The 56,831-nt window shown below is 39.8% G+C and carries 63 protein-coding genes, 3 tRNA genes and 1 riboswitch (1 of these 67 running past the window's edge); of the genes, 27 read left to right on the forward strand and 39 right to left on the reverse strand.

From position 1 onward, the window contains the following. The 6 genes from I6F43_RS04970 to zapE all read right to left on the reverse strand — a co-directional run. On the reverse strand, window positions 1-347 hold the 5' portion of the coding sequence (locus tag I6F43_RS04970) for a cytochrome c1 (protein WP_007580337.1). Its footprint begins 403 nt before the window's first position; only the first 347 of its 750 coding nucleotides appear in the window; the start codon lies at window positions 345-347; its stop codon lies off the left edge, out of view. Continuing rightward, window positions 344-1,609: a cytochrome b gene (locus I6F43_RS04975; protein WP_007580335.1), complete on the reverse strand. Its 1,266-nt coding sequence runs from the start codon at window positions 1,607-1,609 to the stop codon at window positions 344-346. Before I6F43_RS04975 ends, I6F43_RS04970 begins: the two co-directional genes overlap by 4 nt. Further along, on the reverse strand, window positions 1,609-2,199 hold the full coding sequence (gene petA, locus I6F43_RS04980; protein ID WP_007580333.1) for a ubiquinol-cytochrome c reductase iron-sulfur subunit: 591 nt from the start codon (window positions 2,197-2,199) through the stop codon (window positions 1,609-1,611). Before petA ends, I6F43_RS04975 begins: the two co-directional genes overlap by 1 nt. 580 nt (window positions 2,200-2,779) lie before the next feature. Beyond that, window positions 2,780-3,172 (reverse strand): 30S ribosomal protein S9, encoded by a 393-nt coding sequence (gene rpsI, locus I6F43_RS04985; RefSeq protein WP_024590200.1) that lies wholly within the window; start codon window positions 3,170-3,172, stop codon window positions 2,780-2,782. An 8-nt stretch (window positions 3,173-3,180) separates the two neighbouring features. After that, entirely contained in the window at window positions 3,181-3,609 is a 429-nt protein-coding gene (rplM, locus tag I6F43_RS04990; RefSeq protein WP_007378318.1) for a 50S ribosomal protein L13, read from the reverse strand. Between the two features lie 285 nt (window positions 3,610-3,894). Next, entirely contained in the window at window positions 3,895-4,983 is a 1,089-nt protein-coding gene (gene zapE / locus I6F43_RS04995) for a cell division protein ZapE (protein ID WP_197101304.1), read from the reverse strand. Between the two features lie 134 nt (window positions 4,984-5,117). On the opposite strand from zapE, the gene I6F43_RS05000 reads away from it, so the two are divergent. The 3 genes from I6F43_RS05000 (at window position 5,118) to I6F43_RS05010 (ending at window position 8,230) form a co-directional block, all read left to right on the forward strand. After that, window positions 5,118-5,561, forward strand: a complete 444-nt coding sequence (locus I6F43_RS05000) for a YhcB family protein (RefSeq protein WP_007580324.1) — start codon at window positions 5,118-5,120, stop codon at window positions 5,559-5,561. Window positions 5,562-5,692: 131 nt separating this feature from the next. Beyond that, window positions 5,693-7,045: a Do family serine endopeptidase gene (locus I6F43_RS05005; RefSeq protein WP_010554276.1), complete on the forward strand. Its 1,353-nt coding sequence runs from the start codon at window positions 5,693-5,695 to the stop codon at window positions 7,043-7,045. 102 nt (window positions 7,046-7,147) lie between these two features. Then, on the forward strand, window positions 7,148-8,230 hold the full coding sequence (locus I6F43_RS05010; RefSeq protein ID WP_007580320.1) for a trypsin-like peptidase domain-containing protein: 1,083 nt from the start codon (window positions 7,148-7,150) through the stop codon (window positions 8,228-8,230). 100 nt (window positions 8,231-8,330) lie between these two features. Here the strand turns inward: I6F43_RS05010 and murA are convergent, their stop codons facing one another. From murA to I6F43_RS05045, 7 genes are read right to left on the reverse strand one after another with little or no spacing between them, the layout of a single operon-like run. Further along, a complete protein-coding gene (gene murA, locus I6F43_RS05015) occupies window positions 8,331-9,590 on the reverse strand; it encodes a UDP-N-acetylglucosamine 1-carboxyvinyltransferase (protein ID WP_007580318.1) in 1,260 nt (419 codons plus the stop codon). Between the two features lie 13 nt (window positions 9,591-9,603). Further along, a complete protein-coding gene (locus tag I6F43_RS05020; protein ID WP_002957953.1) occupies window positions 9,604-9,861 on the reverse strand; it encodes a BolA family protein in 258 nt (85 codons plus the stop codon). A 5-nt stretch (window positions 9,862-9,866) separates the two neighbouring features. Further along, window positions 9,867-10,160: an STAS domain-containing protein gene (locus I6F43_RS05025; RefSeq protein WP_010554274.1), complete on the reverse strand. Its 294-nt coding sequence runs from the start codon at window positions 10,158-10,160 to the stop codon at window positions 9,867-9,869. Beyond that, window positions 10,153-10,833 carry an MlaC/ttg2D family ABC transporter substrate-binding protein gene (locus tag I6F43_RS05030; protein ID WP_197101306.1) on the reverse strand — a complete coding sequence of 227 codons (681 nt, stop codon included), beginning with the start codon at window positions 10,831-10,833 and terminating at the stop codon, window positions 10,153-10,155. Before I6F43_RS05030 ends, I6F43_RS05025 begins: the two co-directional genes overlap by 8 nt. 5 nt (window positions 10,834-10,838) lie before the next feature. After that, window positions 10,839-11,387 (reverse strand): outer membrane lipid asymmetry maintenance protein MlaD, encoded by a 549-nt coding sequence (gene mlaD, locus I6F43_RS05035; RefSeq protein ID WP_002957950.1) that lies wholly within the window; start codon window positions 11,385-11,387, stop codon window positions 10,839-10,841. Window positions 11,388-11,400: 13 nt separating this feature from the next. Further along, the gene (mlaE, locus tag I6F43_RS05040; RefSeq protein ID WP_002957949.1) at window positions 11,401-12,180 is read right to left on the reverse strand and encodes a lipid asymmetry maintenance ABC transporter permease subunit MlaE; all 780 of its coding nucleotides are present in this window, start codon (window positions 12,178-12,180) and stop codon (window positions 11,401-11,403) included. Beyond that, complete coding sequence (locus I6F43_RS05045) at window positions 12,180-12,995, reverse strand: ATP-binding cassette domain-containing protein (RefSeq protein ID WP_076916424.1); 816 nt, start codon at window positions 12,993-12,995, stop codon at window positions 12,180-12,182. Before I6F43_RS05045 ends, mlaE begins: the two co-directional genes overlap by 1 nt. Window positions 12,996-13,250: 255 nt before the next feature. Here I6F43_RS05045 and I6F43_RS05050 point away from each other — a divergent pair, with 255 nt between their 5' ends. The 13 genes from I6F43_RS05050 to I6F43_RS05110 all read left to right on the forward strand — a co-directional run bounded on the left by I6F43_RS05050 (window position 13,251) and on the right by I6F43_RS05110 (window position 23,170). After that, window positions 13,251-14,219 (forward strand): calcium/sodium antiporter, encoded by a 969-nt coding sequence (locus I6F43_RS05050; protein WP_024607453.1) that lies wholly within the window; start codon window positions 13,251-13,253, stop codon window positions 14,217-14,219. A 3-nt stretch (window positions 14,220-14,222) separates the two neighbouring features. Continuing rightward, entirely contained in the window at window positions 14,223-15,194 is a 972-nt protein-coding gene (locus I6F43_RS05055; protein WP_197101340.1) for a KpsF/GutQ family sugar-phosphate isomerase, read from the forward strand. Then, window positions 15,195-15,746, forward strand: coding sequence for a 3-deoxy-manno-octulosonate-8-phosphatase KdsC (kdsC, locus tag I6F43_RS05060; protein WP_007580311.1), 552 nt, complete (start codon window positions 15,195-15,197; stop codon window positions 15,744-15,746). Further along, window positions 15,743-16,297, forward strand: coding sequence for an LPS export ABC transporter periplasmic protein LptC (gene lptC, locus I6F43_RS05065; protein WP_007580308.1), 555 nt, complete (start codon window positions 15,743-15,745; stop codon window positions 16,295-16,297). Before kdsC ends, lptC begins: the two co-directional genes overlap by 4 nt. Next, complete coding sequence (gene lptA, locus I6F43_RS05070) at window positions 16,287-16,832, forward strand: lipopolysaccharide transport periplasmic protein LptA (RefSeq protein WP_024590191.1); 546 nt, start codon at window positions 16,287-16,289, stop codon at window positions 16,830-16,832. Before lptC ends, lptA begins: the two co-directional genes overlap by 11 nt. Further along, window positions 16,829-17,554, forward strand: a complete 726-nt coding sequence (gene lptB, locus I6F43_RS05075; protein WP_007580304.1) for an LPS export ABC transporter ATP-binding protein — start codon at window positions 16,829-16,831, stop codon at window positions 17,552-17,554. Before lptA ends, lptB begins: the two co-directional genes overlap by 4 nt. Before the next feature lie 69 nt (window positions 17,555-17,623). Then, window positions 17,624-19,123 (forward strand): RNA polymerase factor sigma-54, encoded by a 1,500-nt coding sequence (locus I6F43_RS05080; protein ID WP_197101308.1) that lies wholly within the window; start codon window positions 17,624-17,626, stop codon window positions 19,121-19,123. A 26-nt stretch (window positions 19,124-19,149) separates the two neighbouring features. Further along, window positions 19,150-19,437 carry a ribosome hibernation promoting factor gene (hpf, locus tag I6F43_RS05085; protein WP_007580301.1) on the forward strand — a complete coding sequence of 96 codons (288 nt, stop codon included), beginning with the start codon at window positions 19,150-19,152 and terminating at the stop codon, window positions 19,435-19,437. Window positions 19,438-19,441: 4 nt separating this feature from the next. Beyond that, the gene (gene ptsN / locus I6F43_RS05090) at window positions 19,442-19,894 is read left to right on the forward strand and encodes a PTS IIA-like nitrogen regulatory protein PtsN (RefSeq protein ID WP_024590190.1); all 453 of its coding nucleotides are present in this window, start codon (window positions 19,442-19,444) and stop codon (window positions 19,892-19,894) included. 18 nt (window positions 19,895-19,912) lie between these two features. Continuing rightward, window positions 19,913-20,758, forward strand: a complete 846-nt coding sequence (rapZ, locus tag I6F43_RS05095; protein ID WP_166377049.1) for an RNase adapter RapZ — start codon at window positions 19,913-19,915, stop codon at window positions 20,756-20,758. A 42-nt stretch (window positions 20,759-20,800) separates the two neighbouring features. After that, window positions 20,801-21,073, forward strand: coding sequence for an HPr family phosphocarrier protein (locus I6F43_RS05100; RefSeq protein ID WP_002957937.1), 273 nt, complete (start codon window positions 20,801-20,803; stop codon window positions 21,071-21,073). Between the two features lie 130 nt (window positions 21,074-21,203). Beyond that, window positions 21,204-22,562, forward strand: a complete 1,359-nt coding sequence (gene mgtE, locus I6F43_RS05105; RefSeq protein ID WP_007580297.1) for a magnesium transporter — start codon at window positions 21,204-21,206, stop codon at window positions 22,560-22,562. 56 nt (window positions 22,563-22,618) lie between these two features. Continuing rightward, complete coding sequence (locus I6F43_RS05110) at window positions 22,619-23,170, forward strand: protein disulfide oxidoreductase (RefSeq protein WP_197101310.1); 552 nt, start codon at window positions 22,619-22,621, stop codon at window positions 23,168-23,170. A gap of 456 nt (window positions 23,171-23,626) precedes the next feature. Here the strand turns inward: I6F43_RS05110 and I6F43_RS05115 are convergent, their stop codons facing one another. Continuing rightward, on the reverse strand, window positions 23,627-25,804 hold the full coding sequence (locus I6F43_RS05115; protein ID WP_007580292.1) for a YgiQ family radical SAM protein: 2,178 nt from the start codon (window positions 25,802-25,804) through the stop codon (window positions 23,627-23,629). A gap of 130 nt (window positions 25,805-25,934) precedes the next feature. Further along, complete coding sequence (locus I6F43_RS05120) at window positions 25,935-28,124, reverse strand: bifunctional diguanylate cyclase/phosphodiesterase (RefSeq protein WP_197101312.1); 2,190 nt, start codon at window positions 28,122-28,124, stop codon at window positions 25,935-25,937. 111 nt (window positions 28,125-28,235) lie between these two features. On the opposite strand from I6F43_RS05120, the gene I6F43_RS05125 reads away from it, so the two are divergent. Continuing rightward, complete coding sequence (locus tag I6F43_RS05125) at window positions 28,236-28,817, forward strand: SRPBCC family protein (protein WP_007580289.1); 582 nt, start codon at window positions 28,236-28,238, stop codon at window positions 28,815-28,817. Further along, entirely contained in the window at window positions 28,786-29,673 is an 888-nt protein-coding gene (locus I6F43_RS05130) for a TIGR03899 family protein (protein ID WP_024590186.1), read from the forward strand. The genes I6F43_RS05125 and I6F43_RS05130 overlap by 32 nt, the downstream gene beginning before the upstream one ends. 33 nt (window positions 29,674-29,706) lie before the next feature. On the opposite strand, the gene I6F43_RS05135 is transcribed toward I6F43_RS05130, so the two are convergent. The 8 genes from I6F43_RS05135 to I6F43_RS05170 form a co-directional block, all read right to left on the reverse strand. Then, entirely contained in the window at window positions 29,707-30,474 is a 768-nt protein-coding gene (locus tag I6F43_RS05135) for a TIGR04219 family outer membrane beta-barrel protein (RefSeq protein WP_182194626.1), read from the reverse strand. Between the two features lie 3 nt (window positions 30,475-30,477). Continuing rightward, entirely contained in the window at window positions 30,478-31,464 is a 987-nt protein-coding gene (locus tag I6F43_RS05140) for a DUF2333 family protein (protein WP_010554262.1), read from the reverse strand. A gap of 8 nt (window positions 31,465-31,472) precedes the next feature. Beyond that, a complete protein-coding gene (locus I6F43_RS05145; protein WP_165721260.1) occupies window positions 31,473-31,982 on the reverse strand; it encodes a copper chaperone PCu(A)C in 510 nt (169 codons plus the stop codon). A 79-nt stretch (window positions 31,983-32,061) separates the two neighbouring features. Continuing rightward, on the reverse strand, window positions 32,062-32,388 hold the full coding sequence (locus I6F43_RS05150) for a hypothetical protein (RefSeq protein WP_010554260.1): 327 nt from the start codon (window positions 32,386-32,388) through the stop codon (window positions 32,062-32,064). A gap of 172 nt (window positions 32,389-32,560) precedes the next feature. Next, window positions 32,561-32,767 carry a PspC domain-containing protein gene (locus I6F43_RS05155; protein WP_008172691.1) on the reverse strand — a complete coding sequence of 69 codons (207 nt, stop codon included), beginning with the start codon at window positions 32,765-32,767 and terminating at the stop codon, window positions 32,561-32,563. Window positions 32,768-32,776: 9 nt separating this feature from the next. Next, window positions 32,777-33,457 carry a PspA/IM30 family protein gene (locus I6F43_RS05160; RefSeq protein WP_165721146.1) on the reverse strand — a complete coding sequence of 227 codons (681 nt, stop codon included), beginning with the start codon at window positions 33,455-33,457 and terminating at the stop codon, window positions 32,777-32,779. A gap of 244 nt (window positions 33,458-33,701) precedes the next feature. Then, window positions 33,702-34,634, reverse strand: a complete 933-nt coding sequence (gene dusA / locus I6F43_RS05165) for a tRNA dihydrouridine(20/20a) synthase DusA (RefSeq protein WP_024594008.1) — start codon at window positions 34,632-34,634, stop codon at window positions 33,702-33,704. A 123-nt stretch (window positions 34,635-34,757) separates the two neighbouring features. After that, entirely contained in the window at window positions 34,758-35,378 is a 621-nt protein-coding gene (locus tag I6F43_RS05170) for a MarC family protein (RefSeq protein WP_024589771.1), read from the reverse strand. A gap of 95 nt (window positions 35,379-35,473) precedes the next feature. Here I6F43_RS05170 and I6F43_RS05175 point away from each other — a divergent pair, with 95 nt between their 5' ends. The 3 genes from I6F43_RS05175 (at window position 35,474) to I6F43_RS05185 (ending at window position 36,879) form a co-directional block, all read left to right on the forward strand. After that, window positions 35,474-35,911, forward strand: a complete 438-nt coding sequence (locus tag I6F43_RS05175) for a transcriptional repressor (RefSeq protein ID WP_007580267.1) — start codon at window positions 35,474-35,476, stop codon at window positions 35,909-35,911. Window positions 35,912-35,986: 75 nt separating this feature from the next. Then, a complete protein-coding gene (locus I6F43_RS05180; protein WP_007580265.1) occupies window positions 35,987-36,454 on the forward strand; it encodes a chemotaxis protein CheX in 468 nt (155 codons plus the stop codon). After that, window positions 36,451-36,879 carry a secondary thiamine-phosphate synthase enzyme YjbQ gene (locus I6F43_RS05185; RefSeq protein WP_010554254.1) on the forward strand — a complete coding sequence of 143 codons (429 nt, stop codon included), beginning with the start codon at window positions 36,451-36,453 and terminating at the stop codon, window positions 36,877-36,879. The genes I6F43_RS05180 and I6F43_RS05185 overlap by 4 nt, the downstream gene beginning before the upstream one ends. A gap of 231 nt (window positions 36,880-37,110) precedes the next feature. Here I6F43_RS05185 and I6F43_RS05190 read toward each other — a convergent pair. The 4 genes from I6F43_RS05190 to orn form a co-directional block, all read right to left on the reverse strand. Beyond that, window positions 37,111-37,186 (reverse strand) — tRNA-Gly (locus I6F43_RS05190). Window positions 37,187-37,229: 43 nt separating this feature from the next. Beyond that, window positions 37,230-37,305: transfer RNA gene (locus tag I6F43_RS05195), tRNA-Gly, on the reverse strand. A 96-nt stretch (window positions 37,306-37,401) separates the two neighbouring features. Then, window positions 37,402-37,477: transfer RNA gene (locus tag I6F43_RS05200), tRNA-Gly, on the reverse strand. A 183-nt stretch (window positions 37,478-37,660) separates the two neighbouring features. After that, complete coding sequence (gene orn / locus I6F43_RS05205) at window positions 37,661-38,206, reverse strand: oligoribonuclease (protein ID WP_007585019.1); 546 nt, start codon at window positions 38,204-38,206, stop codon at window positions 37,661-37,663. A gap of 121 nt (window positions 38,207-38,327) precedes the next feature. Between orn and rsgA the strand changes: the two genes are divergently transcribed. Continuing rightward, window positions 38,328-39,386 carry a small ribosomal subunit biogenesis GTPase RsgA gene (rsgA, locus tag I6F43_RS05210; protein WP_010554253.1) on the forward strand — a complete coding sequence of 353 codons (1,059 nt, stop codon included), beginning with the start codon at window positions 38,328-38,330 and terminating at the stop codon, window positions 39,384-39,386. Window positions 39,387-39,401: 15 nt separating this feature from the next. Then, window positions 39,402-40,268 carry an archaetidylserine decarboxylase gene (gene asd / locus I6F43_RS05215; RefSeq protein ID WP_197101314.1) on the forward strand — a complete coding sequence of 289 codons (867 nt, stop codon included), beginning with the start codon at window positions 39,402-39,404 and terminating at the stop codon, window positions 40,266-40,268. Between the two features lie 393 nt (window positions 40,269-40,661). Here asd and I6F43_RS05220 read toward each other — a convergent pair whose 3' ends face one another. The 8 genes from I6F43_RS05220 to I6F43_RS05255 all read right to left on the reverse strand — a co-directional run bounded on the left by I6F43_RS05220 (window position 40,662) and on the right by I6F43_RS05255 (window position 48,433). Beyond that, window positions 40,662-41,411, reverse strand: a complete 750-nt coding sequence (locus tag I6F43_RS05220; RefSeq protein WP_024589776.1) for a HesA/MoeB/ThiF family protein — start codon at window positions 41,409-41,411, stop codon at window positions 40,662-40,664. A gap of 35 nt (window positions 41,412-41,446) precedes the next feature. After that, complete coding sequence (gene thiE, locus I6F43_RS05225) at window positions 41,447-42,982, reverse strand: thiamine phosphate synthase (protein WP_197101316.1); 1,536 nt, start codon at window positions 42,980-42,982, stop codon at window positions 41,447-41,449. Window positions 42,983-43,060: 78 nt separating this feature from the next. Next, window positions 43,061-43,855 (reverse strand): thiazole synthase, encoded by a 795-nt coding sequence (locus tag I6F43_RS05230; protein WP_197101318.1) that lies wholly within the window; start codon window positions 43,853-43,855, stop codon window positions 43,061-43,063. Window positions 43,856-43,860: 5 nt separating this feature from the next. Next, window positions 43,861-44,055 (reverse strand): sulfur carrier protein ThiS, encoded by a 195-nt coding sequence (thiS, locus tag I6F43_RS05235; protein WP_002960781.1) that lies wholly within the window; start codon window positions 44,053-44,055, stop codon window positions 43,861-43,863. Between the two features lie 7 nt (window positions 44,056-44,062). Next, window positions 44,063-45,073, reverse strand: a complete 1,011-nt coding sequence (locus I6F43_RS05240; RefSeq protein WP_197101320.1) for an FAD-dependent oxidoreductase — start codon at window positions 45,071-45,073, stop codon at window positions 44,063-44,065. 118 nt (window positions 45,074-45,191) lie between these two features. Further along, complete coding sequence (thiC, locus tag I6F43_RS05245; RefSeq protein WP_220492788.1) at window positions 45,192-47,144, reverse strand: phosphomethylpyrimidine synthase ThiC; 1,953 nt, start codon at window positions 47,142-47,144, stop codon at window positions 45,192-45,194. 143 nt (window positions 47,145-47,287) lie between these two features. Beyond that, window positions 47,288-47,402, reverse strand: a riboswitch (TPP riboswitch). 107 nt (window positions 47,403-47,509) lie between these two features. Continuing rightward, window positions 47,510-47,908, reverse strand: coding sequence for an META domain-containing protein (locus I6F43_RS05250; RefSeq protein ID WP_306344991.1), 399 nt, complete (start codon window positions 47,906-47,908; stop codon window positions 47,510-47,512). Window positions 47,909-48,034: 126 nt separating this feature from the next. Then, a complete protein-coding gene (locus I6F43_RS05255) occupies window positions 48,035-48,433 on the reverse strand; it encodes an acyl-CoA thioesterase (protein WP_182681684.1) in 399 nt (132 codons plus the stop codon). 84 nt (window positions 48,434-48,517) lie between these two features. Between I6F43_RS05255 and I6F43_RS05260 the strand changes: the two genes are divergently transcribed. After that, window positions 48,518-50,635 carry a TonB-dependent receptor gene (locus I6F43_RS05260; protein WP_197101322.1) on the forward strand — a complete coding sequence of 706 codons (2,118 nt, stop codon included), beginning with the start codon at window positions 48,518-48,520 and terminating at the stop codon, window positions 50,633-50,635. 748 nt (window positions 50,636-51,383) lie between these two features. Here I6F43_RS05260 and epmA read toward each other — a convergent pair. Both epmA and efp read right to left on the reverse strand, forming a co-directional pair. Continuing rightward, window positions 51,384-52,358: an elongation factor P--(R)-beta-lysine ligase gene (gene epmA / locus I6F43_RS05265; RefSeq protein WP_197101324.1), complete on the reverse strand. Its 975-nt coding sequence runs from the start codon at window positions 52,356-52,358 to the stop codon at window positions 51,384-51,386. Window positions 52,359-52,414: 56 nt separating this feature from the next. Then, a complete protein-coding gene (gene efp, locus I6F43_RS05270; protein WP_010555265.1) occupies window positions 52,415-52,981 on the reverse strand; it encodes an elongation factor P in 567 nt (188 codons plus the stop codon). Window positions 52,982-53,022: 41 nt separating this feature from the next. On the opposite strand from efp, the gene epmB reads away from it, so the two are divergent. Continuing rightward, entirely contained in the window at window positions 53,023-54,036 is a 1,014-nt protein-coding gene (gene epmB / locus I6F43_RS05275; protein WP_101216916.1) for an EF-P beta-lysylation protein EpmB, read from the forward strand. Here epmB and I6F43_RS05280 read toward each other — a convergent pair. Next, window positions 54,033-54,242, reverse strand: coding sequence for a hypothetical protein (locus I6F43_RS05280; protein WP_002960797.1), 210 nt, complete (start codon window positions 54,240-54,242; stop codon window positions 54,033-54,035). The two genes, epmB and I6F43_RS05280, sit on opposite strands and share 4 nt — an antisense overlap. Before the next feature lie 71 nt (window positions 54,243-54,313). Between I6F43_RS05280 and I6F43_RS05285 the strand changes: the two genes are divergently transcribed. Continuing rightward, on the forward strand, window positions 54,314-54,604 hold the full coding sequence (locus I6F43_RS05285; protein ID WP_007585044.1) for a hypothetical protein: 291 nt from the start codon (window positions 54,314-54,316) through the stop codon (window positions 54,602-54,604). 47 nt (window positions 54,605-54,651) lie between these two features. Here the strand turns inward: I6F43_RS05285 and I6F43_RS05290 are convergent, their stop codons facing one another. Further along, window positions 54,652-55,143 (reverse strand): DUF3016 domain-containing protein, encoded by a 492-nt coding sequence (locus I6F43_RS05290; protein ID WP_010555263.1) that lies wholly within the window; start codon window positions 55,141-55,143, stop codon window positions 54,652-54,654. Window positions 55,144-55,422: 279 nt separating this feature from the next. On the opposite strand from I6F43_RS05290, the gene galE reads away from it, so the two are divergent. Next, a complete protein-coding gene (gene galE / locus I6F43_RS05295; RefSeq protein ID WP_007585049.1) occupies window positions 55,423-56,439 on the forward strand; it encodes a UDP-glucose 4-epimerase GalE in 1,017 nt (338 codons plus the stop codon). Window positions 56,440-56,831 lie beyond the last annotated feature (392 nt).

Consider the following 56,831-nt stretch of genomic DNA (forward strand, 5'->3'; position numbering starts at 1 on the left):
AGAGTTAAATCCGGCGGAGCCGCACCAAACCATTTTGCTGCATCGTCTTTTGTAATCGCGTTAGTAATATGACTACCAACTTTAGAACCGTCAAAAATCAACTGCTCTAAACCAACCTCTGTTGGGATACCGATATCACGAAAAGTACGTTCATAACGTTGATACTGCATTTGGTGACAACCAAGACAGTAGTTCATGAACAACTTTGCACCGCGTTGTAAAGATGGTTGATCAGTAAGGTCGTTGTTCGCTTCCATTAAAGGAACCGATGGACCCGCTGCCATAACCATGTTCGGCAACAAGTTTACTGATAAAGCAAATAAACCAATAATAAGCTTCTTCATCATTTCGTTAACCTCTCTGGCAATGGCTTAGTTTTTTCGTTCTTACTGTATACAAACAACAGTACGAAGAACATAAAGTAAGTCACAGTACAGATTTGAGAAATAATCGTTTTCATATCAGTTTGTGGAGTTGCGCCCACCCAACCTAGAAGAACGAAAGTTACAACAAAACCTGCAATGTTCCATTTATGGAAACCACAACGGTAACGAACCGATTTAACTCTACCACGGTCTACCCAAGGTAGTAACGCAAGTACCACAATCGATGCACCCATCGCCGCAACACCGATTAACTTATCAGGGATTGCACGTAAGATTGCATAGAATGGCGTAAAGTACCAAACCGGGAAAATATGCTCAGGTGTTTTAAGTGGGTTAGCTGCCTCGAAGTTTGGACCTTCTAAAAAGAAGCCATTCATCGCTGGCATAAAGAAAACAACCCAACAGAACAATATTAAGAAACCAACCACACCCACAATATCTTTAACTGTGTAGTAAGGGTGGAACGGTATCGCATCAACAATATCTTTCTTGTCAGTGTAATACTCATGAAATTTAAATTTAGGCTTATCTTCTTCAGCTACTGAGCCTTTCTTACGTTTAATCTCAATACCTTCAGGGTTATTTGAACCCACTTCGTGTAGAGCAACAATGTGTAAGAAAACTAAGATTACAATAACCAGTGGTAGTGCAATTACATGTAATGCAAAGAAGCGGTTAAGCGTTGCACCTGATATTACATAGTCACCACGGATCCAAAGTGTTAAGTCATCACCAATAACCGGAATAGCCCCGAATAAGGAGATGATTACCTGTGCACCCCAGAACGACATTTGCCCCCATGGTAATAAATACCCCATGAATGCTTCAGCCATTAGCGCTAAGAAAATAAACATACCAAATAACCACAGTAACTCACGTGGTTTTTGATAAGAACCGTAGATCATGCCACGGAACATATGCATATATACAACGATGAAAAACGCTGATGCACCGGTTGAGTGCAAGTAACGTAATAACCAGCCATATTCTACATCACGCATGATGTATTCTACTGAAGCGAATGCGCCTTCAGAAGACGGAACAAAGTTCATCGTTAACCAAATACCTGTTAGGATTTGGTTTACTAGTACCAACATGGCTAATGAGCCAAAAAAGTACCAGAAGTTAAAGTTTTTAGGTGCTGGATACTGTGCAATATGCATGTTCCAAACACGTGTCATTGGGATACGGTCGTCTATCCAACCAATAATCTTACCAAACATTAGGCTGCCCCTTTTTCTTCGCCCACTAAAATAGTGGTCTCATCAAGAAAAGTATAAGGTGGTATCTCTAAGTTTAATGGAGCAGGTACCGATTGAAATACACGGCCAGCCATATCAAATTTAGAACCATGACATGGGCAATAGAAGCCATCATCGGTTCCTTCAACTTTCTCACTAAAGTTACCTTGGAAAAAGCCAGGTGAACACCCTAAATGCGTACAAATACCTACAGCCAGAAAGATTTCTGGACGTAATGAACGGTAATCATTTGTTGATGATTCTAATTGTTGTGGCTCTTGCGAATGCGGATCACGAAGTTGACCTTCATGTTCTTTCATTTGCTCAAGCATTTTTGGGGTCCGTGATACAACCCATACAGGTTTACCACGCCACTCGACACGTATTAATTGTCCCGGTTCAAGTTTGCTGATATCTACTTCTACAGGCGCACCCGCAGATTTAGCTCGCTCACTTGGATTCCAAGACGCAATAAAAGGAACAGCAGCCCCAGCCGCACCAACACCACCTACAACAGAGGTAGCTATGGTTAAAAAGCGACGTCGGCCATTGTCTACAGGCGCATTGCTCATCCACTTATCTCCACTATGATTCTCAACACTTGCTATATTGAGAACATCAGTTACAGCAGGTTAATTATTCGAATTTTTAAAATAGAAGCGATCATAATTAAAACCCTTGATTAAAACAAGGTTATTCAAAGCCCTATGCTCGAATAAAACTAACTTGATCAAAATTTGATTAAGTAAGCTCGAGAATAAAGCCGAACGACTATAATAACGCTTCTGTAAAAACAATATACTGACCAAGATCAACACCACTAAGAGGAAACAGTAAAAACTGTACATAGTGCGGTTAAACTCACTCATTTTACTTCAATGCCAATTGTAGCAAAAAATTCCACCAATTAACTGATGGATTTAAACTAATTACGATAATTATTTAACTTTTTTGCAGCTATCTGAGTGTTTTTTAACTTTCGTTTGATTAATACGCAGTTATTAATCAATTTGATCATCATTAATTGCTGCAATCACCCAGTATCACCGTCGATATAAATAACTTTATATTAAGTTGCAAATGTAAACATTTTGATTTGAAAACAAAAAACCCAGCATAAGCTGGGTTTTTGAATTCTTGATAACGTATAGATTAACGTTTTGAGAACTGTGGACGCTTACGCGCTTTCTTAAGACCCACTTTCTTACGTTCAACTTTACGTGCATCACGTGTAACAAAACCTGCTTTACGAAGTTGTGAACGTAATGATTCGTCAAACTCCATAAGTGCACGAGTGATACCATGACGGATAGCACCAGCTTGACCAGTTGTACCACCACCAGAAACGGTGATGTAAAGGTCAAATTTTTCAGTCATATCAACTAGCTCAAGAGCTTGATGAACAACCATGCGTGCTGTTTCGCGACCAAAATACTCTTCTAGAGAGCGTTTGTTGATTACGATGTTACCAGTGCCTGGGCGTAAGAATACGCGAGCACTTGAACTTTTACGACGACCTGTACCGTAGTATTGATTTGCCATGATGGTGCTCCTTAAATGTCTAGAACCTGAGGCTGTTGTGCAGCATGGTTGTGCTCAGTACCTGTGTAAACTTTAAGTTTACGGTACATAGCGCGGCCTAAAGGACCACGTGGCAACATGCCCTTAACAGCCTTCTCGATGATCATTTCAGGCTTTGCAGCTTGAAGTTTATCAAAAGTAGTAGACTTAAGACCACCTGGAAAACCAGAGTGTGAATAGTACACTTTGTTTTTGAATTTGTTACCAGTTACAGTAACTTTTTCAGCGTTGATAACGATGATATAATCACCAGTATCTACGTGCGGTGTATATTCAACTTTATGCTTACCGCGTAGGCGATGAGCGATTTCAGTAGCGATGCGACCTAAAGTTTTACCTTCAGCGTCAACTACGTACCAGTCACGTTTTACTGTTTCTGGTTTAGCAACAAACGTTTTCATTTATAAAAATCCAATGTTTTTCAATTAAAACCACAAGTAGTTAATATTAACTACTGCTCTAAGTTTGCTATAACCCCTTCGAGTTTTAGACTTTTGCGCCGCTCACAAGTGGCTAGACTATATGAGGGCATAGAACGCAACGTGGCAGACGCGGGAGTATACCAGCACTTAAAACACATTGCTACTCGCCGGTTGTTTTTTCCACAAGAAATTTTAGAAATAAGAAGTACTATATATGCACCTCTTATTTTTAATGGCTAACCTATTACACTTTTACCTACTAATTTAAACCAAATGCTCTCTAGCTAAATACTCTAGAGACTGCATTTCTTGCAAACGGCTTATACAGCGCTTAAATTCAAAGTTTAAATTACCTTGGGTATAAAGTTCGGTAATAGGTTTTTCAGCCGATATAATTAAAGTTACATGGCGCTCGTAAAATTCATCCACTAAAGCAATAAAGCGTCTAGCGGCATCATCATTAGTTTGCCCAAGCTGTTTTACGTTAGAAATAATCACCGTATTATATAAGCGACTAATCTCCATGTAATCAACCTGACTACGCGCTGTTTCGCATAATTCACTAAACTCAAACATCACCATGCATTTAGCTACTTTTCGCGTTTTGATTAAACGACCTTCTATCTCTATCGGCTCATCTAATTGTCCAGGCTCTGACGATAGCTTATCGAAGTATTCAAATAGGTTTTTATCCGCTTCTTTATCTAACGGACTATGAAAAATTTCGGCTTGCTCTAAGGTACGCAACCGATAATCAATACCTGAGTCTACATTAACTATTTCTGTATTGAGCTTAACCAGTTCTATAGCAGGGACAAAGCGGGCACGCTGCAAGCCATTTCTGTAAAGCTCATCAGGCACTATATTAGATGTAGCAACAAGTACTATACCCCGTGCAAATAGCGCTTCCATTAAGCCACCTAGCAACATAGCATCGGTAATGTCTTGAACAAAAAACTCATCAAAACAAATTATGTCTGTTTCTGCTTTGAAAGTGTCAGCTATTTTTTCTAATGGATTAGCCGTATTGTTTAGTTTTTTAAGCTCATTATGCACTCGGTGCATAAATCGATGAAAGTGCACGCGCATTTTACGTGTGCCCGGTAGTGATTCGTAAAAAGTGTCAACTAAATAAGTTTTACCACGCCCTACTCCACCCCAAAAGTACAAACCTTTTATAGGCGCAGGTTCATCTTTACTAAATAACTTAGCAAAAAAACCTTTTTGTTTTGGCTTTGCCTGAGTTAGGTCATCGTATAGACGTTGTAAATGGCGCACAGCATTTTCTTGTGCTGCGTCGTGTACAAAGTCATCTCGCTTTAAGTCTTGTTGGTATGTTTGCCAAGGAGTCATATCTATTTACAGTTAAAACACAGTTTAATTTGCAAAGCATATTAACACGCATCATAACTCGGGGTATATTACACTTAGTATGATTTATAATTGAATCGGCATTCGTTAGTTATTTTCCCAAAGGGGTAGTTTTTATGGGCACAGTTATGTGGGTAGGTTTAATTGTTATTGCTGCTGTTGTAGCATTTTTTATTGGCGCATTTGTTACTAAAAAACAATTCAAACAAGATGAATTAAAAGAGCAGGCAGAGCAAGCTGAAAATGCGTTAGAGCAGTATCGTCAAGATGTAGCTGATCATTTAGCGAATACTGGCAAGCTCGTAAATAAAATGAAAGAAAACTATGATCAACTGCTTAGTCACGTTGAAGAAACAAACCAACTTCTTCTAGAAGATAGAAATAAAGCACCAGCAGAACCTTATTTTTCTAAAGAAACAACAGAACAACTACAAGCGTCTTTAAAAGAGCGTCGTTCAGATCGTTCTTCAGCCGCAGCACAACCAGCTGATTATGTATCGGGTGAATCTGGTTTATTTGCTGGTCAAAATAAAGTTTCAGAACATTCTAAAGTATCTTGATGAACTTTTTTTAGACCCCATAGTCTTTAGATATAACAGCTTTGTTGTTTTATCTTAATAAACCAAAAAGGGCTGCTTTTAAAGTAGCCCTTTTTGTTTTTGCTTTATCTTAAGTGGAGTTACCCCTGACTATGAAAATGAAATTATCACTTATCAGCGCAGCTATTCTATCTACAAGCTTATTAATGAGCCCTGTAGCGTCTTATGCAAAAATGCCAATTGCAGTAAATGGTCAACAACTACCCACTCTTGCCCCCATGCTAGAGAAAATATCTCCTGGTGTTGTAAGTATCCAAGTTTCAGGCTCTAAAGAAGTGCGCCGCCGTGCAGATCCACTCGAATATTTTTTTGGACAGCAACAGCCTCGCAGTCAAAAACGCCAATTTAGTGGATTAGGTTCTGGGGTCATTATTGATGCTGATGAGGGCTATGTAGTGACTAATAACCACGTAATCCAAGACGCCGAAAAAATGGTAGTTACTCTCGAAGATGGCCGTGAATTTGAAGCTACTAAAATTGGTACTGACACAGAATCAGACATCGCTCTTTTACAAATAGACGCTGATGACTTAACCGAAATCAAACTCGCAAACTCAGATAATTTACGGGTGGGTGACTTTGCTGTCGCTATTGGTAACCCATTTGGTCTTAGCCACACAGTTACATCAGGTATTGTTAGTGCCCTTGGTCGAAGTGGTTTAAACATTGAGGGCTACGAAGATTTCATTCAAACCGACGCAGCTATTAACCAAGGTAATTCTGGCGGTGCCTTAGTTAACCTCAATGGTGAGTTGATTGGTATTAATACCGCTATTTTAGGTGCTTCTGGCGGCAACGTGGGCATTGGTTTTGCGATTCCATCTAATATGATGAAAAATCTAGTCGATCAAATTATTGAACATGGTGAAGTGCGTCGAGGCTCGTTAGGCATTTCTGGTCGTCCACTTGATGCTGGACTTGCAAAAGCACAGCAACTTGATGTCAAACAAGGTGCTTATGTAATGCAAGTAATGGACGACACCGCCGCAAGTAAGGCTGGAATTGAAGCTGGTGACGTTATTGTTAGCATAAACGGTGGCGACATTAGTGGTTTTCATGAACTACGTAGTAAAATTGCTACGCTAGGTGAAGGCCGTGAGATAAAACTAGGCATTTACCGCGATGGTAAAATTAAAACAGTGAAAGTAACCCTTGATGGTGCATCAGGTGTTACAGCGACCGGTGAAGAGCTGCATCCTGCATTCCAAGGCGCGACACTTGAAAATGTACAAAAAAATAGTAATAAAGGTGTTGAGGTTACTTCAGTAGATCCTCGCTCACCGTCTGCCCGTGTTGGCCTTGAAGAAGGCGATATTATTATGCAAGTGAATCGTCAACGAGTAGAAACAATTCGCGACATGAATAAAATCATCGACAGTACAAAAGGTAATATAGTACTTGGCGTGCAACGTGGTCGTGAGTCTATATTTATTTTAATTCAGTAATAAATAGCACTATTAATGTAATAAAAATAACAGTGGCACTTGCCGCTGTTATTTTTTTTATGTCATCATAAAGAGATTGCTCACTTACATAATAAGAAAATCGTGCTGAAACTAATAAAATTTATTCTTCCCCCTTTATTTGCAGGCCTAAGTATTGCTTTTTTAGTGGTTTTTTTCAGCCCTAATATGCGAGCGGCTTTACTTCCAAATGTTCCCCTACCAAGCGCAATGAGTTCGAGTCACCTGAGTTTTTCTGATGCAGTTAAACGAGCTGCTCCTTCTGTGGTTACTATTTTTTCAGAAAGTATTTCCAAAGAACCTCGTTATAAAAGAAAAAACACGGTACAAGAGCTAGGCTCTGGCGTCATCATGTCGCAAGACGGTTACATTCTTACCAACTACCATGTTGTTAATAATGCAGATCAAATTATGGTTATTCTAACCGATGGCAGACGCTTTTTTGATGTACAGCTAATTGGTTTTGATACTATTACTGATTTAGCCTTACTTAAAATAAATGCAGATCACCTTCCGGTAATTCCTGTAAATGATAGCTATGTATCCAGTGTAGGCGATGTTGTACTTGCCATAGGTAACCCGCTTAATTTAGGCCAAACAATCACGCAAGGCATTATTAGCGCAACGGGTAAGCAAAAAATTACAGACAGTCCGTACAATAACTTATTGCAAATGGATGCGGCTATTAATGTGGGCAACTCTGGCGGCGCATTAGTTAACTCCAATGGTGATTTAGTCGGCATTACTTCTGCGCAGTTTAAAACGCGTGAGAACTTGAATATTCAAGGAATATTCTTTGCGGTTCCTTACTCACTTGCTAAAAAAGTAATGGGTAAGCTCATTCGTCATGGTCGCGTTGTGCGCGGCTATTTAGGCTTTGAAGGCACAGCAGTAGATAGTACCGGCAAGGAAGTAAACGACAGCCTAACCCCAGTTACTGGCATGCGTATTACTAATTTAGACCCTTTGGGACCAGCATGGCAAGCGGGTATTGAAGAGCAAGATATTGTTATTAAAATTGCAGGGCTTTCGGTAGCAAATCCACAAAAAGTGCTGGAAGAAATAGGTAATACAGAACCAGGTAAAGAAATAGAATTTGAGCTTTACCGGAATGGTAAAATAGAAAAAATCATGGTGGTGGTAGCTGAGCTTGAAACAAAGCTTTAATAAAAAATAATACCAACTTTCATAAATCGTCAATAAAAAGGTCGGATAGCAATTTGCGTATCCGACCTTTTTAAAATAGCTTAGCTAGTTAAATATCTACTTAACTACTTCGACGTTTAATATTTGCACCCAACGCACTTAGCTTATCTTCAATGCGCTGATAGCCTCTATCAACGTGATAAATACGGTCAACAACCGTTTCACCCTGTGCCACTATACCCGTTAAGATTAAGCTAGCTGAAGCCCGTAGGTCGGTTGCCATCACTTGCGCGCCCGTTAAGCTCTCAGTCTCACCACAAATTGCGGTATGCCCTTCTAAACGAATATTAGCACCCATACGCTGTAACTCTGGTACATGCATAAAACGGTTTTCAAAAATCGTTTCTGTAATAGTCGCACTACCATTCGCTACTACATTTAATGCTGTAAACTGAGCTTGCATATCCGTAGGGAAACCTGGGTGTGGAGCTGTTTTAATATTCACGGCTCTCAGTTCTCGGCCACGCATATCAAGATAGATACTGTCGTTATGTACTTCTAAGTGTGCATTTGTTGCGCGTAATTTTTCAATCACAGGCTCAAGAGAATGAAAGTCAGTGTTTTTACAAAGTACTTCACCGCCTGCCATTGCTGCAGCGACTAAAAACGTACCTGTTTCTATTCTATCTGGTAAAATGCTGTGCTCGCATCCTGCTAAACGCTCAACGCCTTCAACTTCAATGCGGCTAGTGCCTGCACCCGTAATTTTAGCGCCCATAGCAATTAAGCAGTTAGCTAAATCAATTATTTCGGGCTCGCGTGCAGCATTATCAAGTATGGTTTTACCATCAGCGAGGGCTGCTGCCATCAATAGATTTTCGGTAGCGCCTACGCTTACCATTTCCATAAAGATTTCAGCGCCTTTTAAGCGACCGTTTACCTTGGCATTAATATAACCATTTTCAACGTTTATTTGTGCGCCCATGCGCTCCAAACCTTGAATATGTATATCAACAGGGCGAGCACCAATAGCACACCCACCAGGTAAAGACACTTGAGCTTCACCAAAACGAGCAACTAAAGGGCCTAATGCAAGTACAGAGGCACGCATTTGCTTAACTAAGTCGTATGGCGCTAATGTTTTATTAACCGTTGCGCCGTCAATCACTAGCGTATCGCCGTGCCAATTAACATCAGCGCCTAGAGTTTTTAATAAGGCTTCAGTGGTCACTATATCGCGAAGGCGCGGTACATTAGTAAATGTACTTTTTCCATCAGCTAATAATGAAGCAAACAAAATAGGAAGTGCGGCATTTTTAGCGCCAGAAATAGTCACTTCACCAGCAAGTGAAGTACCACCTTGAATTACAAATTGATCCATTAAGAGGCCCTATTTATTGCGGTAAAATAAATTTTTGTTCACGCTTCCACTCTACAGGAGTAAATGCACGAATAGATACTGCGTGAATTGTACCATCTGAAATTGTATTCATTAATGGGCCATAAACTAGCTGCTGCTTTTTAACTCGGCTTAAACCGTCAAAGCATTCACCTACTGCAACAACTTCATAATGACTACCATTGGCTTTTACATGTACTTCAGCTAATTGAAGTTCTTCGCGTAATAATGTTTCGACTTGGCTAGTTTCCATAACTCTCACTCAAATAGGGTTGTAACCTGACCCAATTGCATTAAATTTTGCAATTGCTCAGGTAGGTTTTGCAATTCAAGGCGAATGCCTTGCTGCTTTAATTCTGCAAAAGAGTGAATTAACCAAGCTAAGCCCGCTGTGTCAACCCTAGATACACCACTTAGGTCGAAATAGATGATTTTATGCTTGGTTAATAGCTTGTTGTTCAGAAGCTGTTCATCGCCAATTGAATTTCGAGTAAGCTCACCGTTTACTCGAAAATGTTGTCCATCAACTTGGCTTATTGCCAATTTAGTCATTCGAGTTACTGCCTCTAAACTGAACTGGTAGCTGACTCTTTTGCTCTAAAAGGTTACTTACATTATCAATACCTTGCTGACGCAAAATACCTTGTAGCTCACTTTGTTTTGCATCTAGTAAACTAATACCTTCAGCAATCATATCGTACGCGCGCCATTCACCGTCACGGTCTTCGCGTACTTTAAAATCGATTCTGATATCAGGTTTACCATCTTCAATAATTTTAGTTTTAACGACAACGACATCTTTGCCTTTAAATGCTTGTTCTGCACCAAACTCAACTTTCTGGTTTGTATATTGAGTGAATACACCTGCATAAGTAGCAACTAAATACTCTCTAAACACACCAATAAAGCGTTGAATTTCTTTAATTGCTTTGGCTTTTTCAGCTTCGTCGGTAATTGCACGTACTTTAGATACTTCACTACCTAGTACGCGAAGTGCTGCATATTTGTAGTCGATATAAGGCATTAATTCTTCTTCAACGATTACGCGAAGATGCTCTTGATTTTTAACAATTAATGGCTGATCTTTTTTAATACGTGCAAATGTATTATCAGCAACTTGGCGTACCATTTTATTTGGATCGATTAATTTCACATCTGCTGCACTTACGCTTTGAGTTAGCGTCATTGTGCCAATTACTACAATAGCTAAAAACTTTTTCAACATAATAATTACTCACTACCTTGGTTGAATAAAAACTGCCCGATTAATTCTTCAAGTACAATGGCAGACTTAGTGTCAGTAATTGAATCGCCATCACCTAGTGCTTTACTTTCCACACCAAACAAATCGTCAATTGCTTCATCTTGCTTGTTTTCAGTCACTGTTTCGCCTAAACAACGTTGTTTAGCCGAATCTGGAGAAATGACAGGGTGAATACCTAAGTACTGCTCACCTAAAATACCCGACGTTAAAATAGAGATTGAGCTTGTGTCTGAAAAACGACATAAATACTGTGCATCAATGGTCATGTTTACCACTGGTAAAAATTCTTGTGGGTGAACATAAATTGATTCAACACGACCAATTACAACACCACCTACTTTTACTGGTGCACGTGCTTTTAACGAGCCAATGTTTTCAAACTTGGCATTAAGCGTATATGTTTCGCCAGAGCCACTAATACCTGAATTGGCAACTTTAAGTGCGAGCATCGCAAAAGCTAAAATGCCAAGTGCTACAAAAAAACCAACTAAAATTTCTAATTTCCGTGAATTCATTATCTATACCCTATTAGCTGGTAAACATTACCGCTGTCAAAATAAAGTCAAAACCTAAAACTGCTAATGACGAATGAACAACCGTTTCGGTGGTTGCTTTGCTGATCCCTTCTGAGGTCGGCACACAGTCATATCCTTTATAAAGCGCAATCCAGGTCACCACTATGGCAAATACAAAACTCTTAATAATACCGTTTAGTATGTCTTGCTGAAACGACACTTGTGATTGCATGATTGACCAAAAACTACCTGTATCAACCCCCAGCCAATCTACACCCACTAAATGAGCGCCTATGATTGCTACGGCTGAAAATATCAATGCAAGCAATGGCATGCTTATAAAACCCGCCCAAAAGCGTGGTGCAATAATACGTTTTAGCGGATCGATTGCCATCATCTCAAGTGATGAAAGTTGCTCTGTTGCTTTCATTAAGCCAATTTCAGCAGTCAATGCGCTACCTGCGCGTCCTGCAAACAGTAATGCAGTAACAACCGGGCCCAGTTCTCGCAATAAACTCAGTGCCACTAACGGCCCTAAACTATCCTCAGCGCCATAACCAACTAATACGGTGTAACCTTGTAGAGCCAACACCATGCCGATAAACAAACCCGACACCATAATAATCAGTAACGATTGCGAACCCACCATATAAAGTTGGCGAACAAGTAACGGTGTGCCTTTTTTAAAATTAGGAACATGCGCAAGCGCACTAAACAGCATATAAGCCGAACGGCCAAGAGCCGCAAAACGTCCTAGCGTTTTATGCCCTAGCTTTTGAAATAAATCCAACATTATGCTTTTTCTCCAAGTAGTTCATCTGCATAAGCTTGAGCCGGAAAATGAAATGGTACCGGACCATCCGACAAGCCTTTTAAAAACTGTTGAACTAAAGGAGATTCATGATTGCGCATTTCATCAGGAGTACCACAACCAATTACACCTTGATCGGCGATAATTATAACGTGATCGGCAATACTCATTACCTCTGTCACATCGTGTGTCACAATTAAAGACGATAAACTCAATACTTCGTTAAGCGACTTAATTAGCTTAACCAATACGCCCATCGAAATAGGATCTTGTCCTGCAAATGGTTCATCGTACATGATTAGCTCTGGATCAAGTGCTATAGCGCGCGCAAGTGCAGCACGTCTTGCCATACCGCCCGATAACTCAGAGGGCATTAAATCTTTAGCGCCACGTAGCCCAACCGCTTGCAATTTCATTAATACAACTAATCGGATAAGGTCTTCACTTAGCTTTGTGTGCTCTCTTATAGGAAACGCAATATTGTCAAATACCGACATATCAGTAAACAGCGCACCACTTTGAAAAAGCATGCTCATTTTAGTACGTGCTTCGTATAACTCTTTACGAGACATTTTAGGAATGCTGCCACCTTCAAATAAAATATCACCTGAATCTGGTTTAAGCTGACCACCAATTAAACGCAACATAGTGGTTTTGCCAATTCCGCTTGGCCCCATGATCGCAGTAATTTTACCTTTAGGAACGCTAAAACTCATATTTTTATATATAGTTCTATTGCCTCTCGAAAAGCTAACATCCTTGACTTCTACTATTGATTGCGACAAGTCGCTCTCCATAAAAATGTTCACTAGTGCACCTATTTTAAAGCTTTTTTGTCAAAGATGGAAAAAACAATTCGTAAGATTTTGTAATACACCCATGAAAAGGATTATAAGACTCGCTCAAAACAGCTTAACCCCGGCTTAAATTTTTAAATTAGCTGTTTAAAAGCAGCATTGTTACCTAGTTGACCTTACTCTTTTATTTATACTTTCATCTTGGCTTTTGTTACTATTCGCGCCATCCGTATTTTGTATAACTGGCTTAACACAATGGTTACCTCGTTTGTTATTTTAATTCTTGGTTTTGCAGCTCTTGTTTGGAGTGCAGACAGGTTTGTTTATGGCGCTGCGGCTCTTGCTAAAAACTTTGGTGTACCTACACTTATTGTTGGTTTAACCGTGGTAGCTATGGGCTCTTCAGCACCCGAAATGATGGTTTCAGCCTCTGCCGCTCTGGCTAATAAAACCGACACAGCGGTTGGCAATGCTGTTGGCTCTAATATTACAAACATTTTACTTGTGTTAGGTATCACTGCTCTATTTCGCCCTCTTTCAGTTTCATCAAGTACATTAAAACGTGAAATGCCATTAGTGATGCTCGTATCTTTAGCTACTTGGTATGTGTTCTCAGATAACTACTTTTCATTTAATGAAGGTGTTGCACTTTTGGTTGGCTTTATCGTATTCATCGGTGGGTTAATTATTGTATCTATGCGTGCAAAAAACCAAGATGACCCATTTGTCTCAGAAGCCTGCGACGATGTACCAAACGATGTACCTACGAAAAAAGCGGTATTTTGGTTAGTTGTCGGCATGATACTCCTACCTGTTAGCTCTCATTTTTTAATAGGTTCGGCTGTCGATATTGCTAAATACTTCGGCTTAAGCGACTTAGTCATTGGCTTAACAATTATTGCTATCGGTACTAGTTTGCCTGAACTTGCCGCTTCGGTTGCAGGTGTACTTAAAAATGAAGATGATTTAGCACTAGGTAATATTGTTGGCTCAAACATATTTAATATTCTAGCGGTATTACCACTTGCCGGTATTATTAACCCTTCAGCCATTGATCCATCATTAGTAAGCCGAGACGTATTAATTATGATTGGCGCAACACTTGCTCTTATTATTATGTCATTGAACTTTAGAGGTACCCAACGTATCAATAGAGTAGAAGGCGGCTTATTGCTAATAGCGTTTTTGGGTTACCAAGGGTATATTTTTAGTCAAGTAGGGTAAATGATGGCAACGCTAAATTTTATTGAACAAGGCCTTCGCGTTTTAGATGTTGAGCGCCAAGCACTTAGTGATATTGCACAATATGTAGATGAAAATTTTCATAACGCGTGCCAATTAATGTACGACTGCGAAGGCCGTATTATTGTCATTGGTATGGGTAAATCAGGTCATATTGGCAATAAAATAGCGGCAACCCTTGCAAGCACTGGCAGTCCAGCATTTTTTGTTCACCCTGGTGAAGCAAGTCATGGTGATTTAGGGATGATCACTAAAAATGACGTGGTTATGCTTATTTCTAATTCAGGGGAGACCAGCGAAGTTTTAAATATCATTCCGGTTTTAAAACGACTTGGTGCCAAAATGATATCGATGACTGGCAATACGCAATCAACCATGGCGACCCTTGCTAATGTACATGTGTGTATTAAAGTAGAAAAAGAAGCCTGTTCATTGGGTCTAGCTCCTACATCAAGTACCACTGCAACGCTTGCGATGGGCGATGCCATGGCAGTTGCATTATTAGAAGCTCGCGGGTTTACAGCTGATGACTTCGCGCTATCTCACCCAGGTGGTAGTTTAGGCAAGCGTTTATTACTTACTTTAAAAGATGTTATGCACAGCGGCGCAAATACACCTATTATTAGCGTTTCACAAACAGTTAAAGACGCCCTCATTGAAATGTCTGCTAAAGGTTTAGGTATGACAGCCATTGTTGATGAAAATCAGCAGCTCGTGGGATTATTTACCGATGGCGATTTGCGTCGTATTTTAGAGCAAAGAATTGATATTCATACAACACAAATAGATGTTGTTATGACTAAGTCATGTACTACGGCTACACAAGATATTTTGGCTGCTGAAGCGCTTAATATTATGGAACACAAACGTATAAATGGCTTAATCGTCGTCAATGATAAAAACCAACCTATTGGCGCATTAAACATGCAAGACCTATTAAAAGCAGGAGTGTTATAAATGCAATTTGAAGAACTCTATCAACCGCTGAGCGATGATGCAAAAGCACGCGCTAAAAAAGTAAAGCTACTTATATGCGATATTGATGGTGTATTTTCTGATGGCCGTATTTATCTTGGTAATCAAGGTGAAGAGCTAAAAGCATTTAATACAAAAGATGGTTTTGGCATTAAAGCGCTTATAAACAGTGGCTTTGAAGTGGCTGTAATTACTGGTCGTCATTCACAAATAGTGCAACAACGTATGAGCAGCTTAACCGTACAGCATATTTATCAAGGCCAAGAAAATAAGCTCATTGCCTATCAAGAGCTAAAAGACAAACTCAACCTTAGCGATGAACAAATTGCTTATATCGGTGATGATGGTCCTGACATGCCCGTTATGGAATTAGTCGGCTTTGCTGTTGCAGTAAATGATGCCCATCCACTTATTAAACGTTTATCACACTATGTAACGCAAATGCCTGGCGGCTTTGGTGCAGTAAGAGAGCTCACCGACTTACTTATGCTTGAAAATGGTAAAGCATTGACTACACAAGGCACTAGTTCATGAATGCAGCGCGCATAATATTAAGCGTTTTATTCATTAGCTGTATGGTTTGGCTTTGGTACCCTTATTTTACACAAACAAATATTGTGCCTCAGACTGAGCCTGAAGTTATTGCCAAGCCTGATTACATAGCCATAGAACTCAAACAAACAGCCTATGACGAACAAGGTAAAATTAGCCACAAAGTCACTGCGGCTAAAATGGAGCTATATCAACAATTAGGTTTTACGTTTTTTGAAAAACCTATTTTTACTTTATATAACGAAAAGCAAACGTGGCAAATAAATGCAGACGAAGCAACATTATATGAAGACAAACAATTAATTTTAGAAGGCAATGTGGTTGCCAAAAACTTAACCGATAACGCCATGATAGACAAAATCAATGCTGATAATATTCAAGTAGATATAAAGCTATTAACAATGCGTTCGGAGCAACCCGTTATCATCACTGGGCCCAATTTAAAAATCACTGGTAAAGGCCTAGAAGCCGACTTAAAAACCGAAGTGATAAAACTAATTAACCATACGCGAACCATATATTATGACCAATAAAATATTAAAATCACTTATTATTCCTACACTTATACTAGCGTTTAATAGTAGTGCTGCAGAGCAAAACACGCAACCGGCTGCAAATCAAATTTCAATAAGCGCCGATAAGCAAGAAGGTCAATTAAAAGCTAATGTCGGAATTTTTGAGAAAAACGTTGAAATTATTCACGGTAACCGCCGTATCACAGCCGACCGCTTAGAAGTACATAAACGCGATGAACTTGGCGATAATAAACAATTATTAATTGCTACAGGTAGCCCTGCGCACTTTGAAGAGAAGCAATCAGATGGCACGACTATGAGCGCCAGTGCTGACGAAGTACGTTATGATGTATCTAAGCGTTTTTTAACGCTTGTTGGTAATGCACAAGTATCGCAAGCGGGACAAAAAATAAATGCTAAAAGCATTACCTACGATATAGAGCAGCAGCTAATCAGTGCCGAAAAAGATGAAAACTCAACTGACCGCGTTCACACAATTTTAGTGCCAATCGAGACTAAAAAAAGTAAAAAAAGCGACAAAGGTCAACCATGAGCACATTAAAAGCAGAGCTATTAGCAAAGAGCTATAAAGGCCGTGAAGTTGTAAAAAACGTCGGCCTTGAAGTCAAAGCTGGCAGTATTGTTGGCTTACTTGGCCCTAACGGCGCAGGTAAAACCACCACGTTTTATATGATAGTAGGACTTGTACCTAGCGACAAAGGTAAAATATCGATAGACGATAACGATATTACTCTTTTACCTATGCATAGTCGTGCTAGATTAGGCATTGGCTACTTACCGCAAGAGTCTTCAATATTCAGAAAGCTGACTGTTTATCAAAACTTAATGGCCATTTTAGAAACGCGCAAAGAGTTAAATAAACAAGCTAGAGAAGACACTCTCGATAAATTATTAGATGAATTTAGCATACAACACATTCGTGATAGCCAAGGTATGGCATTGTCAGGAGGCGAACGTCGTCGTGTTGAAATAGCACGTGCGCTGGCAGCAGATCCTAAATTTATATTACTGGATGAACCATTTGCAGGTGTTGACCCTATTTCGGTATTAGATATAAAGAAAATAATAGAACATCTTAAAAATCGTGGGATTGGTGTATTAATTACCGATCATAACGTAAGAGAAACCCTTGATGTTTGTGAAAAAGCCTACATTGTTTCTCATGGGGAGCTGATTGCATCAGGTACTCCAGAACACGTATTAAATGATAAAACAGTACGCGATGTTTACTTAGGCGAGCAATTTAGGCTGTAACATTTACGCCATGTCTTTAAGCATCTGCTAGTATTAATTATAACAACATAAAAGGATTGTTAGAGATACATGAGGCAATCACTACAGCTGCGCATGGGCCAGCAACTTACAATGACTCCACAGCTGCAACAAGCTATTCGTTTGTTGCAACTCAGTACATTGGATCTCCAGCAAGAAATACAAGAAGCTCTCGACAGCAACCCGCTATTAGAGGTTGAAGAAGCAGACTATTCAGAAGACGCTGCAGGTAAAAACGAGCAAAAAGCAGATACAGATGACATAACTGTTAGCGCATCTGCCGATGATGCTCCAAGCGAATACGAACAAGATAGTGGTGAAGCACTTGCAAAAGACACGCTAAGTGACGACATGGCTATGGATGTTAGTTGGGATGAGTACATGAGTGCCGCCCCAGCATCATCATCGGGTCCGATGCCTGAAGACGAATCAATATACCAAGGCGCCTCTACTGAAACGCTCCATGAGTATTTAATGTGGCAGTTACAACTAACGCCATTTAGCCCTACAGACGAAGCTATTGCTATTGCGATTGTAGAAGCCGTCGATGATTCAGGTATTTTAACACTAAGCTGCGAAGAGATTTTAGAAAGCTTTAATCAAGAAAACGAAGATGATAACGAAGTCGAACTTGATGAAATTGAAGCTGTATTAAAACGCATCCAACTGTTTGATCCTGTTGGTATTGCTGCACGTAGTTTACAAGAGTGTTTGTGTATTCAGCTTAACCAGTTTGACAAAGAAACACCTTACATTAATGAAACAAAAATGATTTTAACCGAGCATATTGATTTATTAGCTGCTCGTGACTATCGTACATTAATGAAGAAAACTAAGCTCAAAGAAGAAGAGCTTAAAGAAGTAATGACATTAATACATACTCTTAGCCCTAAACCTGCAGATACTATTGTAAGAGAAGAATCTGAGTATGTTATTCCTGATGTGTCAGTTAAAAAAATTAAAGGCCGCTGGGTTGTTGAGTTAAACCCAGACAGCATGCCTAAAATTCGTGTTAATAGCCAATACGCGGCAATGTCTCGCACTGTAAAATCCAGTGGTGACAGCCAGTTTATTCGCTCGCATTTACAAGAAGCTAAATGGTTTATTAAAAGCTTAGAAAGTAGAAACGACACGCTATTAAAAGTAACAAATTGTATTGTTAAGCAACAACAAGGCTTTTTTGAACACGGTCCTGAAGCCATGAAACCAATGGTTTTAAATGATGTTGCTGAAATGGTAGAAATGCACGAATCAACAATTTCGCGCGTAACAACCCAAAAGTATATGCACACACCCCGTGGTATATTTGAGCTTAAATATTTTTTCTCAAGCCATGTAAGCACCGAAAACGGGGGTGAATGTTCATCTACAGCAATCCGTGCGCTTATCCGAAAATTAATCGCAGCAGAAAACTCAGCAAAACCATTGAGTGATAGCAAAATAGCGGATATATTGGCTGAGCAAGGAATTAAAGTAGCGAGACGTACAATCGCAAAATACCGCGAATCTCTGGCTATTCCACCGTCAAATCAACGTAAAAGTTTGATTTAAGACGCAAAAAAAAGAGGGTAATGCTTATGCAACTAAACTTAACTGGTCGTCACGTAGAATTAACCGATTCACTAAGAGACTATATTAATACCAAATTTGCGAAGCTAGAAAGACACTCTGATCATATTAATAATGTTCATGTCATTCTCGATGTAGAAAAATTAAATCAAAAAGCAGAAGCCACCATACACGTAAGCGGTGCTGAGTTATTTGCCTCTACAGAACATCAAGATATGTATGCCGCCATTGACTCGTTGATCGACAAGCTCGATCGACAAGTAATTAAACACAAAGAGAAGCTTGCTCGACACTAATATGATGAAATTAAGCTCACTTATATGCCAGGACTGCAGCAAAGCTGCGGTCCTTTTTAATAGCAAAAAAAGAATTTTAGAGTTCATTAGCGAACTTGCTCACGACAAACTTCCGTATTTACCGCAACAAGATATTCTTAATGCTTTAATGAGCAGAGAAAAATTGGGTAGTACAGGTATAGGGCGTGGCATTGCCATTCCTCATGGAAGAATGAGCGGTGCAGAAGAGCCTTTGGCTTTAGTACTCGTTAGCGAAACTCCAATAAATTTTGATGCAATCGATAATCGCCCTGTTGATATTTTCGTCGCACTCATCGTACCAGATGGCGATAACCAGCAGCACTTAAAGACTCTAGCAACCATTGCTGATAAACTAAACAATAAAGATTTTTGTAAACAGTTACGCAGTGCAAAATCAGATACTGAGCTTTACCAAGTTATTGTCAATCAATCATAGTTTTATAAAGGGTGTTAAATGGAGTTAATTATCATAAGCGGCCGTTCTGGTTCTGGAAAGTCGGTTGCTTTACGCGTTGTAGAAGATTTAGGTTATTATTGCGTAGATAATATTCCAGTTAACTTGCTTCCTTCATTAGTTCGCAGTGTGTCTGATAGCTACGATAAAATTGCTGTTAGCATTGATGTACGGAACATCCCTAAACAACAAGATGAATTTAACGATATTCTTGAATACTTGCCAGGCTTTGCAAACCCTACGTTATTTTATTTAGATAGCGACGATCAAACATTGATCAAACGTTTTTCTGAAACTCGTAGATTACACCCACTATCAATTGACTCGTTGCCTCTTGATTTAGCCATCAAAAAAGAAAAAGAATTACTTGATGTATTAATCACCCGCGCCGACTTTATGATAGATACAACTGATTTAAGCGTTCATCAACTTGCTGAATCTATTCGTGAAAAGATTTTAGGTAAAAAAGATAAGCAACTGATTGTCACGTTTGAATCGTTTGGTTTTAAATACGGTATACCAAAAGAAGCAGATTACGTATTTGATGCACGCTTTTTACCCAATCCACATTGGGAACCTGAATTAAAACCTTTAAATGGGTTAGATCAACCTGTTAAAGATTATTTGGCCAATCACAGCATAGTGCAAAAATTCACATGGCAAATTCAGACATTTGTACAAACATGGTTACCGCACTTAGAGCGAAATAACCGCAGTTATTTAACCATTGCTATTGGGTGTACAGGCGGACAACATCGCTCTGTATATTTAGCGCAAACTATCGGTGAAAGTTTTGCAATGACACATCCCAATGTTAAAATTCGCCATCGCGAACAAGAAAAATAATATAGCTGAATAATCACCTGTTCAGCTTAGGTAGAGTAAGTTATGCATTGTGAAGACACTTTTTTAATAAAAAACAAATTAGGATTGCACGCCAGAGCAGCCACCGTGCTTGCCCAATTGGCAGTGCAGTTTGATGCGACAATTACATTATTTCAAGATGACAAAGAAGCTGCAGGCGATAGCGTACTTGCACTAATGTTACTTGAAAGTAGCCAAGGCAAAGAAGTAAAAGTTGTATGTAAAGGCCCCGATTCTGAGCAAGCTTTACATGCTGTTGGAGAGTTAATAGCACAACGTTTTAATGAACAAGAATAAACAGTTATAAAAATAATGCTCGCATTACTAATGCCCCAACTAAAACAGATATATAAAATAAATACGGTTAGTGACGCCAGTTAACTCACCTCTCCCCATAAAGTAATATAAAAATTTATAAAGGACGCCAATGCCTGAAGCTTTTGAACAAGATTACCCACTACAGCAACTAAAACAGGTGACTAAGTCACTCAATAGTGGTCAATTTGTTCAAGTTAGGCGCATGCTCGCAAAAACAGCTCCTTGTGATACCGCATTATTATTAGAATCATCACCACATAAAATTCGCCGACTCCTTTGGCAGTTGGTTGATCCTGATGTGCAAGGTGATGTTCTTGAAGAACTCTCAGAAGATGTTCGTTTAGGCATTATTGCCCAAATGGAACCTAAGCACATTGCAGCCGCAACCGAAGATATGGGCCACGATGACTTAGGTGAAGTATTACGTAGTCTGCCAGACACCGTTTATAAAGACGTTGTTAGCGCGATGGACATTCAAGACCGTGAGCGTGCAACACAAGCACTTTCGTATCAAGAGCGTTCTGCTGGCGCGCTAATGAACACCGATACGGTGACCATCCGCCCTGACGTTACGCTCGATGTTGTACTTAGATATATTAGGCTACGCGGCGAGTTACCAGAAGGTACCGATGACTTGTACGTTGTTGATAAGCATAACTGCTTTATAGGCGCTTTATCGCTGAGTACATTATTAACTAACCCGCCAGAAAAAATTGTTCGTGATTTAATGGATGAAGATTGTGAATCCATTCCAATCTCTATGGATGAAAGTGAAGTCGCGCAATTATTTGAACGTCATAATTGGATATCGGCCCCCGTAGTCGATGATAACGATCAGCTCCTTGGTCGTGTCACTATCGATGACATCGTTGACGTAATCCGAGAAGATGCTGAGCATAGTTTATTGGGCTTAGCCGGCCTTGATGATGAAGAAGATACCTTTGCGCCAGTACTAAAAAGCTCTAAAAAACGCTCAGTTTGGTTAGGTGTCAACTTACTAACTGCACTTGCAGCTGCTTTTGTAGCTAGCTTTTTTGAAGGCACTTTAGATGTTTTACCTATTTTAGCTGTACTTAACGGTATTGTCCCTTCTATGGGCGGTGTTGCAGGTAGCCAATCATTAACGCTTGTTATTCGTGGTATTGCGGTAGGTCATATAAATCAAACAAACCAACGTTTCTTGATGATGAAAGAGCTTGCTATTGGCGCGTTAAACGGTGTTTTGTGGTCGTTGTTAATAGCAGGTGTTATTGCCCTATGGCAGTGGGACTTTATGCTTGGTGGCGTACTCGCCTTCGCTATGTTTATGAACTTAGTGGTGGCAGGTGTTGCTGGTGCGAGTATCCCTATTATTCTTAAAAAGATGAATATAGATCCCGCTCTTGCAGGTAGTGTAGTTTTAACTACAATTACAGACATTGTGGGTATATTCGCCTTTTTAGGTACTGCTACCTGGTTGCTGGTTTAAATTAGAAACTTTTGCAAATAACTAAAGTAAAAAACACTTAGGGTAAAGCTGCAACTATGACAACGGATACCAAAAATAAAAAAGACACACCTAAAAAAACGCCAAAACAAAAAGGCCTATCAATATTAAAAAGTGTGTTGATATATGGTTTCATATTTTTCGTAATTTATAACGCTGTAAATTGGTGGCGACAACCTGTTATGCCAGCAAATCCTCAATTACAATTAATAGATTATAAAGGGCAAAACATTGATTTGTCAGCAATGAGCCAAGATAAACCAACACTTGTATATTTTTGGGGAACTTGGTGCCCTATTTGTAGTATTACCTCCCCTGCCATAAACGAACTCGCAAACGAGAATAACTACCCTGTCGTGAGTATCGCAATAAAATCAGGCTCGGATCAAAAACTACATGAGTATCTAAATGATCATGGCTACAGTTTTATCACTGTCAACGATCAACACGGTGAGATATTTGCCGATTGGCAAGGGCAAGTCACGCCATCTTATATAATCTTAAAAGATAATAAAATGACGCAAGGGCTAACAGGCATTCAGCCGTTATGGTCACTTAAATTACGTTTGTGGTTATCATCAACGTTTTAAGAAAAACTAACTGCAAGTATATAGGCACTAAATACGTGCTATCTCAAGAGGGGTTTCTAAAAGCTCGCTCTTTATCACCTACAATAATATAGATAATAAAGAGCAAGGTTTACTTAATTTACGCATGAAAAGGGTTTAAAAACCCTTAGCGTAATTAAACTAATCTACTAGGGCGTGTTGATCTTTGTGGATTGAAACTTGTTCAATCTAGGGGCGATTAAATCGCGGCGCGAGGTTTGTAACCTAGTGGGCTAAGTAAAAACCGAGCAACAAAGAGTTAATCGTCCCTAGAAAGAACCCAAAGGGCAGCGCATGTTTGGTATTTATGCTGCGTTATCGCCTATTCATGGGGAATAACCACACTACATAGGCTCCGCCTTGCCTAAAAACAAAACATACTGCTGCAAATTCACCCACCAAAGATCAACACGCCCTAGTTATTAATAGATTGAATCACTAACGTGTACTTTGACGATTACCGCCTACTTTTGGTTTAGTGTTTGCCTTTTTAAATTGGCTAAAACCGGTATGTCGCGTTAGTGCAGGACGTCCGCCTTTACTACCACCTTTACCTGCTTTTTCATCACGCCCTTCTTCAGGCACTAAACAGTTAGGCCCTTTACCAATTAAATTAGCTTTACCCATTTTACGCAGTGCTTCACGTATCATCGGCCAACCTGCTGCATCATGGTAGCGTAAAATAGCTTTATGTAATCTACGTTGGCGAGCACCTTTAGGTACTGGAACAACTTCTGTATTGTTTTTTATATTACGTAAAGAGTTCATTTCTGTGTGGTAAATAGTCGTCGCATTAGCCATCGGTGATGGGTAAAAATTTTGTACCTGATCAAGCTTAAAGTCGTTAGATTTAAGCCATAAAGCCATGTTTACCATGTCTTCATCTTTTGTCCCTGGGTGAGCAGATATAAAGTAAGGAATTAAATACTGCTTTTTACCGGCTTCTTTAGAGTACTTATCAAATAATTCTTTAAATTGATCGTACGCACCCATACCTGGTTTCATCATTTTTGATAATGGACCATCTTCTGTATGCTCTGGGGCTATTTTTAAGTAGCCACCTACATGATGCGTTACTAATTCTTTAACGTAACGCGGGTCGCGTACAGCTAAGTCGTAACGAACTCCAGAAGCAATCAATACCTTTTTGATACCCTTAACTTCACGTGCTTTTTTATATAAGTCTATTGTTGGCGTATGATCTGTATCCATATGCTTACAAATTTCAGGATACACACATGATAAACGTCTACAGGTACTTTCTGCCTTTTTGCTCGTACAACGCAGTTTATACATATTTGCAGTTGGACCACCTAAATCAGAAATAACACCAGTAAAACCGGGTACTTTATCTCTAATCTGTTCAATTTCTTCAATAATTGATTCTTGCGAACGGCTTTGAATAATACGCCCTTCATGCTCCGTAATTGAGCAAAACGAACACCCACCAAAGCAACCGCGCATAATATTAACTGACGTTTTTATCATGTCGTAAGCAGGAATTTTAGAGTCGCCGTAACTTGGATGAGGAATACGCTGATACGGTAAACCAAACACAGCATCCATCTCATGTGTTTCTAATGGGTATGCTGGCGGGTTTACCCAAATAGAACGATCGCCGTGTCGCTGAAACAGTGCTCTTGCACAACCAGGATTTGTTTCTTGATGTAGAATACGCGAAGCGTGGGCGTATAAAGGTTTGTTAACACTTACTTGTTCATAAGCAGGTAACTTAACATAGGTTTTTTCCCACGGTTTAGGTCGCGCAGGCTGAACCATAATTGGTTTTGCAGCTTCTGCCTTTAAGTCTATACCCGCTTGTTTAAATTCAGATTTACTACAGCCAACATCATCAGCACCGTATGGATTTGGAATTGGATCAATTTTACCAATTTTATCTATAGCGGTGGAGTCACTTCCACGCCAACCTGGTAAAGGTTCTTTTCTGATAACAGCCGTGCCGCGAATATCTTGAATAGTATCCATTGTTTCGCCTGCGGCAATACGGTGTGCAACTTCAACTAACGGACGCTCTGCGTTACCGTAAATTAAAATATCAGCTTTTGCATCAAACAAAATACTACGACGTACTTTTTCTTGCCAATAGTCGTAATGAGCTATACGACGAAGACTCGCTTCAATACCACCAATAACAATTGGTATTCCTTTGTATGCTTCACGACATTTTTGCGAGTAAATCATTACGGCGCGATCTGGACGTTTACCACCTACGTTATCTGGCGTGTAAGCATCATCGTGGCGCATACGCTTTTCAGCTGTATAGCGGTTAATCATCGAATCCATGTTGCCAGCTGTTACACCAAAAAATAAATTCGGTCTGCCTAGTTCCATAAATGCATCTTTAGAGTCCCATGCTGGCTGGGCGATAATACCTACTCTAAAACCTTGCGCTTCAAGTACACGGCCAATTACCGCCATACCAAAACTAGGATGATCAACGTACGCGTCGCCACTAATTATTATTATGTCGCAGCTATCCCAGCCAAGTGCATCCATTTCTTCACGTGTAGTTGGTAAAAATGGCGCGGTGCCATAACATTCAGCCCAGTATTTAGGGTATGAAAATAAGGCGCGCTTAGCTTTGAGTGTGCTCATAATTGTGGCCGTAGAATAACAAAAGGCGCGAATTATACCCTACTAAATTGTTTATATATACAAAGTAGTCAAAGCATATCGCGCCTTAAATTCTAAATCGTTCATTAGCTTAAATAATAAGTTAATCTTTTTAGCGTTTATTTATAAATTCTATTAATTCATTTTCAGGCATGGGTTTAGCATACATAAAACCTTGTACTTCATCGCATCCTAAATTTTTTAAGAACTGGGCTTGCTCTTGTGTTTCGACCCCTTCAGCAATCGTTTTTAAGCCCAACTTAGCACCAAGAGATATAACTAAGGCAGCAATAGCGCCAGTGTCATCATTTGGTAAATCTTTAATAAATGCACGATCTATTTTCAACCGATCCAAAGGTAAACTTTGAATGTAACTCAGCGACGAAAAACCAGTACCAAAGTCATCAATAGCAACTTCCATTCCGAGTTCTTTTAGCTCGCTTAGTGTACTAATAACCGTTTCCAGCTCATCCATTACTACGCTCTCGGTGATTTCTAATTCTATGTTTTTTGGCTTAACACCATATTTTAACAATGTATTTTTAACAGTTTGCGCATAACCTTTTACTTTAAACTGTGGAACAGACACATTAACTGCAATACAAATTTCTGTGCCCATATTTTCTAGGCGCTTTTGCTGTTGGCAAGCTTGTTCTAATACCCACTGCCCTATATCAACAATTAAGCCCGCATCCTCTGCAAGTGGCACAAACACAGCCGGCGATATATACACGCCATCACTTGCCGGCCAGCGTAATAATGCCTCACATCCAATTAGCGATAAGTCATCTAGTGCAAGTTGAGGTTGGTACCATACCTCTAATTTATTTCGAGCAAAGTCATGACGTAACTGCCTAATAATCCCTATCCGCCAAGCCATCTTATCTTGCATATCAATATTGTAATAAACGCCTTCTTTATGTTTTGCTTTTTTAGCTTGGTCAAGTGCAATATAAGCAACTTTCAGTGTATCAATACCGCTACTTTGAAAGTCTTGTTGTTGGCATAAGCCCACTCTAAAATCGATAGGGAGTAAATGTTCTTCTGCGTAAAATGAAATACCTAATTGCTCATTCAACTTTTTTAAGTCAAATTCGTCTTGGCGAATAATAAAACCAAAAACATCAGCGCCAATACGTGATAGTAATTTAGCTGTTGGGTAATTTTCTCTTAACCTTTGCACAATGCCAATTAATACTTTATTGCCGACCTCTTGCCCTAAGCCGTTATTAATATCTGCAAAATTAACTACATCAAGTAATACAAATACATGATCGTTCACTTGTGGCTTTTGATAACTCACCACACGCTCAATAAAGTTAGTACGATTTGAAATACCAGTAAGCACATCTTTATAAGCAGCATCTCTTAACTTTACAAATAACCTTATGTTATCAAGTGCTACACTTACATTAGTTAAGAAAATTTCAGCAAATTGTAGCTGTGCTTGTAAGGGAATGTGGTCGCACTCTATATATAAAGCCGCTTTTCGATGCTTACTTTTTAATATAAATGTTGAACTTGAGTCTATGTGTTGGTGCTTTGACAAACCAAAACACGACTCAACTTGTTCAAATACTTTGCTATCAACATTAATTAATTTTTTACCAAAATAGCTTTCGTAATGCCCGCAACCACCTAAGACCTGAATAAAATCATCGCCATCTAACTTACTGCAAACAAGCCCTCTAGGTGAACATTTTAAAATAATACTCATGTGCTTGATGATTTCTTTGCATAATTGCTTAACATCAGTAAGTCCTAAAATAGACTTTGATGCTGAAACAATCGTGTTCATTGCATCACTTTGATATTCAAGCTGACATACCTGCTCGTATGAGCGAATAGCGGTTATAAGCGAAGTTACTAACTTAGAACGAGTCAGCTCTGTTTTCGTTTTATAGTCATTTATGTCGTATTCTCGTATTACTTTTTCTTCTGGTGTAATACCTGCTTGCCCTGTTCTTAAAATAATTCTTACATGTTGATTATTTAATTCGTCACGCACCCTTTTTACAACCTGCAAACCGGCATCGTCAGTTTCCATAACAACGTCTAAAAAAATAACCGAAATATTTTTATTTTTAGCTAGCACTTCTATTGCTTCTGCACCCGAATAAGCATCGTGAAATCGCAAGCCAGCCCCTAAAAACTCAACGCCAGACAAAGCTAATTTTGTTACAGAATGAATCTCAGGTTCGTCATCAACAATTAAAATATCCCAAAACTTAGTCTGCTCAACAACAGCATCGTCTTCAAAATCTTGTTCAAAAAATAAAAAATCGTTTTGATCTGACGACATTCGCTCTCCTAAGTAGCAATCAATAAATTATTTTTGGTTTATAATCTAATTCATACTATAGTCGATTAATAAAAAGTTGTTGTATTTCAACTTGAAAAACTAATAAAAGGTGTGCTTATTAAACCATTAAAAATATTAATCAAATGCGTACTGTTATTACTATTAGTATTGGCACTGGTAGGGCTAATACTGCCTCAAAGTTATAGTGTAAATAAAACAATCGAAATTAATGCCAATCTTAAAGTAATAAAGCCGCTTATCACCGACTTTAGCCAATGGCAAAAATGGTCTCCATGGGAAAAAGTAGACCCCAGCATACGTTTTACTTTGGGCGAACCCAGTTCTGGCCTAGGGGCTCATCAGTCTTGGAAAGGAAAATGGGGGTATGGTGAAATGATCATAACTTCGGTAAGCCAAAATAAAGTCAGCTTCAACATACTTTTAAATGCTGAGCATATTATTAGAGGCACTTTTAACCTTAGCGAGCAAAACGGTATAGTTACGTTAATATGTAATATTAAAGGTCAAACAACTGCTCCTTTAATATCTGGTTACACTGCAATTTTGAGCGAGTACGTACTCAGTAATACAGTTTCACTGGGTTTAAATAACCTTCAAACTGTTGCACAGCTTAGTGATCCACAAAGGATAATGCACAGTCATGACAGTCAAAACAGCACAGGCGAGAATTAATCTTGCCAACATCATCGAGTCCTTGCTTGGTTACCCTATAACAAAAGTAGGTAGTAACGGTGTACTACCTACTAACGAGCAAAGTTACGATATTAAGGGCAAAATTAAGCCGCTTTATCATATCAACAGTGAAAACTCTGTTTTAGCTCGCGCTCAAAAGCGCCAAGATTTATTACTCATTAAACAACAACAAAATATAGAATCAATTTTAGCAGTGGCTATGGGATTTTGCCCTGATGTAGCAAGTAGTAAACAGCCCGATGTTGATTGGGTAGAGCATTTTATAGCTCTGTGTGAAGATACTTCTAATGAATCAATGCAAATTTTATGGGCAAAAATTTTAACAGGAGAAACACTCAATCCTGGTACGTTTTCAATTAAAAGCCTACAAACTTTAAAGCATATGACACAGCGAGAAGCAGACTCTTTGCAAAAATGTGTGTCGCTCTCAGGCTATAACGAAAAAGACGACAGCCACTTTATATTACTCGGCTTTTACAAAAAACCATCGTTGTTTGATTTGCTACGAAAAGGCAATAAAGTATCTTTAAATTTAGGAAAAACGGGTATTAGCTTTCCTGATATTTTAACGCTCATGGATCTTAATTTACTGTATAGAAAAGAAATTGAATCTGCAGTGCTTAAAGCGGGGCAAGAACTTACCCTTTCATTTTTATCGCAAAAAGTAACGTTAAAAGCAAAGAGTAGTGATTTGGTATTAAGCTATTACAAATTTACTCAAACAGGTGATGAGCTATCTAAACTCATTAATTTCCCTGTCAATAAGGTCTATAAGCAGTTGATTAATAATGCGCTAGAGGGAGAGTTTGATTTAGCGTGGCACGCAATAAAATAATATGCCACGCTTCATTTAATTAGAAAGTACTAATTAAAAATGAACCTGAATACCCGCAAATGGGCCAGATGCATCAATATCAGTAGTAATATCATCTACATCATCAAGTTCTAATACCATAGAGCGGTAACCTGCTTTAACAGCAACATCTACTGCCAAGTTATCAATAAGTTCCCACGCTACACCTACTTGGTAATCTTGTACTTTACTGTCGTCAATAGCCAAAAAGCTACCTTCAAAAAATACACTTAAACCAGTAAATGGTAAGCCAGCTTCGGCACGGCCGTATGCAAGAGGAACAAAACCAGAGAAGTCTACAGTTTCAGTTTGAGAAAGATCTTCTTCACTATCATATCTTACTGTAATTTCACCGTCGAACTGCTTAACATTCAAACCTAAGTCAATTGAGATTAAATCGTTATCAAATATTTCGTAATAAAAAATATAATCAATGTGCGATAAATCACTAAGAGTATTTACTTCTCTACCTTTAGCAAAATTACTGCCATTAAAGCTAAACGTATCATCGATAACCGCAGAACCATTTAACTCAAGCTCTGTGTACTTTAATTTGATATTTGGTACTAACGGCACTGGGTGCTCAAGCGCCGCGTAGTAACTTACAAAAGTCTCATCTTCAAAATCAAAATCTTGAGATGATTTATCTTTATAAGAAAATTGGCCATCGCTATCTGACTTCCATCCATCAACACCTACGTATAAACCTAGTAGAGTGTCAGCTTGCGCTGCCGGTGCTAAACATGCCATTGAAAGGGCTGCTGCTAAACAATACTTTTTCATTTTTTATCCTTGAGCTAGTAGTTCGCTAAGTTCGATTAAAGCCGCATTGGCTCTAGAAATATAATTTGCCATAACTAAAGAGTGGTTAGCAACATAGCCAAAACCATTCCCGTTTAAAATAAGTGGGCTCCATACTGTTTCTTGAGTTGCCTCAAGTTCACGTATGATTTGCTGAACGCTTACACGTGCATTTTTCTTTTCAAGTACATCATTAAAGTCATACTCTATCGCTTGTAAAAAGTGTAGTAACGCCCAAGTAGCACCGCGCGACTCGTAAAACACGTCGTCGATTTCTAACCACGGCGTTCTTACTTGTTGCTGCAGTGGAGCAAGGGTTGCTTGTTTATTAGATGAATTACCTGCTAAATCGGTATTCACTTTTTCTTGGCCTACGCTTGCGCTTAAACGCTGGCTTAAACTACCTAAACGTTTTTCAGCTTCTTTAAGCCAACTACGTAAGTTATCTGCTCGTGCATAAAATTGACTATCACGCTCATGCTCGTTAGCAATTTGTCCACGATATACCATTAAGTAGTCAATACCTTTTTGGTACTCACCTTCAGCACTTGGCCATGCCCATGCTTCAGAGCTTATATTAAACTGTGGCTGCGCCTTTTTAAGTGCTTCATGTTCCGTAGACTGTGATTGCGAACGGCTAAAATCTTTTCGCATAGAAAGCGATAAATCACGCACCATTTCTAGCGCGCCATATTCCCACGCCGGCATATCATCCATAATAATACTTGGTGGTATTACATCATTTGATAAGTAGCCACCGGGTTTATCTAGTAAGGTATTTGCTACTGTAATTAATGTAGAAGTAGTTACGTAACCCGTAACTATTTTTTCATTACGAAGCTGCGCTTGCTCTTTGGCGTTTGCAACAACATCAAAACGTGAAGGCTCAGTGCTCCAATAAACAGCAATTGCGTAAAATATGATAAGCAGTAAAACAACTATTCCTGCTATTTTTCCTTTGTGTTGCGACATGTGTACTCCTAGTGATGAGCGTGTTGAGTAGATGGTTTTGACTGCGTAGCTTGCGCTTCAAGCGACACGACTTGAGCATTAGTGAACAAGCGATTACCGTCACTAAAATATAGCGTGAGTTTGCGTTCTTGCCCTACTTTTAATGGCTCTTGTGGTTCAAATACCATTAAATGATAACCGCCAGGTTGAAAACTGACACTTTCGTGCGCTTTAATTTCAACTGATTCAACTTGTTGCATTTTCATCATGCCGTCTACATGTGAATGCTCGTGTATTTCAACACGCCCTAAGCCATCAATAGTTGCCTTAGTTAAAGTTGCTGCGGCTCCACTGTGATTTATTAGCGTTAAATAACCTACAGTTGAAGTACTGCCAGGTAAAAACTCTCTAACTTGCGCGTTAGTTACTTCGAGCACAGCCACATCAGAACCATGATCGTGCCCTGAGTGCGCCGCCAACGATGACGAAAAAAAACTAAATATTAATGCAGAAGCCATCGAAAAACATAGTTTCATCATCATTCTTATCCTTATGAAAACTTTAAATTACAGGCTAAATTTAACATAGTTAACCTATAATAGTCAGTCAAATTAAGGATTAAGAGGCTACTTTTTTGTTATCGGCAACAAGCCAACACAACACTGCAACAAATAGTAACGGCCATGCAATCATTATAGATCCGAATAAAAGCGCTAAAACAGTCCCTGCTAATGCCACTACACCCGCACCAACTAATCCCATAGTAATTAAAGCCACTACAGCAACTACAGCAACAATTGCGGCCAAAGCACCTACAAGCTCAAGCCCAGCCCAGCTAATATCAGCAATCCATAACGGCAACTGCCAAGAATCAATCTGCACAAACGTTATTAAATCAGTAAACAGTAATAAATAGATAATTACACATACTGCCAAAGCTTTCATAGTAATTCTCCTTATACTAACCGGCTTATATATGAGGTCGATTTAATGATAAGAAAATTTCGCTATAACTAGGCAAAAATTTTTATATCTAGTTGTTCTAAATAAAAATTTTTAACAACGTTATAGAGTGATTTAATTCGTTAAATTGTTCAAATATTTATGCCTATTGGTATTAATACTCTTTATTTTCAAGGCAGCAATGCGCTATAAAATAACCAAGTGCAATTGCAAACGGAAAACTCAAAAACAACAAAATAGTAACTACGCGTGTTGCCCATACAGGAAAGTCCAATCTATGAGCTAAACCACTACAAACACCCGATATTTTTTTATTTAGAGTATCTTTATACCAACCTCGTTGACGATTAAAGCTGTTCATAGCAATCTCCTAAGCAGTTTGTTTTAAATTAGTATTTAAGTTCGCTTTTAAGCGAGCCAGTTCAGCATCAATTTTTTCATTTTTAACTAACGACTCAATTTGGGCACTCGTAGAGCTTGCTGTATCAGTCAGCTCATAAGCCTCTACTTGAGCTTCAATACCTTCAACACGCTGCTCTATTTGTTCAAAACGAGACAACGCATGAGCTACTTTATCGCTTTGTAGTTGCGTACTGATCCGCCCTCTAGCAATAGCAACATTATGACGCTGCATTAACTGAGCTTGCTTAGTTTTAGCCATAGCCATTTTTTGCTGCAGACGCTCACAATCAACCTTAATTTTTGCAATAGACTCTTGCAGTGTTTCTAGTTGAGTTTGCTTATTTTCAATGCTTTCGTTAACGCGCTGCTTTTCAAGTAAGGCAGACTTAGCAAGGTCATCACTGCCCTTCTCAACCGCACGTTCTGCTTTAACTTGCCAAGCTGCTAATTCTGTTTTTTTAGTATCAATTTGGCGATTAATTATTTTCTCTTCACACAATAAAGCGGCTGCTGTACTACGGCACTCATTCAACGCATCTTGCATCTCGGTAAGCATCAAGTTTAAAAGTTTTTCTGGGTCTTCAGCTTTATCAAGCATAGCGACAATGTTTGATTGAATTACATCATTTACGCGGTTAAATATTCCCATGGTATTCTCCTGTTGATTTTTAATTAATTTCAACAAGAAGATTCCAAGAGTTGTGCCAAGTTCATCAAAACAAAAATAAAACATTTAAAATCATAGTGATAAACAATAAGCACTCTAGTTTTTAGTGACTTCCAGCTGAACAGCATAGAGTGTAATTGGCCAATAAATTATGCTTTTGACTAATATTTAGGATCAAAAAAGCCACTCGAAAGTGGCTTAAATTTAGAACTTTTAAAGCTTAGCTTTATTCTGGTACAAAGCTTAATGCTTTATCCATTACCGATAAATCAGCTTGCTTACCATGACCACTTTCAGAAAGGTGGCGTCTAAAACCTCGTGCACCAGGCTGCCCCTGAAAAATACCGAGCATGTGACGTGCAATATGCCAAAAATTAGCACCCAAACGCATTTCTTCTTCAATGTAGCTGTACATTGAGCGCACTACGTCGTGGCGTGATTGTGTGTTTGCAGCATCACCATAAATTTTCTCATCAACGTCATTGAGCATAAATGGGTTACTGTAAGCTTCACGCCCAATCATTACACCATCAATATGTTGTAGATGTTCTAGGCTCTGCTCAATTGTTTTAACGCCGCCATTTAGGCTTAAGTCTAGCTGCGGATAATCTTTTTTAAGTTGATAAACACGTGGGTAATCAAGCGGTGGGACTTCACGATTTTCTTTCGGGCTTAAACCATTAAGCCATGCTTTACGAGCATGAATAATAAAATCATCACATCCTACTTTATGAGACGCTTCAATAAGCGCACATAAAAACTCATACGAATCTTGCTCATCAATACCAATACGCGTTTTAACAGTTACAGGAATACTTACTTCGTTTTTCATTGCTGCAACACAGTCCGCAACTAATTGAGGCTCAGCCATTAAGCATGCGCCAAATCGACCATTTTGAACTCTGTCTGACGGGCAACCTACATTTAAATTTATTTCGTCATAACCACGCTCACCTGCGAGCTTTGCACATTGCGCAAGCGCTTTAGGATCAGAGCCACCAAGTTGCAGTGCAACTGGGCCTTCGTGTTTATTAAAATGTAAGTAGTCGCCTCGACCAAATAAAATAGCCCCTGTGGTTATCATTTCAGTATAAAGCACAGTATGTTTAGTCATTTTGCGATGAAAAGTACGACAATGGCGATCAGTCCAATCAAGCATTGGTGCCACAGAAAAGCGTCTATCCAAAGTACATTTATTCAAAGCAAACCTCAGGGTATTAAAGTTATTAAGCACAGCTTAAAAGGCGCTGCATTTTACACAAAAGCCTGGCAGGCATCAATGTTAAGAGAATACCTGCAAGCCAAAATAATGGGCTATGCCATTTAAAATATTGGTAACCGCAACCGAGCTTAAAATAAGCCCCATAATTCTACTTATTATACTTGCACCACTATCACCAATTAATTTATGTACATGCGTTGCAAGCAGTAACAAAACCAGTACAACCGCTAATACAGCAAGCATCATTGAAGACGTTAGTAATTGCTCAACCCAGGTATATTCTTCATTACGAGTCATTAATACGGCGCCTAACATAGCGCCAGGGCTCGCGATAGACGGAATCGCAAGCGGAAAAATAGCGGTTTCAGTGCTGTCGCGTACACTTTTAATCTCGGCTTCAGGCTTACTTTCACCAAATATCATTGAAAGCGCAAAAATAAGTAATATGATACCGCCGGCTATTTGAAAAGCCGAAAGTGGAATTTCAATTGCGTTAAGTAATTGCTCACCTGCGAGTACAAAAAATAAGAGCACTAATGCAGATACGCCTACCGCTTTAAATATAACTTTACGTTTAAATTTCTCATCATCACCACGTGTGACTGCAATAAATACAGGTACAGTGCCAATGGGGTCAATAACCGCAAAAAAGAAAATAAATATAGCCAATAGTTCGTGCATTACTGGGTTTCCTAGGTAAAAAGCGCTTAATAAAAACGCTGCAACTACAACACAGTATGTTAGTATATCACGGTAGCATAAGGATAAGAGTAATGATGAATATAGAATCACTCGTAAGTAAAGCAAAACAAGTTTGTGACAACCGTGGTGCGCGTTTTACGCCTATCCGCGAGAAAGTATTTCGTCTATTAGCCAGTGCACAAGGTGGTGTTGGTGCATACGATTTGCTTGAGCAATTAAAAGTAACTGAAACAGGTGCTAAACCTGCAACTATTTATCGTGCATTAGACTTTTTAGCTGAACTAGGTTTTATTCATAAAATTGAAAGCACAAATGCATTTATGCTGTGCCATCATTTTGATCATATTCACCCGGTACAATTATTAATTTGCGATACATGTGGCTTTGTTAAAGAATTACACTCGAGTGTAATTTCGCATGAGCTTAATAATCTAGCTGCCGAAGGTGGCTTTGTCGTATCAGGGCAAACAATAGAAGCACATGGTAAATGTGAATCTTGTAGAGCATCATAATCCTTCAAAGTTATCCTTAGTGACTATACTCAAACTATATAGTCATTTCACAGAACAAATTTAAGAGTAGCCACTATGAATGTAGAATTCATCAATCCTTTTTTATCTTCTTTAATTAATGTTTTAAGCACTATGGCTCAAACTCAATTGAAGCCGGGTAAACCTCGCATTAAAACTGATGAGATAGCCTGTGGTGATGTATCAGGTTTGATTGGTATGGTTGGCCCGCAAACGCGTGGATCATTTTCAATTACATTTGATGAAGGATTAGCATTAACCATCATGGAGCGTATGCTTGGCGAACGCCCTGATACCATAGATGAAGAAGTTACCGATATGGTTGGCGAAATAACCAACATGGTAACTGGTGGTGCTAAAAATTTACTTGGCGAGAAAGGTTTCGACTTTGATATGGCAACGCCTATTGTGGTATCGGGTAAAGGTCATACAATTACTCATAAAAGCCAAGGTAAAAAAATCATCATGCCATTTAGCTGTGACGCAGGAAATGCAAACATCGAAGTTAGTTTCGATAAACTATGAGTTGGCAGCAAAAGCAAATTACATTAAAGCCTCGCCAGCGAGGTTTTCATATAATTGATGACGAAATATTATCTCAACTTCCTGAACTGGCGAGTTACAAAATAGGCTTGTTACATTTATTTATTCAGCATACCTCAGCGAGCCTTACAATAAACGAAAATGCAGATCCCACTGTTCGTATGGACATGGAAAGCCATTTCAATAAATTCGTTCCTGAGCGTCAACCTTATTATCGCCACGATTATGAAGGTGACGACGACATGCCTGCACACATAAAAACCAGTACGTTAGGCTGCGAGCTAAGTATTCCTATTTCAAATGGTTATTTAGCGTTAGGTACATGGCAAGGCATTTATTTAGGTGAACATCGTGATTCTGGTGGCTCTAGACGAGTTATAGCAACTATTCAGGGGGAGCTATTTTAACAAAAGCTTCAGGTTTCAAAGTATTAGCTCTTCTGTACCTCACTCATACCTCATAACTTCAAAGTACGACACCTTTCTTGTGGCGCTGAGCTCGCGCGAAGCGATAGCTTCTAACAACCAAGGCTTCAATGCTGAATATTGCACATAGAATAAAGTAGATAAGAGAGATTTTAAATTATAATTTTATTTATGATTTTTAATATAGAAAATTTTGAAAGGATATAAAAAGATTGGAGCGGTACACGAGGCTCGAACTCGTGACCTCGACCTTGGCAAGGTCGCGCTCTACCAACTGAGCTAGTACCGCATTATATTTTCATTCAACACTACAATTTCTTTTGGTTAGAAATTGGAGCGGTACACGAGGCTCGAACTCGTGACCTCGACCTTGGCAAGGTCGCGCTCTACCAACTGAGCTAGTACCGCATTTTTTAGTTATTTTATTGATGCGCAATAAATTGCGTTCAACATACTAGCAACTGAGCTAGCTTTTATTCACTTCAATTTCTTTTGGTTAGAAATTGGAGCGGTACACGAGGCTCGAACTCGTGACCTCGACCTTGGCAAGGTCGCGCTCTACCAACTGAGCTAGTACCGCATTTTTTATTTCTTCAGTTATTTTAAGCTTAAGCGCGACTGGTCGCGTTCAACATTCTAGCAACTGAGCTAGTACCGCATTTATTGATGGTAATTCAATCACTCAAACACACTAACCCCGCGTGGGTTATCGTCTTGAGCGGGGCAGGATTCTACAATAATACAGTCTGTTTGCAAGTGTTTTTTACAAATTAAAGAAATTTTCTCTATAGACTTTTAATTCCATAATCGAATCTTTAATGTCATCCAAAGCAAGGTGTGAGCCTTTTTTGTTCACTTTTGCAAGCACTTCTGGTTTCCAGCGACGTGCTAATTCTTTAATAGTACTCACATCAAGATTTCTGTAATGAAAGAAGTCTTCAAGCTCGCGCATATATTTATTCATAAAGCGGCGGTCTTGACCAATTGAATTACCACACATTGGCGAAGTGCCTGCTGGTACCCACTGCTTTAAAAACGCTAAAGTTTGCTCTACAGCATAGGCTTCATCAAAGGTACTTGCTTTGCAGCGTGCTGTTAAACCCGACTTACCATGTTGAGTAGTACACCACTCGTCCATGCCATTTAGTAATTCATCACTTTGATGAATAGCTATAGTTGGCCCTTCGGCTAATATATTCAGGTCTGCGTCAGTGACAACCGTCGCAATTTCGAGTATTTTATCGGTCTCTGGTTCGAGCCCTGTCATTTCAAGATCGAGCCAAATTAAATTTGATTTATTAATAGTCATAATTACCTAAGCGGTGCTTTCCTTTAGATCCAACGCATTTCGATATATCATATTAGCATCAACCGTCGAGCTAAAGCTTTTTTTAGGAAAAGCGACATTTAACTAAGGTTATAGGCCTCCAGTGGCAAAACAAAAAAAATTAAGTAAAGGCCAATCGCGTCAGATCAAGGCCAATCACCAAAAGCGCATTAATAGCGCAGACTCAAGACCGGCTAAAAAAGGGGCGCAAGAATGGCAAACCGATAACTTAGGTCAGGTCGAGAGCGCAATTGTGATCAGTCGTTTTGGCCAACACGCCGATGTCGAAACTGAAAATGGCGATGTACTTCGCTGTAATATACGCCGTACTGTGTCTAATTTAGTATGTGGTGATGAAGTATTATTTCGCCGTGCCAAAGTAAGTGAAGGTGATTTAGCCGGTGTAATTGAAGCCACGCAAGAGCGTCGCTCGCAACTTACCCGCCCTGATTTTTACGACGGTGTTAAAGTTATTGCAGCCAACATTGACCAAATACTCATGGTATCGGCGGTATTACCCGAATTTACACCCAGTATTATCGACCGTTATTTAATAGCCTGTGAAGATATGGGCATTGAGCCAATTTTAGTGCTCAATAAAACCGATTTAATTGACGAAGCAGGCCTTAACGAAATACAAAAAGTTCTCGATATCTATCGTAAACTTGATTACCAAGTACTCCTTGTTAGTAATATATCAGGCGATGGTATTGATAAATTAAAAGAAGTACTTGTTGATAAAAATAATATTTTTGTTGGCCAAAGTGGTGTGGGTAAATCAACCCTCGTTAATACTGTATTGCCTAACGCTGAAATATTAACTAAAGAAGTATCTGAAAACAGCGGCTTAGGCCAGCACACAACAACTGTTTCACGCCTTCACCATTTACCAAGTGGCGGTAACCTAATCGACTCGCCAGGTATTCGTGAGTTTGGTTTGTGGCATTTAGATGTTGAGCGTGTAACGTGGTGCTTTAAAGAGTTTAGAGAATTTATAGGCGGGTGCCGCTTTAGAGACTGTAAACATTTAAACGATCCGGGTTGCATCGTTAAAGAAGCAGTAGCCGATGGAAGAATTTCTCAATTGCGCTTTGACAGCTACCACCGAATTTTAGAAACAATGGCCGATGGCCGTGCAGGCGCCCGTGCGCCTCGCGTATAATTTAGGAAAAATACTGTGAGTTTAGACAAATTTAAAATCGCAATGCAGTACGCAATGCCAAAACATTTTATTTCACGCGTAGTCGGAAAATTAGCTGCTGCAAAAGCGGGTGCTTTAACAACGACTTTAATTAAACTATTTATTAAGCAATATAAAGTAGATATGAGCGAAGCCCAATACCCAGATCCGGCTCATTATAAAAGCTTTAATGAATTTTTTACTCGCCCTTTAAAAGACGGCATGCGCCCAATGGTAGATGGTAGCAATATCATCATTCATCCAGTGGATGGCGCAATCAGCCAGCTAGGCGATATTGTTGACGGACAGCTAATACAAGCTAAAGGTCACGATTACAGCTTACAAGCGCTACTAGGCGGCTCACAAGATGATACAACACCATTTTTAGGCGGTAAGTTTGCCACTATTTATTTAGCACCTAAAGATTACCACCGTATTCATATGCCAATTGATGGCACACTAAGCAAAATGATTTACGTGCCAGGTGATTTATTTTCAGTAAACCCGCTTACAGCGCAAAATGTGCCTAACTTGTTTGCACGTAACGAACGTGTGGTAGCAATTTTTGAAACTGAAATTGGTCCGCTTGCAATGGTACTTGTTGGCGCAACAATTGTAGCCAGCATAGAAACTATTTGGGCAGGTACTGTCACGCCACCAGCAGGTAGCGATGTATTTAGTTGGAAATACCCAACCACTGGCGATAATGCCATCACGCTTAAAAAGGGTGAAGAAATGGGCCGCTTTAAATTAGGCTCTACTGTGGTACTTGCATGGGGTGCTGATAAAGCGGAAATACTGGACGATCAATTACCTGAAGTGGTTACCCGCTTAGGTACTGCGTTTGCAAAAATTAACGACTAAAATCAATTGTTAATTAGAACTCAAAAAACCGCGTTTAATTAACGCGGTTTTTTATTTTTGAAGGGGTAAAGCCTGCACACGCGTAAAGCGCCGCTTTTAATATTTATAACTGATAACTATTAATTGGCTTCTCTAAAGCGAAGCGCCCTCTTAACCTCTTTGTGAATAAATCACTTAAGATCTTATTGCACTAAGAGAAGCAAAAGAGATGTAAATGAGAAGACATCTGGCATAGAAATTACGAGCTTTGCTCGTCACGCCAGCAAGCTGTGCGTATACAAGTTTGGTGTAAGAATTTTGATGTACTGTAGGCGTGAAGCTTGCTCACGCGAAAAGCGCAGCTTTTAATTCTTTAACGCCACATGTAATAACAAGCACAAGCCCCTCAAAAACCTATTTACCACACTCTTTACACTCTGAATCTTTAATCACTTTAAAGTGCTGCTGCTTTAAAGTAAGCGCATCAAACGTTATAAATACACATCCCTCTGCATGCCCCATTAATAAGTTGAGCGTAAGTTGCGCCTGCATAGAGCCAATTACACCCAGTAGCGGGCTAATTACTCCTGCGTTACTGCAATTGATAACTGGTGTAGCTTCGCTTTGTGGAAAAACACAGCCATAACATGGGCTATCACTTTGCCTAAAATCAAAGCCCATTAACTGCCCTTTAGTTGCCAATGCAGCACCAGAAATTAACGGTGTTTTATTAGCAATACAATAACGATTAACGCAATAGCGAGTGCTAAAGTTATCAGAGCAATCAAGTACGATGTCAGCACCTTTTAAAATGTTAACTGCATTATTCTCATCTAACTTTTGGCAATGCGTCACTATGTCTATTTGATTATTCAGGCTCGCTAATACTTTACCCGCTGCAGCGACCTTGTTTTGCCCTAAGTGGTTTATTTTATAAAGCACTTGGCGCTGTAAGTTTGAAAGCTCAACTTCGTCATCGTCAATTAAAATAAGCGTTCCAATGCCCGCCGCAGCTAAATACAAAAGTGCTGGGCTACCTAAACCACCAGCCCCCACTACTGCAACCGTTGAGGATTTAAGTGCTAACTGCCCTTCAAGCCCAACTTCTTCAAGCAACAAATGGCGGCTATAACGAAGGGTTTCTTTTTCGCTTAGCTCATTCACGTTTACCAGCCTTGTTAGTATTGCCCTTGTTAATATTAATGTGCACTGCTTATGGCCACTTGCAGAGCACTTATAGCCTCTACGTAATTATCAGCCTCGGTAATCGCACGCACTACGGCAACACTGCCTACGCCGGTTTTCGCTACCTGCTCAGCACGGCTTAAGTCAATACCGCCTATTGCCACTGTTGGATAGCTTTGCATAAGCGGTACAAATTTAATCAGCTTTTCAAGACCTTGTATTTGCCCTGTCATGTCTTTTGTTGTGGTTGGGTAAATAGCACCAAATGCCATATAACTAGGGCGATAATTATGCGCACGCAGCATTTCATAAAAGCCATGAGTAGAAAGCCCAAGCCTTAACCCAGCGTCTTTAATTGCCGCTAAATTAGCAATGTCTAAATCCTCTTGTCCTAAATGCACACCATACGCACTATGCTTAATAGCTAGCTGCCAGTAATCGTTTATAAATACCTGTGCGTTGTATTGCTTGCCCAGCTCAACAGCTTGCTTAATGAGCGCATCAAGCTCGTCTTGCGTTTTATTTTTAACGCGTAACTGCGCTGTTTTAATGCCTTGTTGTAAGCACTTTTCTAACCAATCGGTGCTATCAACAACCGCATATAAGCCAAGCGATTGTGTTTCACAAGGCGCAAAATCTGCCGCCATATTAAAATCAAGCGGCACATCAAAATCTAGTTCATCACCCAGCCAACTACCAGGCTCAATAACTTGTGGGTAGTCAGCTAAATTAGTAGGGAACGAGGTCTGAGCAACCGGCCCAATCCCCTCACCGTAGCGTACCGACTGTTTTAGCCCTTGGTTTATATACGCTTTAGCTAAAATAAAGGCATCTTTTAATGGGTAGTCTTTAGCTAAACACGCTGCAATTACCGAAGCCATGCTACACCCGGTTCCGTGGTTATGCGGTGTTTGTATTTTTTGATTGCCTAACCAGTATTCTTCACCATTTTGCGTATTACTATCAATACAATAATCAATGCAGTAGCCACTTGGGTAATCCCAATGCCCGCCTTTAATAACAACGGCTTTAGCGCCCCAGCTTAATAACTTATTAGCCGCTTCTTTTATTGCAGCCGGGCCAATTAAATACACACCGGTTAATAACTGTGTTTCGTGTGTGTTTGGAGTTATTACATCCACCAGCGGCAGTAAACATTCTTTTATTGCGCTTACCGTGTCTTCTTCTGTTAGTAAGTCACCGCTTGAGGCAATAGCGACAGGGTCATATACAATAACGGGAGGCACAGGCCATTTAGCTTTATAATGACTTATATGCTCGCTGATTAACTGAATTTGCTGCACGTTGGCTAACATGCCAATTTTTATCACTTTGGCTTTCATGTCTTTTTCGAGTGCAAGTAACTGAGATTCAATAATATCGGTAGACACTGCATTAATAGCTTCTACACCTAAACTGTTTTGCGCAGTAAGCGCCGTAATAGCCGTACACCCATGTACACCAAAACTTTGCATTGCTTTTATGTCTGCTTGAATGCCTGCACCGCCGCCAGAATCAGAGCCGGCAATTGTCCATACTACGTTATTCATATTTGTCTCCTCACAGCGATTACATTGAACTAACGAGCTATTTAATTAGATAGAATGCTCATATTTTTAATAAAACTGCTATTTTTCTTGATGCCAAAATGGCATGCCCATTGTTGGGGTTGATGGAGCTGCAACGTCTTTTTCAGGCATCGCTTTTGCTTTATATGCAAAGCGCCCCGCTTCAACTGCGGCTTTAAATGCGCGGCTCATAGTAATTGGGCAACCCGCCCCTGCAATGGCTGAATTTAATAATACCGCATCATACCCCATTTCGAGTGCTTGGCAGGCATGCGATGGCAAACCTAAACCGGCATCTACTATTAATGTGGTATCGGGTAAGCGCTCTCGAATAGTTTTTAAATTATAGCTATTTAACAAGCCTTTACCGGTGCCTATTGGCGCACCCCACGGCATAAGCACCTCACACCCTAGCTCATTTAAGCGCTGGCAAAGTACTAAGTCATCGGTGCAATAAGGCAATACTTTAAAGCCATCATTAATTAATATTTTTGTGGCTTCAAGTAGCGCAAAAGGGTCAGGCTGTAAATTGTAATCATCGCCAATCAGCTCTAGCTTAATCCAGTCGGTGGCAAATACTTCTCGGCACATTTTTGCAAGCGTTATCGCTTCTTTAACACTATGGCACCCTGCGGTATTAGGCAGTATTTTTAAGCCTGTATTTTTTATTAACTGCCAAAAGTCATCACCGGCTGCTGCACTTTGTTGGCGCCTAAGCGACACGGTTACAATTTCAGCGCCAGAGGCAACTATTGATTGGGTCATAATGTCGGGCGACGGATAAAGCGCAGAGCCGATTAATAAGCGACTCTTTATTTGCTCTCCATAAATAGTTAAACAGTCTTTAGTTTGCATGAGCTTTATCCGCCTTGAATGGGTGATAGCAACTCAACACTGTCGCCTTCATTAAGTACATAGTTACTGTGCCGACTTTGTGGAATAAATTCTCCATTAACAGCCACAGCAAAAGGCGCGACTGCACCAAAACTTTGAAGTACCTCAACGAGTGCTTTACTATTAACATTAAGTAGCTCGCCATTAATTGTAATATTCATTCTACTCTCACTCTATTCGTGAAACTGCTTGCGCCACTAATGCCGGCGCCAACATATAACCATGTCGATACAAGCCGTTAATACTAATTACATTGCCAACTTGTGATACTTCTGGACGATTATCGCTAAATGCAGGGCGTAATCCGGTTTGAATACTAAGTAGTCGTGCTTCGGCAAACCCGCTGTGTACGGTATAAGCCGCTGAAAGTAATTCAAGAGTTGAGCGCACTGTTGCCGCGCCGCTGTCTTGTGACTCTATTTCAGTCGCACCAATTACATATTCACTGTTAGGTTTAGGCGCTATATAAATTGGATAACGCGGGTGCATTAAACGCACAGGCCTGATTAAACTTACCTCTGGTGCGTATAACCTTGCTACTTCGCCGCGCACACCCCTGAGCGGTTTATCATCTTGGCTATTTTTAGCGCCAAGCCCACGGCAATCAATAATATAATCGAATGGTCGATTATTTATTTTATTGTCGCTAATGGTTACGCGCTGGTTAAATACAAACTTTACTTTGCGTTTGTTGAGCTGTGCAAAGCTGGCTTTATAAAATGCTTGGTTATCAATTTGCCCCTCGCAGGGTAAAAATAAGCCTTGGTTAAAACGCCCAGCAAGTTCAGGTTCAAGCATTGTAATTTGTTGAGCATTTATATGCTCGGCAGTGTGATCAGCTAGCGGTTTTATACGCTGTGCAAAGCTTTGTAAATCGCCTTTGTCCTGCTGGTGCGCAATGACCAAAGTGCCTTGCTGCTGAAAAAAAACCTCACTTTCAAGTTCTGAAATAATGCTGGGCCAGCGCTTCATTGAATCAAGACCCATTAAAGCTAAATCAGCCTCACACAATACCGACTCAGCAAGCGGGGCAAGCATTGCTGCAGCCACTTTACCGGCGCTATTTGGGGTTTGCTCATCGTCTGCTTCAAAAACAGTGACATGGTGCTGTTTGCTCAGCGTAAGCGCAGCTAACCTGCCCGCTAAACCAAACCCAACCACCGCAATGCTATAAACCATACAAACCTCCAAAGCAGTTATTAGTAGGTGCGAATTTACTTCGCACTTCTTCAACTTTTAAAGAAGCGAGGTATAAAACATCACCTACGTCTGCATCTAACTTTTAGCGATAATTACTTTATACCGCTTTATGGTAAATCTCTGAGCCTGTTTGCTTAAACTCAGCTGACTTAGCTTTCATTTCGGCTTCTACATCAACCATTTTTATTTCAATAGCGTCGCCAGCGTTATTAGGATCAATACCGCGTGTTTCTAAATCTTTAGCGTAATCGCGTACTTCTTGGCTAATTTTCATAGAGCAAAATTTAGGACCACACATAGAGCAAAAGTGAGCCACTTTGCCTGATTCTTGCGGTAAGGTTTCGTCGTGATACTCGCGAGCTCGGTCTGGATCTAAACCAATATTAAATTGGTCATGCCATCTAAACTCAAAGCGTGCTTTTGATAAGGCGTTATCGCGCTCTTGCGCGCCAGGATGACCTTTTGCTAAATCGGCGGCATGTGCAGCTATTTTGTAGGTAATTAAGCCTTCTTTAACATCTTCTTTATTTGGCAGACCTAAATGCTCTTTAGGTGTTACATAGCAAAGCATTGCACAGCCGTACCATGCTATTTGAGCCGCCCCAATACCAGAAGTAATATGGTCATACCCTGGGGCAATATCGGTCGTTAACGGGCCTAAAGTATAAAATGGCGCTTCGTCACAATGTTTTAATTGCTCGTCCATATTGGCTTTAATCATGTGCATTGGCACATGTCCAGGGCCTTCAATAAATACCTGTACATCGTGTTTCCACGCAATTTTAGTCAGTTCACCTAATGTGCGCAGCTCACTAAACTGTGCTTCATCGTTGGCATCAGCAATCGAACCAGGGCGAAGTCCATCACCGAGTGAAAAACACACATCGTATTGTTTTAAAATTTCGCAAATGTCTTCAAAGTGCGTGTATAAAAAGTTTTCTTTATGATGCGCTAAACACCACTTAGCCATAATTGAGCCACCGCGCGACACAATACCGGTTACACGTTTAGCCGTCATTGGTACGTAACGAAGCAGTACACCGGCATGAATAGTAAAGTAATCAACACCCTGCTCGGCTTGTTCAATAAGCGTATCGCGGAAAATCTCCCACGTTAAATCCTCAGCCACACCATTTACTTTTTCAAGCGCTTGATAAATCGGTACTGTGCCAATAGGTACAGGCGAGTTACGTACAACCCATTCACGCGTTTCGTGAATGTAACGTCCCGTTGATAAGTCCATCACGGTGTCTGCGCCCCAGCGGGTAGACCACACCATTTTTTCTACTTCTTCTTCAATCGATGAGCTTACTGATGAGTTACCAATGTTGGCGTTAACTTTTACTAAAAAGTTACGGCCTACAATCATAGGTTCTGTTTCTGGATGGTTTATATTATTTGGTAAAATAGCGCGACCACGGGCTATTTCATCGCGTACAAATTCTGGGGTAATAAATTCAGGAATACTCGCGCCAAACGACTCGCCTTTATGCTGCGCGGCAAGTAATTCTTTACGAATTTCTGCACGTCCCATATTTTCGCGAACGGCTACGTATTCCATTTCAGGAGTAATAATCCCTTGGCGTGCGTAGTGCATTTGCGTTACGTTTTTGCCCGCGATACCACGGCGAATTTTTGGAAGGTGATCAAAGCGAATATGATCCAGCCCTTCATCCGCCATACGTTGCTGCGAAAATTGCGACGTTACTGATTCTAAAACTTCGGTGTCGCCACGGCTTTCAATCCATTGTTCACGAAATTTTGGTAAGCCTTTGCGCACGTCTAGTTCAAAATTAGGATCGGTATACGGGCCCGACGTATCGTAAACACGTAGCGGATCGTTTGACTCATAAACAGGGTTTTCATCTGTGCCACCAATAAACGTATCACTTAACGTAATTTCACGCATACCAACACGCACACCAGGTTGAGTACCTTCAACGTATACTTTATGAGAATTTGGAAACGGTTGACCCGTTAAGTTATAAATATATTCAGACGCGGCAGCACGAGTTTCTCGGCGTGACGCTTTATTTGTAGTATTTGACATGACTTGCCTCATTGCTTAAGGGTTGTCTTGTCAGATATTCCGAGGAATAGAGAAAGATCGTAAAGTAGCGTACATGCTACTTTGCAGCCTAAAATAAACAAAATCACTTTATTGTGCGCATAAAAAAAGACGCACAAGCGTCCCATTTTAGGCAGCTTGTTCCCTACGCAGGTATTAACCTGATCAGGTTCACGGATCCCGCTTTCGCGATCTCAGCCAAAAACTAATTACTTAGCTTTGGCACTCCGACAAGTATTGATATATAAATTCTGTTCGTTAATTTGAAGGTGTTATCCATCAAATCTGCGCTGAGTGTACGTCAGTTAAAAACTGCCCGCAAGGGGCTGTTTTTCAAAAACTTAAAATTATTTAGGGATAAACACAAATGTTTGCTCGCCTTGCATGACTAATTGCTGGCCTTGCATTTTAAGCTCGGCACCTTGCTTTAAGGCTTGTAATAACTGCTGCTCAAACTCATCAAGGTCTTCGCCGCACGACTTGCGCGTCATTCCTAATTTACTTACGGTAAGGTTACTTTCTTCAAGCGAACCTTCACCAAAAAATTTGTTACAGCCAGCAAAACCGTTTACTTGCAGTGCTTCAATAAAGCTCATTGATGCATTAAACGAAGGTGGAATTGCTAAACCATCAACACGTGATAATTGCCATTGGGTGTATTTAAGCTGCTCACTGGTAACCGTCCCTGTTGATGCGCAACCAACACATAAACCGACTATAAGCATCGGTATTGCTGCTAATTTCATGCTACTACTAACTAATTGTCTAATTAATGTAATTGTAACAATATTTATGCCCTTTATCCGTTAAAAATGCATGTTTTAAATGTAAATTTTTGTTCTATGATAGTTCAAAAGTTATGCGATTAAGTACTAAGTTGTAGTTTTAAATACGTTATCTATTTGCTCAGGTAAAAACGGTCTACCTTTTTCATTAACAGACGTTCCTATAACCAGTGCATTGAGCATTACTTTTTCATCGTTTTTACGTATAACCGTTTGCTTAAACGCAAATTTTAAACGACTAATACGCTGCGGCTCCACAGCCACATAAAATTCATCACCTGGTAATAGTGAATGTTTATAGTCCATTTCGCTGCGCATCACGACTAGGTTAATTTTATCTTTCGCTAATTGAGCAAAATCAATTCCGTGTGCGTACAAAAATTCATGGCGAGCATGCTCTAAATAATTAAAATAAACACTGTTATTTACGATACCTTGTAAGTCACATTCGTAATCACGTACTTTGAAGTCAACTTTAAAGGTCATATTAGTAATCCTGATTATTTAACGTATAATTGCCGCGTTTATAGCACATGTGTTTAAATAATTGCTACCATACGAGTCCCTAAAATGGAGTTAAGTAACCCAATGAACTTACGTTTGTCTTTAATTACTGCCGCACTTTTACCGCTGCTTGGTGCACCAATTGCAGCTAACGCTGATGATAGCGACCTAGAAAGAATTGTTGTAACCGGCGATTTTCAGCGCGAAAGCATTCAAACTTTAAGCGCGAGTGCGAGCTTATTCAGCGAAGATGAAATTAATCAACGTGGTGCAAGTTACTTAGACGAAATGTTAGGCAGTGCCGCCAATGTAAATTTTGCATCTGGTGCATCACGTGGTCGTTACATCCAAATTCGTGGCGTGGGACTTCGTTCACAATTTGTAGACCCTATTAATCCATCTGTAGGCTTAGTTATTGATGGTATTAACTATTCTGGTCTTGGTGGCAGCTCATTATTATTTGATATAGACCAAGTAGAAATTTACCGTGGTCCACAAGGTACACGCTTTGGCGCAGACGGTATGGCCGGTATGATCCAAATGGGTTCAGCTAAAGCCACGAGCGATCCAAGTTTAAAATTACAAGTAGGTGCTGGCACATACAACACCCGCGAAGCAGGTATTGCAGCAAGCACAGGCTTAACAGATGACACTAGCGCACGCGTGAGCTACTTTCGCAGAAAGTCAGACGGTTACGTAGATAACCTGTATTTAAATGACGAAACACAAAATCAAGACGAACAAGTAGCCCGCTTTAAAATAAACAGCCAGCTTACAAAACATTTAAATACTGAGTTAAACCTTCACTATATTGATATAAACAACGGTTACGATGCATTTACGCTTGATAACAGCCGCAATAGTGTTGCCGATGAGCCAGGGCAAGACAATCAAGAAAGCTACGCAATCGGTGTTAATAATACTTACACGGGTTTTGACGCTTTTGATGTAAACCTAAACCTATCGGCTATTGATACCGAATTACTTTACAGCTTTGACGAAGACTGGGTATGTAACGATACAAGTGAGCCAAAGTTATGTGCTGCAGGCTTACATCCAGATGGATACAGCTCAACTGATTTATACAGCCGCGATCGCGACGATCAGTCTGTAGATTTACAGTTTAACTCTAAAACAGGTAACTGGGTTGCGGGTATTTATTACCAAAACCGTGACGTTGACTTAGAGCGCCAATACACATGGCTAGCAAGCCCTTTTTCTTCAACTTACGAAACGAGTAACGTTGCAGTATATGGTCAAGTAGCAACTCCAATTGGTCCTAAAACAACATTAATTACAGGTTTACGTGTAGAGCAATACCAAGGCGACTACACCGATAGCAATGGCTTTATACAAGACACTGACGACGTAATGGTTGGCGGTAAAATAGCGCTTGAGTATCAAGTAATTGACCGTACGATGATCTACACCAGTATCACGCGTGGCTACAAAGCTGGCGGTATTAACTCAGAAGCACTGGCTAAAGCGAAAGATGAAGGCTTAAACCTAAGCGCTGATTTTTTCCAGCAACACACCAGTTTTGACCCTGAATATTTATGGAGCGGCGAATTTGGTGTTAAAGGCTCATCGCTTGATGACAAATTTACACTTCGCTTAGCTGCATTTTACATGCACCGCGACGATATTCAGTTAAAAGCATGGCAAGTAGAAGGCCAGCAATTTACCGGTTATGTTGATAACGCAAGTTCTGGTAGCAACTACGGACTAGAAGTTGAGGGTAGTTACCAACTAACTGATAATCTATTTTTAACGGGTAGTGCTGGTTACTTAAACACTGAAATAGACGACTTTGTAACGCAGTCTGGCTTAAACCAAGACGGTCGTGAGCAAGCACAGTCACCTAAATACCAGTATGCGTTTACTGCTCGCTATAACTTTACAAGTGAGCTTTACGGTATGATTGGTGTTGAAGGTAAGGACGATTACTACTTCTCAGATAGTCATAACTCACAGGCACCAAGCAGCAACTTAGTTAACTTAAGCTTTGGCTACGAAGCAGACATGTGGGCAGTTCGCGCATGGGCTCGTAACGTGTTTGACGAGACAGTCCCTACACGTGGTTTTGAGTTTGGTAACGATCCACAAGATGGTTACGCAACGCATACCTACACACAATTAGGTGAGCCTCGTGTTGCAGGTGTTACGTTTACACTTAATCTGTAAAGCACAGCCGTTGGCTTTCAAATGAAAGCTTTCAGCAAGCAATAAAAACACCGCGTTTAATTTAAACGCGGTGTTTTTATTTGTAGGTGAGGTTTTATACCTCGCTTTTTATAAAGTTAAATTACACGAGCGCGAAATAAATTCGCACCTACAGGTTTGGCGTATGTTGTTGGGGTTGATGTTTATTTGTAGGTGAGGTTTTATACCTCGCTTTTTTATAAAGTTAAATTACACGAGCACGAAATAAATTCGCACCTACAGGTTTGGCGTATGTTGTTGGGGTTGATGTTTATTTGTAGGTGAGGTTTTATACCTCGCTTTTTTATAAAGTTAAATTACACGAGCACGAAATAAATTCGCACCTACAGGTTTGGCGTATGTTGTTGGGGTTGATGTTTATTTGTAGGTGAGGTTTTATACCTCGCTTTTTTATAAAGTTAAATTACACGAGCGCGCAATAAATTCGCACCTACAGGTTTGGCGTATGTTGTTGGGGTTGATGTTTATTGTAGGTGAGGTTTTATACCTCGCTTTTTGTAAAGTTAAATTACATGAGCGCGAAATAAATTCGCACCTACAGGTTTGGCGTATTTTGTTGGGGTTGATGTTTATTTGTAGGTGAGGTTTTATACCTCGCTTTTTTATAAAGTTAAATTACATGAGCGCGAAATAAATTCGCACCTACAAATATTCCACCTACGCCTACAAGCTAAGCATTACGCTCTTTGCACATCAAACGCTATTNGCATTACGCTCTTTGCACATCAAACGCTATTACGTCTTTAATTTTTTCTTTATTTGTTGCGAGCATTACCAACCTATCAATCCCCAAAGCAACCCCTGCGCATTGTGGTAATCCATGCTCCAGCGCTTTAATTAAGCGCGTATCCATTGGTACTTGTTTTAAACCGTTATTAGCGCGGTATGCGTTATCTTCGTTAAATCGTTTAGCTTGCTCACTAGCATTTGTTAATTCGTTAAAGCCGTTAGCCAATTCCATATTTTTGTAATAAAGCTCAAAGCGCCCTGCTACGCGTGCATCATGTTCACAAATTTGTGCAAGGGCCGCTTGAGAAGCTGGAAAATGATAAACAAAACACGGTTTTTCTTGTCCTATTGTTGGCTCCACTTTCATACAAAATAATAATTGCAGTAAGGTATCTTTATGCGTTTCATTTTGGGCTATATCAGCAAACCCCTGCTTACACGCTAGTTGCTTTAATTGCTCTATGCTTGCTGTTAAAGGATCGAGGCCGAGTGCTTGTTCAAACGCTTGCTGATAGGTAAGTCTAGTTGCAGGCTCGACACCTAAAACAAGTTGCATTAACTCATCCATTTCATCCATAAGTGTAAATTCATCAAAGCCTGGGCGATACCATTCCAGCATAGTAAATTCAGGATTATGATGGCTACCCGCTTCTTCATTTCTAAATGCTTTACAAAGCTGAAAAATAGCGCCTGAGCCTGCTGCTAACAAGCGTTTCATGGCAAACTCTGGAGATGTTTGTAAAAACAGAGGAAGCCCACCAGCATGCCCTGGACCTACAAATTTGGTATTAAAACTAGCTAAGTGCACATCGGTTACACTGGCAGCACTTAAGCTTGGCGTTTCTACTTCTAAAACATCACGTACATAAAAAAATTCACGGATGCTACGTAATATCGATGCGCGTTGTTTTAGTGTTTCAATGCTTGCGCTTGGGGCCCAAAGATCTGCTGACATATTTTCTCCAAAAAAAATCCCAGCGTAAGCTGGGATTTTATAAACAATGTTAAAGCTTACTTAACACGGCTTACGTATTCACCGTTACGAGTGTCTACTTTAATTACTTCGCCAATTTGTACGAATAATGGAACTCGTACCACAGCGCCTGTGCTAAGCGTTGCTGGTTTACCACCAGTACCCGCTGTATCGCCTTTAAGGCCTGGATCTGTTTCAGTGATCTCAAGCTCAACAAAGTTAGGTGGTGTAACAGCAATAGGGCTGCCGTTCCATAATGTAATTGTGCATAAATCATTTTCAACTAACCATTTTACTGAATCGCCTAGTGCTTTTTCGTCAGCAGCAATTTGCTCAAATGTTTCGTTGTTCATAAAATGCCAAAATTCGCCGTCTGTGTATAGATACGCTAAATCAGTATCCATTACATCAGCACCTTCAACTGATTCACCCGATTTAAAGGTTTTTTCAAGCACCTTACCAGAGATAAGTTTACGGATACGAACACGGTTAAACGCCTGGCCTTTACCAGGTTTTACCATTTCATTTTCTAAGATACTGCAAGGCTCGCCGTCCATCATAATTTTTAGGCCGCCCTTGAACTCGTTGGTGCTATAATTCGCCATCGTTTCCTCTATTTATATTTTTTCGAGTAATCTACATGCCAATGATACAAAGAAATGAAGCAAATTTGCATAAAAACTGGCAAAAAGAATTAGCAAATGTAGTTACCTGCCCAAAAACCTTGCTTGAAATGGTCGGTTTATCGAGCCAAGTCCATGAAAACGACCTAAAAGCCCGTAGTTTATTTCCGGTACGCGTGCCTATCCCTTTTATAAAAAAAATACGCAAAGGCGATCCAAACGATCCTCTATTGCTACAAGTTATGCCACGCCATCAAGAATTTTTGACTAAATCGGGCTTTAATAAAGATCCCCTACTTGAGCAAGATAACGACCAACCAGGCCTTTTACATAAGTACAAATCGCGTGTTTTGGTGATGTTTAAAACCGGCTGTGCTGTAAATTGTCGTTATTGCTTTAGAAGGCATTTCCCGTATCAAGAAAACCAACTCAATAAAAAAAGTCTGCTTGAAACACTGAGCTATATAAAATCAGATAGCAATATAAACGAAGTGATTTTAAGTGGTGGCGATCCACTGATGGCCAAAGACGATGCAATAAGCTGGTTTTTGGATGAGCTTGAGCAATTACCACAAATAAAACGAATGCGAATTCATAGCCGTTTGCCAGTAGTTATACCGGCGCGAGTTACCGATGAGTTATGTGAACGATTAGCAAAATCGCCATTAAAAATTATTTTTATTAATCACATAAACCACGCCAACGAAATAGACGCTGATTTTAAAGCTGCTATGCAAAAGCTTAAACAAGCAAACGTAACGCTTCTAAACCAAGCTGTAATTTTAAAAGATGTGAACGATACGGTTGATGCGCAAATAAATTTAAGCGAAGCGTTATTTGACGCAGACGTATTGCCGTATTATTTGTATTTGCTAGATAAAGTTGAAGGGGCGAGCCACTTTGATATTAATGAAGCGCAAGCAATTGAAATAATGGCAGAGCTATTAAAAGCTCTGCCTGGATTTTTAGTGCCTAAATTAGTAAGAGAAATCGGTGGTCAAAAAAGCAAAACACCTATCGATCTTAAGCTAATTTAAACGTATATATTTACGTTGTTACCCAATGATGCAGTTACCGATTTAGCCGGTGTTTGCGCACTTGACGATTGTGCAGCACCTTCAATAAGTGCAAGAGCCGCCGCGCCATCTGCTAACTGCTGCTTTTTAGATAAAGCAGCGCTGTAAAGCTCACTGCCTTGGCCTGAGCCAGAAACAGCGGGTAAACTTGTGCCTGATATATTCATATAACAAACCTGACTTTTAAATGTAATCCAAGTATTATGTCGGCAATGCAGTGCAAAGCTTTAGGAAAACCATGGATTCTATTATTGAACAACTCAATGCCAACTTAAAAATTGTTTACCGTCAGGCACTTGATGCTGACAAAAAACTCGACGAGCTTCAACAGCAAGGTCACGGTAAGTTTAAAGCCTTATTTACTGCCGATTCAGGCTTTAGCTTTGAAGCTAAACGTTTTAAGCCTTACGTACTCGACGTAGCCGCTGATGTTGAAAGCTTATCTAACGATGGTTTTGAAGAAGAAAAACTGAAAACAACCGTTATTAAGTTACAACAAATACTCACGTTGTTAGCTACTTTTAAGTAAAGCTTAAAAATAAAAATGCCGCTATTTAGCGGCATTTTTATTTTCAGTTAATCTAAACTTGGTAATATTTGTTCACCAAACCACTCTGTTAGTAAGCGTTTTTCGTAATAAAATGATTCGTCGCGGCCCATTTTAATTTTATCCATAAAGCCCATATCTTTAAGCTCCACATCAGTATCTTTACTTAGCACTGTACCGTCGTTATCGGTTAACGAATAATTTAGCTTAATGCGTGGAAAATAAATTGGTTTTACTACACGAATTTCGTCCATACCACCATAACGCACATCACCTGCTAAATCTAAATCTGTAAACTCTACGTTTAATTTATAGTCTTTTGGCAATTGCTCGGCTAGTTTAGCCATATGCTTTTCGAAACTTGCTGCCACACTTTTGTGATATGAGCTCTTTGTTTGGTTTGACGCTCGCACATCACGATAATCATTAAAGTCATGCCATTTAACAACAGACTCACCAGCATGGGCAAGCGCAGGTAATGCGATACACATTGTTGTTGCTATTTTTTTAACTAAATTCATATCTTTCTCCAAAGAGGTAGACCAATCACAAAAGTGTAGATTGGAGTAAACCTAGCATTAGCTATTACTAGGCTCATTTTAGCACTTGTTTATTAACTATAACTTAATCTTACGTATAAAGTGTTACTTGTACTGAGTAAAATGTAATCAAAAGTACTTAATTTACCGTTATTAAAAAAAGATGTTATTTAAACTATAGAAATTACAGATAAAGCATGTAAATCACCTCTATTTATGGTGAAATTAACTCAATTGATAAAAGGTACCCACGGAGCTTTCATGACTATTTTAGTAACCGGTGGCGCTGGCTATATTGGCTCGCACACTGTTTTAGAACTTTTACAGCAAGGTAACGATGTTGTTGTTATTGATAATTTAAGTAACTCATCACAAGAATCACTTGCGCGCGTAAAGAATATTACAGGCAAAGAGGCCACTTTTTACCAAGGCGATATTCTCGATAAATTCTTTTTAGATTCAGTATTTGCAAAACACACGGTTGATAGTGTTATACATTTTGCGGGCTTAAAATCAGTAGGCGAGTCGGTTGCAAAGCCCATTGAGTACTATCAAAACAATGTACAAGGTACGCTTACGCTTGTTGATGCAATGCGCGATGCTGGTGTATTTAAATTAGTATTTAGCTCGTCAGCCACAGTATACGGCGACCCTGCAAGCTTACCAATTAAAGAAGACTTTCCTGTAGGCGGTACTACTAACCCGTACGGCACATCTAAGCTGATGGTTGAGATGATGCTACAAGATATCGCCAAATCAGATGAGCGCTTTGCGTTTGCTATTTTGCGTTACTTTAACCCAGTGGGTGCACATGAGTCGGGCTTAATTGGTGAAGATCCTAATGGTATTCCAAATAACCTTTTACCGTTTATCGCACAAGTAGCGGTAGGTAAATTAAAGCAGCTCGCTGTATTTGGTGATGACTACGACACAGTTGATGGCACAGGTGTACGCGACTATATACACGTTGTAGATTTAGCTATTGGCCACTTAAAAGCGCTTGATAAAATTGCCAGCAGTACGGGTGCATTAGTTTATAACCTAGGTACTGGTAACGGTTACTCTGTACTACAAATGGTTAATGCATTTATTAAAGCAAGCGATCAGGCTGTACCTTATCAGGTTTCACCTCGTCGCCCTGGTGATATTGCAGCATGTTATGCAGCGCCAGAAAAAGCACTTAATGAACTTGGCTGGGAAGCAGTGCGCGGTATTGATGAAATGATGCAAGATACATGGCGTTGGCAGTCAAATAACCCTAACGGTTATAAGGGTTAAGTAAAAATGGCAAGTCAGAAAACATAGTAATTATGTATTTTTACTTCTCTAAAGCGCAGCGCCCTCTAAACCTCTTTGTGAACAAATCACTTAAGATCTTATTGCATATAGAAATTACGAGCTTTGCTCGTCACGCCAGCAAGCTGGGCGTCTACAAGTAATTTAACCACAGCGTTAAATTTTGACTGTAGGCGTGAAGCTTGCTCACGCGAAAAGCGCAGCTTTTAATTATTAAAACTGCTTGTTACCTACTTTTGGCTTCTCAAAGCGCAGCGACCTCTTGGCCTCTTTGTGAATAAATCACTTAAAATCTTATTGCACAAAGAGAAGCAAAAGAGGAGTAAATGAGAAAACATAAAACATAGTAATTATCTATTTTTACTTCTCTAAAG

The sequence above is a fragment of the Pseudoalteromonas sp. NZS71_1 genome (assembly GCF_015864305.1).
Classification (GTDB): Bacteria; Pseudomonadota; Gammaproteobacteria; order Enterobacterales; family Alteromonadaceae; genus Pseudoalteromonas; species Pseudoalteromonas arctica.

Bases quoted from the DNA above. Each gene is read 5' to 3' on its own strand.
- I6F43_RS05160 (WP_165721146.1), bottom strand. From the start codon at position 33,457: ATGGGAATATTTAACCGCGTAAATGATGTAATTCAATCAAACATTGTC.
- mgtE (WP_007580297.1), top strand. From the start codon at position 21,204: ATGCCTGAAGCTTTTGAACAAGATTACCCACTACAGCAACTAAAACAG.
- dusA (WP_024594008.1), bottom strand. From the start codon at position 34,634: ATGCTTGATTGGACTGATCGCCATTGTCGTACTTTTCATCGCAAAATG.
- I6F43_RS05120 (WP_197101312.1), bottom strand. From the start codon at position 28,124: ATGTCGTCAGATCAAAACGATTTTTTATTTTTTGAACAAGATTTTGAA.
- I6F43_RS05230 (WP_197101318.1), bottom strand. From the start codon at position 43,855: ATGCAAACTAAAGACTGTTTAACTATTTATGGAGAGCAAATAAAGAGT.
- I6F43_RS05290 (WP_010555263.1), bottom strand. From the start codon at position 55,143: ATGAATTTAGTTAAAAAAATAGCAACAACAATGTGTATCGCATTACCT.
- I6F43_RS05050 (WP_024607453.1), top strand. From the start codon at position 13,251: ATGGTTACCTCGTTTGTTATTTTAATTCTTGGTTTTGCAGCTCTTGTT.
- lptA (WP_024590191.1), top strand. From the start codon at position 16,287: ATGACCAATAAAATATTAAAATCACTTATTATTCCTACACTTATACTA.
- thiE (WP_197101316.1), bottom strand. From the start codon at position 42,982: ATGAATAACGTAGTATGGACAATTGCCGGCTCTGATTCTGGCGGCGGT.
- I6F43_RS05145 (WP_165721260.1), bottom strand. From the start codon at position 31,982: ATGATGAAACTATGTTTTTCGATGGCTTCTGCATTAATATTTAGTTTT.
- I6F43_RS05175 (WP_007580267.1), top strand. From the start codon at position 35,474: ATGAATATAGAATCACTCGTAAGTAAAGCAAAACAAGTTTGTGACAAC.
- I6F43_RS05115 (WP_007580292.1), bottom strand. From the start codon at position 25,804: ATGAGCACACTCAAAGCTAAGCGCGCCTTATTTTCATACCCTAAATAC.
- I6F43_RS05180 (WP_007580265.1), top strand. From the start codon at position 35,987: ATGAATGTAGAATTCATCAATCCTTTTTTATCTTCTTTAATTAATGTT.
- I6F43_RS05020 (WP_002957953.1), bottom strand. From the start codon at position 9,861: ATGGAAACTAGCCAAGTCGAAACATTATTACGCGAAGAACTTCAATTA.
- murA (WP_007580318.1), bottom strand. From the start codon at position 9,590: ATGGATCAATTTGTAATTCAAGGTGGTACTTCACTTGCTGGTGAAGTG.
- epmA (WP_197101324.1), bottom strand. From the start codon at position 52,358: ATGTCAGCAGATCTTTGGGCCCCAAGCGCAAGCATTGAAACACTAAAA.
- efp (WP_010555265.1), bottom strand. From the start codon at position 52,981: ATGGCGAATTATAGCACCAACGAGTTCAAGGGCGGCCTAAAAATTATG.
- rplM (WP_007378318.1), bottom strand. From the start codon at position 3,609: ATGAAAACGTTTGTTGCTAAACCAGAAACAGTAAAACGTGACTGGTAC.
- mlaE (WP_002957949.1), bottom strand. From the start codon at position 12,180: ATGTTGGATTTATTTCAAAAGCTAGGGCATAAAACGCTAGGACGTTTT.
- I6F43_RS05080 (WP_197101308.1), top strand. From the start codon at position 17,624: ATGAGGCAATCACTACAGCTGCGCATGGGCCAGCAACTTACAATGACT.
- I6F43_RS05000 (WP_007580324.1), top strand. From the start codon at position 5,118: ATGGGCACAGTTATGTGGGTAGGTTTAATTGTTATTGCTGCTGTTGTA.
- I6F43_RS05285 (WP_007585044.1), top strand. From the start codon at position 54,314: ATGGATTCTATTATTGAACAACTCAATGCCAACTTAAAAATTGTTTAC.
- kdsC (WP_007580311.1), top strand. From the start codon at position 15,195: ATGCAATTTGAAGAACTCTATCAACCGCTGAGCGATGATGCAAAAGCA.
- I6F43_RS05135 (WP_182194626.1), bottom strand. From the start codon at position 30,474: ATGAAAAAGTATTGTTTAGCAGCAGCCCTTTCAATGGCATGTTTAGCA.
- I6F43_RS05100 (WP_002957937.1), top strand. From the start codon at position 20,801: ATGCATTGTGAAGACACTTTTTTAATAAAAAACAAATTAGGATTGCAC.
- I6F43_RS05045 (WP_076916424.1), bottom strand. From the start codon at position 12,995: ATGGAGAGCGACTTGTCGCAATCAATAGTAGAAGTCAAGGATGTTAGC.
- I6F43_RS05025 (WP_010554274.1), bottom strand. From the start codon at position 10,160: ATGACTAAATTGGCAATAAGCCAAGTTGATGGACAACATTTTCGAGTA.
- galE (WP_007585049.1), top strand. From the start codon at position 55,423: ATGACTATTTTAGTAACCGGTGGCGCTGGCTATATTGGCTCGCACACT.
- I6F43_RS05055 (WP_197101340.1), top strand. From the start codon at position 14,223: ATGGCAACGCTAAATTTTATTGAACAAGGCCTTCGCGTTTTAGATGTT.
- thiC (WP_220492788.1), bottom strand. From the start codon at position 47,144: ATGTCAAATACTACAAATAAAGCGTCACGCCGAGAAACTCGTGCTGCC.
- thiS (WP_002960781.1), bottom strand. From the start codon at position 44,055: ATGAATATTACAATTAATGGCGAGCTACTTAATGTTAATAGTAAAGCA.
- I6F43_RS05240 (WP_197101320.1), bottom strand. From the start codon at position 45,073: ATGGTTTATAGCATTGCGGTGGTTGGGTTTGGTTTAGCGGGCAGGTTA.
- I6F43_RS05185 (WP_010554254.1), top strand. From the start codon at position 36,451: ATGAGTTGGCAGCAAAAGCAAATTACATTAAAGCCTCGCCAGCGAGGT.
- epmB (WP_101216916.1), top strand. From the start codon at position 53,023: ATGATACAAAGAAATGAAGCAAATTTGCATAAAAACTGGCAAAAAGAA.
- mlaD (WP_002957950.1), bottom strand. From the start codon at position 11,387: ATGAATTCACGGAAATTAGAAATTTTAGTTGGTTTTTTTGTAGCACTT.
- I6F43_RS05155 (WP_008172691.1), bottom strand. From the start codon at position 32,767: ATGAACAGCTTTAATCGTCAACGAGGTTGGTATAAAGATACTCTAAAT.
- rapZ (WP_166377049.1), top strand. From the start codon at position 19,913: ATGGAGTTAATTATCATAAGCGGCCGTTCTGGTTCTGGAAAGTCGGTT.
- hpf (WP_007580301.1), top strand. From the start codon at position 19,150: ATGCAACTAAACTTAACTGGTCGTCACGTAGAATTAACCGATTCACTA.
- I6F43_RS05140 (WP_010554262.1), bottom strand. From the start codon at position 31,464: ATGTCGCAACACAAAGGAAAAATAGCAGGAATAGTTGTTTTACTGCTT.
- I6F43_RS05110 (WP_197101310.1), top strand. From the start codon at position 22,619: ATGACAACGGATACCAAAAATAAAAAAGACACACCTAAAAAAACGCCA.
- I6F43_RS05255 (WP_182681684.1), bottom strand. From the start codon at position 48,433: ATGACCTTTAAAGTTGACTTCAAAGTACGTGATTACGAATGTGACTTA.
- I6F43_RS05260 (WP_197101322.1), top strand. From the start codon at position 48,518: ATGGAGTTAAGTAACCCAATGAACTTACGTTTGTCTTTAATTACTGCC.
- lptC (WP_007580308.1), top strand. From the start codon at position 15,743: ATGAATGCAGCGCGCATAATATTAAGCGTTTTATTCATTAGCTGTATG.
- I6F43_RS05130 (WP_024590186.1), top strand. From the start codon at position 28,786: ATGACAGTCAAAACAGCACAGGCGAGAATTAATCTTGCCAACATCATC.
- I6F43_RS05005 (WP_010554276.1), top strand. From the start codon at position 5,693: ATGAAAATGAAATTATCACTTATCAGCGCAGCTATTCTATCTACAAGC.
- I6F43_RS05280 (WP_002960797.1), bottom strand. From the start codon at position 54,242: ATGAATATATCAGGCACAAGTTTACCCGCTGTTTCTGGCTCAGGCCAA.
- petA (WP_007580333.1), bottom strand. From the start codon at position 2,199: ATGAGCAATGCGCCTGTAGACAATGGCCGACGTCGCTTTTTAACCATA.
- I6F43_RS05150 (WP_010554260.1), bottom strand. From the start codon at position 32,388: ATGAAAGCTTTGGCAGTATGTGTAATTATCTATTTATTACTGTTTACT.
- I6F43_RS05250 (WP_306344991.1), bottom strand. From the start codon at position 47,908: ATGAAATTAGCAGCAATACCGATGCTTATAGTCGGTTTATGTGTTGGT.
- I6F43_RS04975 (WP_007580335.1), bottom strand. From the start codon at position 1,609: ATGTTTGGTAAGATTATTGGTTGGATAGACGACCGTATCCCAATGACA.
- I6F43_RS05170 (WP_024589771.1), bottom strand. From the start codon at position 35,378: ATGCACGAACTATTGGCTATATTTATTTTCTTTTTTGCGGTTATTGAC.
- orn (WP_007585019.1), bottom strand. From the start codon at position 38,206: ATGACTATTAATAAATCAAATTTAATTTGGCTCGATCTTGAAATGACA.
- lptB (WP_007580304.1), top strand. From the start codon at position 16,829: ATGAGCACATTAAAAGCAGAGCTATTAGCAAAGAGCTATAAAGGCCGT.
- I6F43_RS05030 (WP_197101306.1), bottom strand. From the start codon at position 10,833: ATGTTGAAAAAGTTTTTAGCTATTGTAGTAATTGGCACAATGACGCTA.
- ptsN (WP_024590190.1), top strand. From the start codon at position 19,442: ATGAAATTAAGCTCACTTATATGCCAGGACTGCAGCAAAGCTGCGGTC.
- zapE (WP_197101304.1), bottom strand. From the start codon at position 4,983: ATGACTCCTTGGCAAACATACCAACAAGACTTAAAGCGAGATGACTTT.